Source organism: Aliidiomarina sp. B3213, from assembly GCF_003290085.1.
GTDB lineage: Bacteria > Pseudomonadota > Gammaproteobacteria > Enterobacterales > Alteromonadaceae > Aliidiomarina.
Genome location: NZ_QMKJ01000003.1, coordinates 172575 through 230245, shown reverse-complemented (window position 1 = coordinate 230245; position 57671 = coordinate 172575). Strand labels below are relative to the sequence as shown.

47 protein-coding genes (2 of these 47 cut by a window edge) are annotated in these 57671 nt (G+C 45.0%); 23 read left to right on the top strand and 24 right to left on the bottom strand.

The features are described 5' to 3' along the window. A protein-coding gene (locus DQX04_RS10515) for a DUF3427 domain-containing protein (protein WP_111915885.1) crosses the window boundary here: on the top strand, window positions 1-96 show its 3' end. It extends 3021 nt beyond the left edge of the window; the window shows 96 of its 3117 coding nt (coding positions 3022-3117); the start codon falls outside the window, past its left edge; the stop codon is at window positions 94-96. 22 nt (window positions 97-118) lie between these two features. On the opposite strand, the gene DQX04_RS10510 is transcribed toward DQX04_RS10515, so the two are convergent. After that, a complete protein-coding gene (locus DQX04_RS10510; RefSeq protein ID WP_111915999.1) occupies window positions 119-1801 on the bottom strand; it encodes a class I SAM-dependent methyltransferase in 1683 nt (560 codons plus the stop codon). 137 nt (window positions 1802-1938) lie between these two features. Here DQX04_RS10510 and DQX04_RS10505 point away from each other — a divergent pair, with 137 nt between their 5' ends. Next, complete coding sequence (locus tag DQX04_RS10505) at window positions 1939-2202, top strand: hypothetical protein (protein ID WP_111915998.1); 264 nt, start codon at window positions 1939-1941, stop codon at window positions 2200-2202. A 9-nt stretch (window positions 2203-2211) separates the two neighbouring features. After that, window positions 2212-2508: a hypothetical protein gene (locus DQX04_RS10500; protein ID WP_111915884.1), complete on the top strand. Its 297-nt coding sequence runs from the start codon at window positions 2212-2214 to the stop codon at window positions 2506-2508. 28 nt (window positions 2509-2536) lie between these two features. Here DQX04_RS10500 and DQX04_RS10495 read toward each other — a convergent pair whose 3' ends face one another. From DQX04_RS10495 to DQX04_RS10485, 3 genes are all read right to left on the bottom strand, one after another. Continuing rightward, window positions 2537-3610, bottom strand: coding sequence for an RNA polymerase sigma factor (locus tag DQX04_RS10495; protein ID WP_111915883.1), 1074 nt, complete (start codon window positions 3608-3610; stop codon window positions 2537-2539). Next, a complete protein-coding gene (locus DQX04_RS10490; protein ID WP_111915882.1) occupies window positions 3603-4514 on the bottom strand; it encodes an alpha/beta fold hydrolase in 912 nt (303 codons plus the stop codon). The genes DQX04_RS10495 and DQX04_RS10490 overlap by 8 nt, the downstream gene beginning before the upstream one ends. An 81-nt stretch (window positions 4515-4595) precedes the next feature. Next, window positions 4596-5054, bottom strand: a complete 459-nt coding sequence (locus DQX04_RS10485; protein WP_111915881.1) for a helix-turn-helix domain-containing protein — start codon at window positions 5052-5054, stop codon at window positions 4596-4598. A gap of 132 nt (window positions 5055-5186) precedes the next feature. On the opposite strand from DQX04_RS10485, the gene DQX04_RS10480 reads away from it, so the two are divergent. Beyond that, on the top strand, window positions 5187-5834 hold the full coding sequence (locus DQX04_RS10480) for a cation transporter (protein WP_111915880.1): 648 nt from the start codon (window positions 5187-5189) through the stop codon (window positions 5832-5834). Here the strand turns inward: DQX04_RS10480 and DQX04_RS10475 are convergent. Further along, complete coding sequence (locus DQX04_RS10475; protein WP_126266349.1) at window positions 5831-6292, bottom strand: hypothetical protein; 462 nt, start codon at window positions 6290-6292, stop codon at window positions 5831-5833. The two genes, DQX04_RS10480 and DQX04_RS10475, sit on opposite strands and share 4 nt — an antisense overlap. A gap of 497 nt (window positions 6293-6789) precedes the next feature. Here DQX04_RS10475 and DQX04_RS10470 point away from each other — a divergent pair, with 497 nt between their 5' ends. The 4 genes from DQX04_RS10470 to yjjJ all read left to right on the top strand — a co-directional run bounded on the left by DQX04_RS10470 (window position 6790) and on the right by yjjJ (window position 11285). Then, window positions 6790-8628, top strand: coding sequence for a diguanylate cyclase (locus DQX04_RS10470; protein WP_165831985.1), 1839 nt, complete (start codon window positions 6790-6792; stop codon window positions 8626-8628). A gap of 32 nt (window positions 8629-8660) precedes the next feature. Then, on the top strand, window positions 8661-9605 hold the full coding sequence (locus DQX04_RS10465) for an NAD-dependent epimerase/dehydratase family protein (RefSeq protein WP_111915877.1): 945 nt from the start codon (window positions 8661-8663) through the stop codon (window positions 9603-9605). After that, window positions 9595-9789: a CPXCG motif-containing cysteine-rich protein gene (locus DQX04_RS10460; RefSeq protein WP_111915876.1), complete on the top strand. Its 195-nt coding sequence runs from the start codon at window positions 9595-9597 to the stop codon at window positions 9787-9789. The genes DQX04_RS10465 and DQX04_RS10460 overlap by 11 nt, the downstream gene beginning before the upstream one ends. 134 nt (window positions 9790-9923) lie before the next feature. Next, window positions 9924-11285 carry a type II toxin-antitoxin system HipA family toxin YjjJ gene (gene yjjJ, locus DQX04_RS10455; protein ID WP_111915875.1) on the top strand — a complete coding sequence of 454 codons (1362 nt, stop codon included), beginning with the start codon at window positions 9924-9926 and terminating at the stop codon, window positions 11283-11285. Here the strand turns inward: yjjJ and DQX04_RS10450 are convergent. The 3 genes from DQX04_RS10450 to DQX04_RS10440 all read right to left on the bottom strand — a co-directional run bounded on the left by DQX04_RS10450 (window position 11282) and on the right by DQX04_RS10440 (window position 14405). Continuing rightward, complete coding sequence (locus DQX04_RS10450) at window positions 11282-12082, bottom strand: alpha/beta hydrolase (protein ID WP_165831984.1); 801 nt, start codon at window positions 12080-12082, stop codon at window positions 11282-11284. The two genes, yjjJ and DQX04_RS10450, sit on opposite strands and share 4 nt — an antisense overlap. 74 nt (window positions 12083-12156) lie before the next feature. Continuing rightward, on the bottom strand, window positions 12157-12942 hold the full coding sequence (locus DQX04_RS10445) for an SDR family oxidoreductase (RefSeq protein ID WP_111915873.1): 786 nt from the start codon (window positions 12940-12942) through the stop codon (window positions 12157-12159). A gap of 8 nt (window positions 12943-12950) precedes the next feature. Further along, window positions 12951-14405 (bottom strand): NAD(P)/FAD-dependent oxidoreductase, encoded by a 1455-nt coding sequence (locus DQX04_RS10440; RefSeq protein WP_243618964.1) that lies wholly within the window; start codon window positions 14403-14405, stop codon window positions 12951-12953. Between the two features lie 168 nt (window positions 14406-14573). Here DQX04_RS10440 and DQX04_RS10435 point away from each other — a divergent pair, with 168 nt between their 5' ends. Then, window positions 14574-16484: a methyl-accepting chemotaxis protein gene (locus DQX04_RS10435; RefSeq protein ID WP_111915872.1), complete on the top strand. Its 1911-nt coding sequence runs from the start codon at window positions 14574-14576 to the stop codon at window positions 16482-16484. Here the strand turns inward: DQX04_RS10435 and DQX04_RS10430 are convergent. Then, the gene (locus DQX04_RS10430) at window positions 16481-17764 is read right to left on the bottom strand and encodes a diguanylate cyclase (protein ID WP_111915871.1); all 1284 of its coding nucleotides are present in this window, start codon (window positions 17762-17764) and stop codon (window positions 16481-16483) included. The two genes, DQX04_RS10435 and DQX04_RS10430, sit on opposite strands and share 4 nt — an antisense overlap. Before the next feature lie 210 nt (window positions 17765-17974). On the opposite strand from DQX04_RS10430, the gene DQX04_RS10425 reads away from it, so the two are divergent. The 3 genes from DQX04_RS10425 (at window position 17975) to DQX04_RS10415 (ending at window position 19947) form a co-directional block, all read left to right on the top strand. Beyond that, window positions 17975-18577, top strand: coding sequence for a hypothetical protein (locus DQX04_RS10425; RefSeq protein ID WP_111915870.1), 603 nt, complete (start codon window positions 17975-17977; stop codon window positions 18575-18577). Continuing rightward, on the top strand, window positions 18577-18780 hold the full coding sequence (locus DQX04_RS10420; RefSeq protein ID WP_111915869.1) for a helix-turn-helix transcriptional regulator: 204 nt from the start codon (window positions 18577-18579) through the stop codon (window positions 18778-18780). The genes DQX04_RS10425 and DQX04_RS10420 overlap by 1 nt, the downstream gene beginning before the upstream one ends. Before the next feature lie 120 nt (window positions 18781-18900). Next, on the top strand, window positions 18901-19947 hold the full coding sequence (locus DQX04_RS10415; protein ID WP_111915868.1) for an NAD(P)-dependent alcohol dehydrogenase: 1047 nt from the start codon (window positions 18901-18903) through the stop codon (window positions 19945-19947). A 66-nt stretch (window positions 19948-20013) separates the two neighbouring features. Here DQX04_RS10415 and DQX04_RS10410 read toward each other — a convergent pair whose 3' ends face one another. Continuing rightward, a complete protein-coding gene (locus DQX04_RS10410; RefSeq protein WP_111915867.1) occupies window positions 20014-20229 on the bottom strand; it encodes a hypothetical protein in 216 nt (71 codons plus the stop codon). 95 nt (window positions 20230-20324) lie between these two features. On the opposite strand from DQX04_RS10410, the gene DQX04_RS10405 reads away from it, so the two are divergent. Next, window positions 20325-21704: a diguanylate cyclase gene (locus tag DQX04_RS10405; RefSeq protein ID WP_111915866.1), complete on the top strand. Its 1380-nt coding sequence runs from the start codon at window positions 20325-20327 to the stop codon at window positions 21702-21704. A gap of 8 nt (window positions 21705-21712) precedes the next feature. Here the strand turns inward: DQX04_RS10405 and DQX04_RS10400 are convergent, their stop codons facing one another. Beyond that, window positions 21713-22198 (bottom strand): LPP20 family lipoprotein, encoded by a 486-nt coding sequence (locus DQX04_RS10400; RefSeq protein ID WP_165831983.1) that lies wholly within the window; start codon window positions 22196-22198, stop codon window positions 21713-21715. Between the two features lie 53 nt (window positions 22199-22251). Beyond that, window positions 22252-22812 (bottom strand): hypothetical protein, encoded by a 561-nt coding sequence (locus DQX04_RS10395; RefSeq protein ID WP_111915864.1) that lies wholly within the window; start codon window positions 22810-22812, stop codon window positions 22252-22254. 172 nt (window positions 22813-22984) lie between these two features. On the opposite strand from DQX04_RS10395, the gene recC reads away from it, so the two are divergent. From recC to recD, 3 genes are read left to right on the top strand one after another with little or no spacing between them, the layout of a single operon-like run. After that, the gene (recC, locus tag DQX04_RS10390; protein WP_111915863.1) at window positions 22985-26575 is read left to right on the top strand and encodes an exodeoxyribonuclease V subunit gamma; all 3591 of its coding nucleotides are present in this window, start codon (window positions 22985-22987) and stop codon (window positions 26573-26575) included. After that, a complete protein-coding gene (gene recB / locus DQX04_RS10385) occupies window positions 26572-30297 on the top strand; it encodes an exodeoxyribonuclease V subunit beta (protein ID WP_111915862.1) in 3726 nt (1241 codons plus the stop codon). Before recC ends, recB begins: the two co-directional genes overlap by 4 nt. Continuing rightward, window positions 30290-32218 (top strand): exodeoxyribonuclease V subunit alpha, encoded by a 1929-nt coding sequence (recD, locus tag DQX04_RS10380; RefSeq protein ID WP_165831982.1) that lies wholly within the window; start codon window positions 30290-30292, stop codon window positions 32216-32218. Before recB ends, recD begins: the two co-directional genes overlap by 8 nt. Here recD and DQX04_RS10375 read toward each other — a convergent pair. Beyond that, window positions 32215-33954, bottom strand: a complete 1740-nt coding sequence (locus DQX04_RS10375) for a GGDEF domain-containing protein (protein ID WP_111915860.1) — start codon at window positions 33952-33954, stop codon at window positions 32215-32217. The genes recD and DQX04_RS10375 overlap by 4 nt on opposite strands. Window positions 33955-34064: 110 nt before the next feature. Here DQX04_RS10375 and DQX04_RS10370 point away from each other — a divergent pair, with 110 nt between their 5' ends. Beyond that, on the top strand, window positions 34065-34508 hold the full coding sequence (locus DQX04_RS10370) for a YaiI/YqxD family protein (protein WP_111915859.1): 444 nt from the start codon (window positions 34065-34067) through the stop codon (window positions 34506-34508). Here the strand turns inward: DQX04_RS10370 and DQX04_RS10365 are convergent. Both DQX04_RS10365 and DQX04_RS10360 read right to left on the bottom strand, forming a co-directional pair. Then, complete coding sequence (locus DQX04_RS10365; RefSeq protein WP_111915858.1) at window positions 34505-39739, bottom strand: MG2 domain-containing protein; 5235 nt, start codon at window positions 39737-39739, stop codon at window positions 34505-34507. The genes DQX04_RS10370 and DQX04_RS10365 overlap by 4 nt on opposite strands. A gap of 75 nt (window positions 39740-39814) precedes the next feature. Beyond that, window positions 39815-40717, bottom strand: a complete 903-nt coding sequence (locus DQX04_RS10360) for a LysR family transcriptional regulator (RefSeq protein WP_111915857.1) — start codon at window positions 40715-40717, stop codon at window positions 39815-39817. Window positions 40718-40847: 130 nt separating this feature from the next. Here DQX04_RS10360 and DQX04_RS10355 point away from each other — a divergent pair, with 130 nt between their 5' ends. Genes DQX04_RS10355 through DQX04_RS10345 form a run of 3 tightly spaced genes read left to right on the top strand, consistent with a single transcriptional unit; the run spans window position 40848 to window position 42634 of the window. After that, window positions 40848-41285 (top strand): DoxX family protein, encoded by a 438-nt coding sequence (locus DQX04_RS10355; protein WP_111915856.1) that lies wholly within the window; start codon window positions 40848-40850, stop codon window positions 41283-41285. 19 nt (window positions 41286-41304) lie between these two features. After that, entirely contained in the window at window positions 41305-42108 is an 804-nt protein-coding gene (locus DQX04_RS10350; protein WP_111915855.1) for a class III extradiol ring-cleavage dioxygenase, read from the top strand. 52 nt (window positions 42109-42160) lie between these two features. Further along, a complete protein-coding gene (locus DQX04_RS10345; RefSeq protein ID WP_111915854.1) occupies window positions 42161-42634 on the top strand; it encodes a TspO/MBR family protein in 474 nt (157 codons plus the stop codon). 16 nt (window positions 42635-42650) lie between these two features. On the opposite strand, the gene DQX04_RS10340 is transcribed toward DQX04_RS10345, so the two are convergent. Further along, window positions 42651-43442, bottom strand: coding sequence for an acyl-CoA thioesterase II (locus DQX04_RS10340; protein WP_111915853.1), 792 nt, complete (start codon window positions 43440-43442; stop codon window positions 42651-42653). A gap of 140 nt (window positions 43443-43582) precedes the next feature. Continuing rightward, window positions 43583-44215, bottom strand: coding sequence for a hypothetical protein (locus DQX04_RS10335; protein WP_111915852.1), 633 nt, complete (start codon window positions 44213-44215; stop codon window positions 43583-43585). A 241-nt stretch (window positions 44216-44456) separates the two neighbouring features. On the opposite strand from DQX04_RS10335, the gene DQX04_RS10330 reads away from it, so the two are divergent. Further along, entirely contained in the window at window positions 44457-44876 is a 420-nt protein-coding gene (locus DQX04_RS10330; RefSeq protein WP_111915851.1) for a secondary thiamine-phosphate synthase enzyme YjbQ, read from the top strand. 11 nt (window positions 44877-44887) lie between these two features. Here DQX04_RS10330 and DQX04_RS10325 read toward each other — a convergent pair whose 3' ends face one another. The 6 genes from DQX04_RS10325 to DQX04_RS10300 form a co-directional block, all read right to left on the bottom strand. Beyond that, window positions 44888-46138, bottom strand: coding sequence for a sulfotransferase (locus DQX04_RS10325; protein ID WP_111915850.1), 1251 nt, complete (start codon window positions 46136-46138; stop codon window positions 44888-44890). 69 nt (window positions 46139-46207) lie between these two features. Then, window positions 46208-48622, bottom strand: coding sequence for a TonB-dependent receptor (locus tag DQX04_RS10320; RefSeq protein ID WP_111915849.1), 2415 nt, complete (start codon window positions 48620-48622; stop codon window positions 46208-46210). 79 nt (window positions 48623-48701) lie between these two features. Then, on the bottom strand, window positions 48702-49583 hold the full coding sequence (locus DQX04_RS10315) for a carbon-nitrogen hydrolase family protein (protein ID WP_111915848.1): 882 nt from the start codon (window positions 49581-49583) through the stop codon (window positions 48702-48704). A gap of 94 nt (window positions 49584-49677) precedes the next feature. Continuing rightward, entirely contained in the window at window positions 49678-51501 is a 1824-nt protein-coding gene (locus tag DQX04_RS10310; protein ID WP_111915847.1) for a PLP-dependent aminotransferase family protein, read from the bottom strand. An 80-nt stretch (window positions 51502-51581) separates the two neighbouring features. Continuing rightward, window positions 51582-52769, bottom strand: a complete 1188-nt coding sequence (locus tag DQX04_RS10305) for an MFS transporter (protein ID WP_111915846.1) — start codon at window positions 52767-52769, stop codon at window positions 51582-51584. 65 nt (window positions 52770-52834) lie between these two features. Next, complete coding sequence (locus tag DQX04_RS10300; RefSeq protein ID WP_111915845.1) at window positions 52835-53755, bottom strand: LysR family transcriptional regulator; 921 nt, start codon at window positions 53753-53755, stop codon at window positions 52835-52837. A 104-nt stretch (window positions 53756-53859) separates the two neighbouring features. Between DQX04_RS10300 and DQX04_RS10295 the strand changes: the two genes are divergently transcribed. Together DQX04_RS10295 and gabT are read left to right on the top strand one after the other, a co-directional pair. After that, window positions 53860-55332 (top strand): NAD-dependent succinate-semialdehyde dehydrogenase, encoded by a 1473-nt coding sequence (locus tag DQX04_RS10295; protein WP_207801105.1) that lies wholly within the window; start codon window positions 53860-53862, stop codon window positions 55330-55332. After that, window positions 55325-56605 carry a 4-aminobutyrate--2-oxoglutarate transaminase gene (gene gabT, locus DQX04_RS10290; protein WP_111915844.1) on the top strand — a complete coding sequence of 427 codons (1281 nt, stop codon included), beginning with the start codon at window positions 55325-55327 and terminating at the stop codon, window positions 56603-56605. The genes DQX04_RS10295 and gabT overlap by 8 nt, the downstream gene beginning before the upstream one ends. Here gabT and DQX04_RS10285 read toward each other — a convergent pair. Next, window positions 56600-57671, bottom strand: partial view of a serine hydrolase gene (locus DQX04_RS10285; RefSeq protein WP_165831981.1) — the 3' portion only. It continues 467 nt past the right edge of the window; the window shows 1072 of its 1539 coding nt (coding positions 468-1539); the start codon falls outside the window, past its right edge — the gene reads right to left on this strand; the stop codon is at window positions 56600-56602. The genes gabT and DQX04_RS10285 overlap by 6 nt on opposite strands.

Sequence of the window (57671 nt, the reverse complement as noted above, 5' to 3'; positions counted from 1 at the left end):
GTCAAAAGTGAAGGTTCTCGACCGATGAACATCACTTGGAAATTAACACATCCTTTGTCTGCGAAATTATTTCAAGAATATTCAGTTGTGAGGTAAAGAAGCGTCAATAAATCAGGACTCACCAATCAGCAAGTTGCTGTGTCTGCTTGATTCTATCCCGTTGCATGAGCATGGCTTCAAATATATCACCAGTATTTCGGTTATTTGGCTGCAAGTTCGGTAAAGCGAAGTTGGCTTGTGTGAAAAACTCTTCTTTGTTGTCTTTCCACGCTGAATCCCACCACGAAACGATGTACTTCTGAGATTCTTTCATGCGTTGTCTGGTGGGTAATTTATCGGACTTTTCATTGTTTAACTTTGCTTGTGCGGGTAATAGGTTCCACAAATCGTTGTTGGGCCATCGTGCAAATGGGAAGGCGTGGTCGATAGCGTATTGAACTCTAGCTAAGTCTTTGCCGGACCAACAACACTGGACGCTAGTATCAGAAAGAAGCTGCGCGACTCTTTGTCGAATTCGACCGGTGTTCCTCTCTGGATTCTCCCAATTTAGCGCGTTTAAATAATCGGTTTTATGTAGACCCCGCTCTTTGTTTCGGGGGTAGCTCTCCATTAAACGAGCCCATTCATTGACGAGAGCCGGTTCTATCCAAACACTAAACCGAGACAGAACCTCCCAAAAATCGGCGGGCACTTCGAACTGACCAAGTGACTTCAGGTAGTTAAAATCTAAAAGTAGCGAGGATTTAGGTTTGGTTGTTCTACTGGTTTCAACATTGAAAATGGCTTGTTCTGTGCCCGGTAAGGTGATGTATTTTACGGGCATATTCTTGATGGTCGTTGAAATATCTTTAAGGGTTTGATGCAAACTTTCTGCTTCTTCTTGGTCGAACACGCATCGTCCAATATAGAAGTCGCTCTCATGGAAGTGTGTTAATTTTTTCCAGCCGTTTGCTTTTACGAAGCCCAATCTAGAACCCGAACCTTGTTTGAGATTCAAAGTGTCTACAAGGGGTTTGTAGAGTTTCAGCCAATATAGTGCGATAAGTCCAAGTGGAAGCTTTACAGTTGAAGGCGTCCGTTCTAGAACGGCACCCGGATGACCCTCTGCAATCCTCAGCAAAGTGCGCAATAACGCAACTTTGTAGGTGGATGACTTGTGGTCGTTGATAACAATGTTTCGAATAAGTGGGAATGCTCCGGTTCCATCATCAGGGAGAGTCAGAACCACTGTTTCCCAATAAACATCATGTCTACCACTCTTATCTTGGGAAACACCCTTGCATGATAAAGAAAGTCCAAATTGTTGAGCTAAATTAGCAAGTTCATCTTTGGAAACAGGATACATTTTTCTCTCATCTGGGCTACTTCCATGGCGAAGAGAAATAACTAATTTACCGTTTGGGTTGAGCAAACTACTCAGCTTTCTAAAGCTTCGTTCTCGTGATGAGGGTGGAATATGCATCCAAATAGCGCTGAGTAAGATGAGGTCAAATTTAGCGTTGATTTGATGAACTTGCTCAAGTGCTGGAAGGCTGTCGTCCAGCCATTGGATATTAGAATTTGCCTCGTAACTTTGAGCGCGCTCGCGAATGCCGTCAGCCGGCTCTACTGCATATACGGTAAGCCCTTTACTCGCGAGGTATCGAGCATCTCTTCCAGAACCAGCTCCTACATCAAGCACAAAGCCAGACTTTGGAATTTCTTCCATCCAATCCTTGTGCACGTCTTCAAACGCTAAGCTGTCGTATTGTTCAGACAACTGTTCAGCGTTTTTAGTGTAGTAGTTGATGGTTTTAGACATTAAAGCAATCTGCTGTAAGAAGTTGGATTTCACTATAAACACTAAACTGCGTTGTTTAAAGGAGCTTTATCGTTGTAGCCGTTATCAGTTACCCTTTGCTTTTATTAAAACAACCAGAATTCATAAAAGGCCCCAAAGTGAAACTAAGCATAGAAATAAGCAAATACCCGCTAGCAGACGAATACATTAAGCCGATCTCAGGCTTCATCGACGAGCTGAACAACAAGCTTAAAGCGCATGAGGGCGTGAAAGTACTTACTAACACGTTGAGCACGCAGGTGTTTGGTGACTATGACTTGGTGATGACTGCGTTGAATGACTGCATGAAGTGGTCGTTTGAAACTTATGGCAAGGTGGTGTTTGTGGTGAAGTTCTTACCGGGCGATTTGCGGCCTGAATAAGTTGTCCTTATGAAAAAGACCGACAAGAAAACAGACAACCAAATCATTAAAGCGCTTACGGAGGTTTGCGAGCGTGCGAAGTTCGAAACCTCGGGCTTTGTTTGGCTTACCCACGCGGTTGACTACAACCGCTTTCCGCAAAGTTTGAAAGTTACGCTGGTATTTAATGACTCGGTGAGTGAAGACTTACTTTTAAGTGAGTTTAAAGCGTTAACTCCCGAGGTGCAGGCGGCGCTGGAGCCCGTTGTCGGAGCTGTGATTTCGCCCAAACAAATCGAGGCGCGCCGCGAACACTCGGTTCACTAATGGTTTACGAGCTGTTCTCGTTTTTTAACTACAACCGCCCACTCAACAAAAAACCACCAATAAGCCCGCTGAATCCGCCGCCGAGTCCACCGATGGCACCTACGTAGCACTGCCACTTCTTATTTTTGGGCATGTGTATGTGTTGGTGCACTCGGCTTTGATTGAACATGACTCCGGCGACAAGAATGCAGTAGGTAATGGTGGGCATAACCCAGCTGTCGTCGAGTGCGTAGCTTGCGAAGAATAGCCCTCCAATCACAACGAAGAACCATGCGGTTTGGTTACGAAGCTTCTTGAGTATCCCTTTCGCTTCTTGGTTGTTGGCGTACTTTTCTGCTTGTTTTGCGCCGATGAAAATTCCGGCAAGTCCGCCTACCAATCCCACGGCTGCGGTGCCGAGTAACATGAACCACTTCCCGAAACCGGTAAGGCTTGTGGTTACCGCTGTTCCCGTTGCGGCAGCTGCCGGTGGAGCCGTGAACATGGCAACGCTGCTGAGTATTGCGGTAGCGCTTAGCGAAGGTGCGGTAAGTAGTGCTGCTTTGCCTACGCGTTTGAGTAAGTCTTCGGCGAGCGTTTTACGTGCCCTCGAAAGGCGCTGTCGCACGGTTGCTGGCTCCAAGCCGAGCAGCTTGGCGACGTGCTCGGCAGACTGTTGTTCGCGATAATACAGCACCACAATATCTCGGCTCTCATCGGGTAGCTTTGCCATGGCTGCTGCGAGTATCTTCTCGCGCTGTGCTTGGTTGAGCTGTTCGTCTGGAAGAGAGTCGTCGACCAAACTTTCGAATTCAGGCTCGAGTGACTCTTGGCGACTCTGATGGTTATGTTTTTCCCGCTCTAACCATTGATAAGCACAATGGCGCGTAATTTGGCGAAGCCACGGTAAGAAGCTTTGGTTGCGCTTCAGTTGGTCGAGCTTTTGCCAGGTTTGTACATAAGCTTCTTGGGCGATGTCTTCGCTGGCGCGAACGTCGTGCACAATAGCTAGCGCAACACTACTGACTAGGTTCTGGGTACTTGCAACAATGGCGCTGAAAGCGGTTTGGTCGCCTTTGCGGGCAAGCTCTACGTTGCTGTTTAATGCTGCGAAATTAGCCATGGGTGTTACCCCCAAAACATTGTTCTTCCATGAAGTTCTGCGTTGCTTGCATAAATGCCTCGGGCTGGTCCCACATAATAAAATGATGCGCTTGGTTAAACTCTAGCAAGCTCACGTGGTCACTACCACTTACTTGTTGTTGGTACTGGTTTAAAGCCATGTCGTGCTGTGATTCGGGCAACGCACCAATGGCAGCCATTTGCAGTACGGGTGTTTGCAGGTGCGGGAGTTCTGGCCGTAAATCGGTAATCATAAGTTCATACATGGCTCGGCCTACTGTTTGCGGATCGGAGCCTTCTGCCATGCTCATAATAAGGTCTTGGCCTTCGTTAGATTGAGTTTGTCGGTCGAGACCCATTTGGGTTTGTTGCACCATCATTTCAACTGAGAGCTGTTGATATCCCTGTAGCATTTGTTCGGCATGGGGTTGTGCTTGCTCAGCAGTCATGCCCGGCGTCATGGTGACTAGCGCGGAGAAGAACGGTACACCGTCTACCGCTACTGCACAGCTTACTTGCTCGTTACCTTGAAGTGCCAACTGATACCCTAAAAACGCACCTAGGCTATGGCCGACAACCGCAGTGTTCGAACCTGTGTTTTGTTCGATGTATTGGTGTAGAGCATTTAAAACCGGCTCTGAGAATGAGTCGCGCAGTTCGGTATTCAAAGGTGTTTGCCCAAACCCTGCTATGGAAATGCGGTGCACGGTGTAACGAGACTCGAGCTGCGCTGCTGTTTCCTGCCAAACACGAGCGTCGCTCATTAGACCAGGAATAAGAATCACGTCGGGCCCATTTCCAGTTACTTGGGTTTCAATAATCGGTGTGGAGATCGAGCTCGCATGCGCGCTAGCAGCGCAAGTAAGTAACAATGAGCCAGCAATAGTTTTAAGTTTGAATTTCATAACCTGTCCTTAATGTGTTGTGGTGTTAACACTAAGGTCAGGTTGAAGCGAAAAAGTGTGACAAACTTTTTTGAAAAAACTTTAATAGAAGTCTTTTTTAGAAATTAAGCCTTTCCGCCAGCCCTGAATACCCGCCACCAAAACTACAACAATGACGCTGATGGAAATTAAATTCTTTAGGATAATAAAAGTAGTATCGCTGATGTCACCTTGCATGTGGCGATAAAAAAGAAGCGCGAAGGTCATAATGTTAATCACGCAAACGAGGACAAGACCCACGAAAAGGTTTCGGCGTTGCCTTTTCTTGTCTTTATATGCTGCGATGGCAGGCTTTTCTTGTTCCGTGGTGGAAACGGTAAGTTCTGAAGCTTCTACCTCTAGCACTGCAGCAATGCTTTTGATGGTTTCTAATGAAGCGGTGGAGGTTTTTTCTAAGCGCTGCAAGGTTCTCATGCTAATACCTGCCATTTCGGCAAGCTGAAGTTGAGACCAACATTTTTGGTTGCGATATTCTTTTATTAGCTTGGCGTTAATTTCCATCTGTTTTCTTTTTTAAGCCGCTTAGTTTGGAAATCATAGCAACTTATTTTTTCTGGAACTACCTCATACGTTCGTCGCAGAGTGCGACGGTTTGATACAATAGGAATCATAAGGTTTAAGCAAGGTATTAATATGTCAGAGTGCTGCGGCAGCGAATCATTAAAATCAGAGCAAGTTCAAATGGACAACGCACAAAAGCGGTTGCTATGGACTGTTTTGGTTTTGAATGGTGTGATGTTTTTCGTTGAGTTTATTGCTGGCTGGTTGGCTGAGTCTAGCGGGTTAATTGCCGACTCTTTAGATATGCTAGCGGACACACTTGTGTATGCAGTAAGTTTGTATGCGGTGGGGAAAGCTATTAAATACAAAGCAAATGCAGCGATTTTCAATGGCTCGTTGCAACTGGCGTTAGCAATTCTTGTGCTAGGTAATGTGCTGCAGCGTTTGATTTGGGGGAGTGACCCAAATGCTTCAACTATGTTGTGGATAGCGGGTTTAGCGCTAATTGTGAACATTGCATGTTTTTTGTTGTTGTACAGTCACCGTAATGGTGACATCAATATTCGCGCAAGCTGGATCTGCTCTCGTAATGACATGATTATGAATATTGGTGTAATTGTTTCTGCCCTGATGGTGGCAGAGCTGAGTACAGCGTGGCCTGACTTACTTATCGCCAGTGTTATCGCATTATTTGTTCTAAAGTCTGCACTGACGGTAATAAGCGACGCCCGAGCTGTAAAGTCGGGCGCTAAAACGGATATTTCGAGTTGCTGTGGTTAGTTTTCCAAAGCTAAGCGTTGTTTATAAAGGCTAAGTTTGACGGCGAGTAGTGCAATAACCCATGGTGCTGCTAACTTTAAAATAGAATGCAGCAGAGCAGCTTCAGGGTGCATAAAAATACTGAGTACACCATAGAGTGTTAATGCACCTGCAAAATACCAAACGGTTTTTGGTGCATTTGATTTTGTTTGCTTATATACCCAACTGCTCACCAAAAGCGCGAGAGCAAAGCCAATCAGGGGCTGGGCAATGGCAATAATTGAAGCAGTCGGCTCTACTGCCGGCAGCTGCGCAGGTGGAATAGTATTAAACAGCTGCATAAGTACCATAATTAAAATAGAACTCAGCAGCACCCCGCCTGCTATATAAGTAAGTACTCCAATGGTTAGCCATTTTATGTCTAAGTTTTTCATTGTAATTTCCCTTTTCGTATTCAAGTAAGTGATGTTTTTACTCATTCACATGAGCTGGCTTCACAATAGCGCTAGGCGCAGAACCGCGTGACGACACTTATAGGAAAGGCATAGGAAATGAGTATGAAACGAATGCGACAGTAATATGACAAGATGGTGCAGTAGTTGCTTTTAAGAAAGCTTTTCATTACAAATAGGATATCTATCAAAGGCTTTGCTCTGGAACAGTGCGAAACCGATTATGAAGAGTAGTGAAATTGAACACGAGTAGCGCCGCCCCTTCTAATCTTTTCTTTGCTGTAATCTACGGTTCGATAGCGGCGTTTTTTAATGCTTTCTTTCTAGTTAATTCCTATGGCGAACTCTGGTTTCACTTCGGTCAACTGTTCGTTCTTCTATGCCTGATGAGCCGAGGCTTTAAACCTGCTCTAATTGCTTGTTTGTTCTCTTCGGTAAGCCTTTGGTTAAAAACTGATAACCCTTATTTCATTTTCTTAATGTTTGCGGAGCTTATCGTTGTTTATTGGTTTTATAAGCGAGGTATGTCTCTGGTTATAGCCGACGTAATTTATTGGCTAATAGTTGGTATACCTGTTTCGTATGGCATTATGAATAGCCAATACAATTACTACCCCCAAGACTACATGTTCCTAGTGCTTCTGAAGCAGCTTTTAAATGGCCTGATTTACACTATTGCAGCCAGTCTTTTGATGGTTTTTATTCCGCTGAAATGGTGCGACTTAAGCGCTCGAAATAAGCCTATTAAACTGAGTGCTCGAATTTTTTACCTCGCAATGAACACCACTTTTCTACCAGCATTGCTCGTTGCGTTGGTGTTAACTTCAAAAACCGTAGAAACTTACGAGCGCGAGTTTGCTTCTAACCTTGAAAGCACAGCTGCGCAATTGAACAATCTGAGTGAAAGGTATTTGCGTAACCACCAGAACGTAATTAAACAGTTGGCCGAATTGCTCTCTTTCTCGGACAACCCACAGTTACTTTTAGAGGCCACGCAGAATAATTTCCCTGGCTTTATTACCATGTTAATTGCAGACGCAAGCGGAAATATTACCCATGGTACACCGAAGGAAACTTTTCAGCGGTTGCTCGATTCACCAGACCCGGTAAACCGGAATGTAGCAGACAGAGACTATTTTCGTGTGCCTTTTCAGTGGCAAGAAAGCTTCGTTTCTAATGTGTTTCAGGGGCGCGGTTTTGGCAACGACATGATTATTGCGGTGAGTAGCCCAATTATTGTGGACGGAGAAACGGTTGGGGTGGTTGAAGGTTCTTTGAACCTGCCTAGGCTGGAAGTACTGCAAGAAAGCCTAAACGAAAGCGTTAGCGAGCAATACATTGTGTTAGCAGACGCCTCGGGTCAGGTTATTCACACCTCTAGCAACTTACCGTTTACGGCTGAAGATAATTTTAATGTTACCGAGCAAGAGAACCGTTACACGGACAGCATTAAATTAACTTCGATTCAGGGAGACGAATTTTTCTACGAGATGGTAGAGAGCTCTTTTGGTTGGAAAGCTTATGTATTTTCAGACCCCGATGTGATTACCCAAGTTTTTATTAGAAACATGATTATATTGCTGATCTCACTGTTTCTGATTTCCACATTCTTCTTGGTTACGGTACGGCGCTTCGCAATGCAATTTACCTTGCCGTTAAAAAGCTTAATTGAGCAGTTCACTAATAAGAAAGACTATTTGGTGCCAGCAGATTCTTTGTTCCTTACTACCGAGGTAGAAGAAGTAGGCCAGCAGCTGCAAGAAAGTAAACGGGTCATGATGGATTTTAACCGTAAGCTGGAAGAAGAGGTGGAACAAAAAACCAAGGAACTCTCAGAGCTAAATGCGCGTTTGGCAGAGACGGTAAAAAGAGATGCACTAACAGGCTTATTTAACCGCCGTTACTTCGACGAAACAGCTCAGGTGATATACAAGTCGAACACACGTAACGAGCAACCCCTTTCGGTGGTGGGCTTAGACATCGACTTCTTTAAAAAAATTAACGACACCTACGGACATTCCAAGGGTGACGACTGCTTGAAAGTTATTGCTGAAATGCTGAAGTCGTTTTTTCACAGGGAGTCAGACCTTGTCGCCCGCTATGGTGGCGAGGAATTCGTAATGATTCTTACAGGAGGCTCATGTGAAGAGCATTTCGCGCAAATCGAGAGTTTCCGCAAGGCGCTAGAAGAAAAAGACATCCCTATTGAAGCTGGAAGCTTGAATATGACGGTGAGTATAGGCATGGTTTCGTTGCAAGACGATTTTGCACTCGACTTAGATACTGCAATGAGACTTGCCGACGAGGCGTTGTACACGAGTAAAGAAGAAGGTAGAAATCGCACTACAGTGTTCAACAAGTAATTTCGTGAACATTCAAAAGTGATGAGTAATTTATGCAAACCATTCTGGGCGCTACCGGACAAATTGGCACTGAATTAGCTCGATCGTTGCATCGAGACCATACCGACCTTATTCGCTTGGTAAGCCGCAACCCTAAACCACTACATGAAACCGATGAGTTGATCCCTGCTGACCTATTAGACGCCGAATCCACGTTGAACGCGGTGAAAGGATCAAAGGTCGTATATCTTACTGCAGGCTTGCCCATGGACACTGCGCGTTGGGTGCGGGAATGGCCGGTAATAATGACCAATGTGTTGCGTGCTTGTGAGCAAGAAAGCGCAAAGCTGGTGTTTTTCGACAACACCTACATGTACCCGCAAACCTCACTCCCACAAACTGAGGAAACTAAGTTTCAGCCTTACGGCAAAAAGGGTGAAGTGCGCGCGCAAATTACCAACCAAATGCTTGAGGCAATGTCGCAGAGCCGCATTGAGGGCATGATATGCAGAGCGCCGGAGTTTTATGGTCCGGGTAAAACACAAAGTATTACCAATGCCACTATTCTAGAGAATATTGCCGCAGGAAAGCCTGCTAAGGTTTTCGTTAGTGCAGACACCAAACGGTCACTGATTTACACGCCAGACGCCAGCAGAGCAATGGCCTTACTGGGCAACACCGCCGATGCTTTTGGTGAAACATGGCACTTGCCGTGTGACGACAACCGGTTAACTTACCGCGAGTTTATTGAGCTAGCCGGAAAAGCTTCAGGGCAATCTGCGAGCTTTAAAGTGATTAAGAAGTGGCAGTTAAAATTAGCGGGCTTGTTTAATTCGGTCATTCGAGACGCGGGTGAGCTTTTGCCTAGATATGAAACCGACAATGTATTTATGTCCGAGAAGTTCAAGAACCGTTTCCCCAAGTTTGAAGCTACGACTTTTGAGAAAGGCTTAATGGAATATTTCTCGGAGGTACGGGAGAAAAAGGATGCCTCTTAGTTATGAGTCAGAATTCTCTTGCCCCTATTGTATGGCGCCCAATATGCTCGAAATTGACGCATTAAATGACATTGAACAGTCGCAAATTGTCGACTGCCAGGTCTGTTGCCAACCTATCGAGATTACCGTTCATGAAAACATGGACGGGGATTTCGAGATTATTGCTCGCACCGATGATGAGTAGCCACCCGCCTTTATTCTATTCATTAATCTATTCACAAATCTATTCATAATGTGCTATTTTTTATCTATAAGCCTTTTAAATAGGGTGTTTGGTTATTTTGAAAGTCTATTCACAATTGCCTGCGGGATACCATTATGTCTGAGCGTGCTAGCAAAATTCTGAACATATTGAGAGCAGAACCATTAACTGCTCCTGAAATCTGTTCGCGCTTGGGAATAAGTCAACCGACTTTCAGTAGAGAGTTGAAAGTTATTAACGGTTATGTGGTAGCTGCTGGAAAAGGGCGGGCGCGGAGATATTACCGAAAGCGCGAATTAAGGCAGTTGGAAAACGAAGAGTGTCTTCCGATTTTTAGGGTTAAACAGGAGGGGCAGGTAGAGAAAATTGCAGAACTTTTTCCGGTTTTTCCTCAAGGCTGCTTTCTCGTTCAAGATTTACGGGAATATAAAAAGACGAACCAGAACTGGACTTTCTATGAATCATTACCATGGTGGCTTGCCGACATGCGGCCTCAAGGTTACTTAGGACGCGCTTTCGCAAGATATTTATGTGACGAGCAGCAGGAGCTTGTAGATGTTGATCCGAGAAACTGGGATGACGATACAGTACTCTTTGTTCTCGCTCGTTATCCGAAGGAGACCATCGGTAACCTGTTGATTGGGGAAGAAGCTTACCAAGCTTGGTTTAGCTTGCAAGAAGAACCTTCGCTAAGTGAGTTAGAGGTATATCGACGAGCTAACAGTGATGATTATTTTGGGTCTTCAGCTCAAGGTGAGCAGCCCAAGTTGCTTGCTAAAATGGAGCAAGATAAATACATCATAAAGTTCTCAGGAGAAGTGAGCCAGACTCAAGTAGAGAGTAGTGCCAACAGGTGGTCTGATTTACTGAAAGCAGAGGCTTTAGCGAGTGAAATACTCAATGAACATAGTCAGGGTATCGCTTGTGAATCTCGTGTTTTTCATGTCGAGAAAAGAACATTCTTAGCGGTTAAGCGATTCGATCGTATTGGAGAACTCGGAAGAAAGGGAGTCATTTCTCTCTCTAGTTTAGATGCTGAATTTGTCGGTAAAGGTTCGTCCTCATGGCCCGAGATAGTGCATGAATTAGCAAATCAGAAAGTCGTTACAAGACAAGCAGAATTGGATACTCAATGGGTATGGGCTTTTGGGCAGCTGATATCAAATTCTGACATGCACTTAGGTAACTTATCTGTCCTTGTTGACGAAGGAAGACCTTATCAATTAGCCCCGATATACGATATGTTGCCGATGTATTTTGCGCCCAAGGCGAATGGCGACTTGCCAAGTGAGCCAAGAGTTACTCAGATAAACTCGGTTGTGAGTAAAGAGAGTTGGCAGGTGGCGTTTGAGTTGGCCGTATCCTATTGGCAGCGTGTACTGGCTTGCGATGAGATCAGTACCCATTTTAAAGTTGTTGCAGAGCTGCAGTTGCAGCAAGTAGAAACGTTTGCTTCTGCGATAGAGCGCATGGCTTAATTTTTATTTGCACACCAATGAGCACTTACTTTCTCTAAAGCCTCAGTAGCCTCGGGTAACTGGTGGCTATGTAGCTGAAATACGTGCCACATACCTTCAAACACCTCTAGGGTGGTTTCTACCCCTGCTTTTTTGGCATTTTCATGGAGCTTCCTGGCGTCGTCGATCAGTATTTCGTCGCTGCCTACTTGAATGTGAATAGGCGGTAGCCCCGTTAGGTCGGCAAAAAGAGGTGAACATTGTGGATGATTTCTTGGCGTGTTTTGGCAGTATGCACGCGCACAAGAGTGCAATCCTTTTGGAACTAGCATCGGGTCAATTTTCGCATTGCTGCGATGACTTTCTAAGTTTACGGTTAAATCTGCCCAGGGTGAAAATAGCGTTAATAGAGCAGGCATAGGTAAGCTCTGGTTTCGCAGCTCTAACGCTAGGGCAACGGCTAACCCACCACCGGCTGAATCACCAGCAATCATAATATTTTCGGGTTTCACGCCCAGCGAAAGTAGATCGTTGTATGCCGTAAGCGCATCGTTTAGTGCCGCGGGAAATGGGTGCTCTGGTGCGAGCCGATAAAATGGCATTAAAACGGTTGCGTTGCATATGAGTGCTAGGCCGTCGACCACTTGCCTGTGCGTATTTTCATTGCCAAAAACATAACCACCGCCATGCAAATAAAGAATGGTTTTGTCGCTTGTTTTCTCGGCAGGCATGGCTTGATAAGCCGGAATGCCTTGTATAGAAAGCCGCTGGCGCGAAACACCTGGCTGCTTTTTCGTAATGAACTTTGCGCTGTTCATTAAAATTCTGCGCAACTTAAAGGGTACCCACGGGTAAAAAAGAGGTTTGATTAGGGTTTTAATCAGTGTGCGGTTCATCGTGCAAGCCACTTGTTGCTAAAACGCGCAAGCCAGTTTGGTGAGATCTTGCTCAGAAACACCGCCACTTTGGTTTGAAATCCAATTACCCAGTGTACTTTCGTGCCTTGGTACTTAGACAGTTGGAAAACCTTTGTTGCGATAGTTTCAGGGGTTATGCGAACACCTAAACGACCAATACTGTTTGCGTTCATGCCATCGACCATGGCTGTTTGAACGAAAAGCGGCATAAGGTCCATAACTTGAATGTTCTTACCTTCCCATTCGATATTTAAAGCTTCGGTAATGCCGCGCACGGCGAATTTACTGGTGGAGTAAGTAGCCAACGAAGGCTGGCCATAAATAGCACTGGCAGAACTCATATTAATCACTCTTGCTTGGCCTAGTTGTGCCGCTTGCGCTAGGTAAGGCAGTGCTAAATAACAGCCTGCAAGAACGCCTTGTACGTTCACTTGAATAACCTTTTGTTGTGCCTCTAAGCTGTTTGATTCAAAGGGGCCGGAAAGCAGAATACCTGCGTTATTGAAAAGTATATTAAGCGCGCCGCCAGTATACTTTGTGAAGTGTTCCAGCGCCTGTTGCCACGACGAGTTTTGGGTGACATCGAGTTTACCGGTAATTAAGTTGTCTGGGCGGTTGGTGTCTACTAAGAGTTTGTCGAGGCCTTCCTCGTCTAAATCATAAGCACCGACTAGCCAACCGTTCTGTAGAAACTTTAACGCTGTAGCACGCCCAATACCGGCAGCAGCTCCGCTAATAAATATGCTTTTTCTCTCTGTCATAGGTTCACTTATGATTCTTTAGTGAAGATGTAGTCTTGCGTTCTAACGCGCTTGGTTACAAGCCGATAGTAAAAGGTGAAACCGTACCAATTGACGACATTTTTTCCTTTCTCGTTCAGATACCAAGAGTTACACCCCGAAGCCCAGACCGTTTTCTTGAGCACGCCTTGTAGCTCTTCGTTATATCTGCGCTGTGTTTCTGCTTTCACATCCATGGCTAGTGCATTGTGTTTATCGAGCTTGTTTAAACAATGCAATACATAGTGCATTTGGGACTCGAGCATAAAAATAATAGAACTATGAGAAAGGTTGGTGTTCGGGCCGTAAAGCATAAACAAGTTGGGAAAACCCGACACTGAAATACCTTTGAAAGCTTCCGCGCCATCTTGCCACGCCTCGTTTAACGTTTGGCCATTTAAACCCACAATATGCATGGGAGAAAGAAGCTCTGTCGCTTTAAAGCCTGTGCCTAGTATCAATACATCAAGGTTGTGAGGTTCGCTTTCGGTGGTTTCGATGCCTGTTTGTGTAATGCGTTGTATTGGTGCAGTGGTTAGGTTTACGTGCGGTAGCTCAAAGGTGCTATACCAATTGTTGGCAAGTAGTATGCGATTGCAGCCAATTTGATAGTCGGGAATAAGTGCCTTTTGCAGCTCTGGGTTCGTTACGTCTCGACTCACCATTTTTCTCGCGCGTTGTTCACCGAATTTCAGAATTCCGCTGAAGCTAGTAAAAGCGAGTGCGCGAGCTTCGTTCTTCCAATAGATAATGGTTCTGTAGAGTTTGTCTACGCCAGGAATGTACTTGAAGCACCATTTTTGCCACTTAGTAAAAGGTTTGTCAGATTTCGGAATAACCCAAGCAGCAGAGCGCTGAAAAACAGTAACTGATTCTGCTTGTTTAGCGATTTCTGGCACAAACTGAATTGCAGAAGCCCCAGTGCCAATTACTCCAACGCGCTTGCCTGTTAAGTCGACATTGTGGTTCCAGCGCGCAGAGTGAAAGCATTCGCCTTGGAATTCATTTAAGCCTTCAATGTTGGGATAAGAAGGTTGGTTGAGCTGTCCCGTAGCCGTCACAACACAGCGCGACTCAAGCACAGTTCCGTTCGTTAACTCTACATGCCAGCAGCATTGTTGTTCTTGGTACTCTAGTTTTGCAACTTCTGCGTTGAATTGAATGTGTGGATCTAACTCAAATCGGTTTACGCAGTTTTCGATGTACTCGAAGATTTCTTGTTGCGGAGCGTAACTCCGTGACCAGTCATGCTTAGGCGCGAACGAGAAAGAATAGAGGTGCGATTGAACGTCACACGCGGCTCCAGGGTATGTATTGTCGCGCCATGTACCGCCTACTTTGTCGGCCTTTTCAAGAATTAAAAAATTATGGCGACCAGCTTCCTTGAGCTGAATCCCCATGCCTATTCCGCCGAATCCTGAACCTATAATTAGTACGTCGTACACTGAAGCCTCTTGTCGTCTTTTGGTGTCGAACTCATCTCGCTATCTGTTCACTATGTTCGCCCAGACTTTTACAGGTTGTCTACTTTTTTGTGGGTAAGGGATCTTTTAACTATATTTTTTATGAGTATGTTCGATAACTGATAGAGAACAATAAATTACAGGTGGCGTATGTTTAGGAATTTTAATATTGGGTTGCGGATAGCTGTTGGGTTTGGTGCAGTCGTTACCGTCATTATTGTGGTGATGGCACTTTTTTACATCATGAACTCGAATGCCCTTATTCGCCAAGCCGAGCAACGGGAATTGGAAAACCTATTTAATGCCGCCCGCTCGCAAATAGAAACGCGAGCTCAATTTGCCGAGGGCATGAGTGCCATAGTCGCGCTGCACCCCGACACAGCGGAAACTTTCGCCAACCGAGATCGTTCAGAACTCATTTCAGTTTATGCGCCAATGTTTGATGTGTTGAAGCAAAACTATGGTGTGGCGCAATTCCAATTTCATACTCCACCTGCTACCTCTTTCTTACGTGTTCATAATTTAGAGAAATATGACGATGATTTAACGAATCTAAGACCTACGATTGTGGCTGTAAATCGCACTAGGGAACCTGTACGAGGCTTAGATGGTGGTGTCGCTGGTATTGGTATTCGAGGCTTAACGCCTATTTTTCATCGTGGCCAACATCGAGGTTCCGTTGAATTCGGACTCAATCTTGGACAGGCTTTTGTGGACTCGTTTACTGAAGACTATGGCGCAAAAATGGCGATTCACAGTGTGCAGGGTAACCGGACGAACGTGCTGGCTACCTCCATCGGCAGTGATTCATTAGTTGCAGACGAAAACATTCTTCAAGCGTGGCGAGGAGAGCGTCAACTCGGCAGGAACGAACTCAATGGAACGCCGTATGCGACATATAGCCGAGTTATTGAGGACTTTAGTGGCAGCCCCATTGCCGTTGTAGAGATTGCAATGAGCCGTGAGTATTACGCCGCTAGTGCAGCGTCTACTCGTAATTTTGTGATTGTGCTCGCTATTATTGGTATCGCAATCGCGCTGTTTGTAGCTTCTGTGTTAGCCAAGAGTATTGTGGCACCGCTTCGCATGACGGTACAAAACCTTAATGATATCGCTGAAGGCGAGGGTGACCTGACTCAGCGTTTGAACACGGATGGTGCAGACGAGTTAAGCGATTTGGCGGAGAGTTATAACCGTTTCGTTTCTAAAATTCAGGAATTGGTTAAAGAAGTAACCGACGCAACGCTTCAGATGGCTTCCGCCACAGACCAGCTTAACCATATTGCAGGTGAAACGAAGAATGGTGTGCGCGAGCAGCGCGATGAATTGAATCAGACCGCCACTGCGGTGAACGAAATGGCAGCTTCAATTCAGGAGATTGCAAGAAATACGACAAGTGCAGCGAACAACGCAGAGCAAACTCAAGAAGCCGCGACCATGGGGAAAGACACTGTTGCTTCGTGTGTGGATAAAATTAACCAACTAGCCAGTGAAGTAGAGCAAGCTGCGCAAGGTATGACAACGCTTGAAAAGAGCTCAGAAGAAATTGCTAGCGTGCTAGAGGTTATTCGAAATATTGCCGATCAAACCAACCTACTTGCACTCAACGCTGCTATCGAATCTGCAAGAGCGGGAGAGGCTGGACGCGGGTTCGCTGTGGTTGCGGATGAAGTTAGAACCCTTGCACAAAGAACCCAGTCTTCCACCGTTGAAATAGAGCAAATTGTAGAAAGTATTTTAAGTGGTACGAAGGGGGTGAGCGATGTAATGCGCCGTAATCAAGAAAAGTCTAAAGAGGCTGTTGATGAGGGAGATAATACTATCGTTGCGCTCGAGCAAATTATGGCATCGGTTGCTTCAATTCGAGACATGAATACGCAGGTGGCGACAGCCGTAGAAGAGCAGTCTTCGGTAGCCGAAGATATCAATTCTAGTGTGACGCGCATTAATGATATTGCTGAGCGCAGTGACAACTCGGTGCAGCAAACTGTAGTTGCGAGCAATCAACTGGCCGAGACGGCAAGCACGCTGCGTAATCTTGTTGGTCGCTTTAAGGTTTAAGCTGAGCGGGAAGCGACTCTATTACGCCCTTGCTTCTTGGCTTCATAAAGCTGGCTGTCTGCTTCATGGTATATGTCGCTGAAGGGTGTTTGGGATACAGGATCTGTATATACGCCCACACTGATTGTAAGTTGAGTGTGGGTTCCTGGTTTAATTTGGACTGGGTTTTCTTGAATACATTGACGCAGTTTTTCTGCTAATTCAGTTGCGACATTCGCCTCGGTATTCGGTAGAAATAGCGCAAACTCTTCGCCACCAACTCGGGCGAGTAAGTCGGTTTTTCTCACTTCTTCAGACAATAAACGTGCAACTTGCGTTAAAGCTTCGTCTCCTGCCGGGTGTCCGTGCTCGTCGTTAATCTCTTTGAATCTATCCAAATCTAGAACGAGCATGCAGCTCGGTTCTTGTTGGTGTTTGGCTTCCACAAGCTGCTTTTCGCCCTCTTCAAAGAAGTAACGACGGTTATAGAGTCCGGTTAAGTCATCTTCAGACGATTGGCGCTTAAGCTTTTCCTGTAATGCAAAGGTTTCGGTCATGTCGGTAGAAAGGCCAATAATGACCTCTTCGCCGGTTGCGAGTGTGTGCGGCACTTTTACCGACCAGAAAATGGTGTCTTCGCCATCAGCGTTTTTCACTTTTTCTTTAAAACGTGCAGCTTTGCGGCTCTCGAATACGCGTTGGTTGTTGTCGGTAATTAACTGGTATGCCTCATCGTCGAGTAGTTTCTTAATGGACGTTCCATGGTGTCTTCCTTCTGCGATCTCAAACCGTTCTGCTAAGCGCTGATTGGCGTACCTGAGTTTATTGTCTTGGTCGATCATATAAATAGACGACTCGACGTTATTCATGACTATGTTTAAGAACTCATTCTGCTCGTGTAGCTCGCGTTCTATTCTTTTACGATCGGTGATGTCTGTAGATATACCGAACATGCCAATAATCTCACCAGAATCGTCGAAAAGCGGCTTTTTAACCGACCAATAGGTTCGAATTTCGTCACTTTCTTTCACATAATTTCGTTCTTCGCATTCCTGAACTTGGCCACTTTCCATAACTTTGCGGTCGACTTCGCGAAGTTCATTTGAAATCTCGAGATCAAAAAAGGCCTCGTCGGTTTTTCCTTGAATCTCGATGAGAGGTGCGCAGAAAAGTTCTTGTACTTTTTTGTTGGCATAAAGGTATCGGCCTTCTAAGTCTTTGATATAAATGAAGGCGCCAACATTGTCCATGACTGCGTGTAAAACCGCCTGAGAGGTCAGTTGTAAGTTCGGATCGGCCACTAAGAGCACCTATTTAAAAAGATTAATTCAATATTAGTAATTAACCCTTAAATTGCTAAATGGATTACAAATATTTTTCTTTTATTGAAACTAGGGGATGCTACCGACTTCATATAAAACGATATTTAATTTATGTTTATCATAAAATAATTATTGATTAATGATATTTTGATCGCTACTATGTTGGAAAGTTAATCAACAGGGTGAATTATGGACAATCAATTTATAAAGCTTTCGGGTGTTGCAGCATTGGTTCTTGCTGTGTTGTTTCCGGTGTATTGGATTTTAGGTTTGGCCAGCTGGTCGTTTGATGAGGCGGCTATTATCGATGACTTTTTAACGCTAGACGGCTGGGATTTTCTATTTGTAGTCATAGGAGCGTTAGAAATTGGCGTTTATTTGGCGCTACGGAAGTTTTTGAGTAACCAATTCGATTCGGCTATTTATTCCATTCTTCTTATCATTATGAGTGTGCTTGTGGGGCTCTTTCATTTGACGGTTGTGGTCGATGTGCTATTAGCTTTAGGACCGTTTGAAAGTATTCAAGACGAGATGATGGGAACGGCAATAACCTTAGGATTGGTTGTGCTTTACCTCTATGCCATTGTGGCTTTGTTCTTAGCGATTGCTTTGTTGGCTAGGTTCACAATGTTACCTGTTTTGATGAAATTATTTGCGGTTGGGTTATTAGTTTCTGCAGTGTTTCAGTTAACGGTAGTATTGGCCCCGGTGAATGTCGTTATATTCCCGGCACTTCTCATTATTCTAGCGATTGAGTTCCTACGCGGTGAGCAAGTTGTAGAGGTTGTGTGATGGGTATTCGAATCAACCTCGACGTGGAATTGGCGAAAAATAAAATGCCTTTAACCGAGCTGTCGGAGCGAGTTGGAGTGTCTATGACCAACCTATCGTTACTCAAAAATGGCAAGGTAAAAGCAATTCGCTTCAGTACACTTGAAGCTATTTGTAGAACGCTGCAATGTCAGCCAGGCGATATTCTGGTGTACGAGCCTTGAATAGATTTCGTCGCACATAGTCTTGCACTGAACGTGGATCCCCTTGGAATGTTTTTGCGTAGATACAACCTATACTAAAGATTCAAAAGCACAGACTTATAATGGAAAGGAGTGAAACGTATGACGACAATCGCGTATGGTGCCGAAGCCGCGGACAAGCCAGTCAAGAAAATGGAAATTACACGTCGTGACGTTGGTGCGCATGACGTCGCTATCGACATCGTATATTGCGGTGTTTGCCATTCAGATTTACATACCGTTCGTGGTGAGTGGCAAGGTACGCAGTTTCCTTGTGTTCCAGGGCACGAAATTGTAGGTAAAGTCACGGCAGTTGGCGATCATGTGAAGTCGCACAAAGTAGGTGACTTAGTAGGAGTGGGTTGTATGGTGGACAGCTGTCAGAGCTGTTCAGAGTGCGACGATGGTTTCGAGAACTACTGTAATAGCTTCGTGGCAACTTACAACTCACCAACAGATGACGAACCAGGACATACACTTGGTGGTTATTCTCAGAAAATTGTGGTGAAAGAGAACTTCGTTCTAAAAATTAGCCATGATGAAGATCAACTTGCTGCAGTTGCACCACTTCTATGTGCAGGTATTACAACTTACTCTCCACTTCGCCACTGGAATGTTGGCCCTGGCAAAAAAGTGGGTGTTGTAGGTATTGGCGGTTTAGGCCACATGGCAATTAAACTGGCTGTAGCTATGGGTGCGCATGTAGTGGCGTTTACGACTTCAGAAAGTAAGCGCAAAGAAGCCAAAAACTTAGGTGCTCACGAGGTAGTGTTGTCTAAAGACAGAGATGAAATGAAAGCGCAAACCATGCAGCTTGATTTTATTTTGAACACCGTTGCAGCGCCGCATAACCTAGATGATTACATGGCTTTGTTGAAGCGTGACGGAACCATGACGCTAGTAGGTGTGCCTGCAGAACCGCACCCTTCGCCAAACATCGGTAATATGATTTTTAAACGCCGAAGCTTAGCGGGCTCATTAATTGGTGGGATTCCTGAAACACAGGAAATGTTGGACTTCTGCGCGAAGCACAACATTGTTTCAGATATCGAAATGATTAAAGCCGATGACATTGAAGCAGCTTATGAACGTATGCTGAAAGGCGACGTGAAGTACCGCTTCGTTATCGACATCGCCACTATGGTTTAATCCATTTCTTACAATGGGGTCAGAGCACTTGGTGCTCTGACCCCAAAGTGCTCTGACCCCATTTTTTTAGTCTTTCTTTGACTGGGCGTTGTTCCATCCAGAAGCGATAGCAATTCCCATAGACATGCCAAAGCCTGCACCCAAGGCAATCCAAAAACCAATATTACTCGTGAAAATACCAATGATGGTGCCAAGCGATGCTCCAAAAGACATCCCAAGAGAGATTCCTAGTGCCAATTTCGAGTTTTGTGGACTATCTTTATTTTCGCTTTCTTGTCCCATAAAAAACCTATCTAACTCACTTTATTTATGACATAAATTAGTATTCTCAAATCATAGAAGATTCGCTAGGGTAAAGAAAAACTTTATTTTTATTTATGAAAGCCGAAGAGAAAAGCATCTTTAAGTTAGCCACTTTTGGCATTGTCTACTTCTTACTTGCAAGAATTAGCATGCTTTTCTTTTCTGTTGAGCCTTCCAATATTTCTCTCGTTTGGTTACCCGCTGGTGTCGCTCTTTACTACACATTCCGTTGGGGTTGGCAGGTTTTGCCCTGGATATTTGTGGCGAGTTTTGCAGCAAATATCTCAGGACTTCATGTTCCAAGCCTATTTGATTGGATGTTGCACACCACGATTAGCGCGGCAGCAGACACCTTGTTTGCTTTTTTAGCCGGTTATGCCGCCAGAAATATACTTCCTGAACGCTCAGAGGGTTTTGGGGGGCTCTTTGTCTTTTTGCTCCTTTGCTGTGCAGTTCCATGCGCAATAATTGCGATTATTTTGGCAACCAACCTCTACTGGGGAGGTTATTTAGACGCCGACGCCGCAATTAATGTTGGGTTAGCTATTTTCATGGCGGACACATTGGGTGCGCTAATGATTGCACAGCTGTTAAGGGCGTGGGACAGACGCAGTGAAGAGCAAAGTGGTTACAGTAAAGTGGGTATCGCCACCAGTTTAGTAGCAATTGCTATTTTCGTTCTGTCTTTCTGGTTTGGCCGACTTTGGATATATCTGTCGATTCCGACATTACTATTTTTAGTGACTACGTCTAAATCCTTTTATTCCTATGCATCTCTAACACTTGCGGTGCTTTTATATAACGCACTCTATGCACATGCCTATGAATTCTCCGCTGCTAGCGTGGAACGCATTGAAGTATTAGTGCTATCTATTTCGTTAATGCTGGCGCTTCAGGTGATGACCATTCAGCAGCGTAATTTAAATCGAGAAGCTAAAGAGCGTCTTACCTGGCAGGCTCGAGCAGGAACGGATGCTTTAACGGGACTTGCTAACCGAACAGCTACAGAACCCGTTGTAAAAATGGAAATTGAACGTATTCAACGACGTGGCAAAGGCGAATTCTGTGTGGCGATGTTCGATATTGACCACTTCAAAGAAGTGAACGACAGCTACGGGCATAATGTTGGTGATCAGATACTCAAAGAAGTGACAAAGGTGATGATTGACGAGCTTCGGGCGTCGGACATGTTAAGCCGCCATGGTGGTGAAGAGTTTTTAATGTTCTTACCCGCGACAGATATTAAAGCTTCTAAGCATGTGGTTGAGCGCATTGTAACTAAGGTGCGCGACCATAGTTTTAATGCCGGAGATGAGCTCATAAACCTTACGCTCAGTGCAGGTATTGCAGAATACTCCCATGAAAATGCTTTGCACTATGACGACTTAATCGACCTTGCCGACCAGAAGCTATATGAGTCTAAACGTGAAGGTCGCGACCGAGTGACTGTATAGTACGAGCGCTATTTCGATCTAACTTCCTTTCTAGCGCGCTGCAATGCTGCTTCGTATGCTTGTTCGTCAGCTGTCACTAAAACATACAAACCTTGAGTTGATGGGTCGACTATTCGCATGACCACACGAGTACCCTGCAATGTTTCTTGTACTTCTACCTCTGTTACAGAAGTGAAGGTGGAATCGTCCGAAGAAGCTTCTAAGCGGCTGGTGGACGTTACTTGTGCATTGATGCGTGACGCCAATTGCTCCATTGCATTTAGTTTTGCCTCTTCCTCGATACCTAACTCAGAGTATCCGGTAGCTGAATATGGGTAGGATGCTACAGGGAAACCACAAACCCAACTCGGTGCAGGCGTGTGGCCGTCTTGAAAGGTGCATATTGCAGAGCTTTGATGTGAAAAGTCAGGTGTACTGCTTAATATGGCGCAAGCATTCAAAGCCGCGCACAATATAAGAATGCTAGGTAACTTTAAAAACTTTGTAATTTCCATAAAACATTTCTTTATCTTGGATAAATCGTTAACCTTGTGTTGTATTGTTCGAACTATCTCAATACATCGATTCGAGCTCTGCATGTGTCTGCGTATAACCCCTGTGGAAACTTTTCCAAGTGCTCTGCGTAGTCTCTCCAATTCCGAGAGTCTTTTATACTTTGCCAAGCGCGATGCTCGGCCATGTTGATTGGGTGAGAGTTCTCTAGAGCGAGTCGAGCGTCTTCTGGTTTTATTGTTGCCCACGCGGCTAAACACTGACCATGTCTGGCGAAGTCTGTCTTCATTAATGTCAATTCTAGGTTGCTAGCCGCACTAAAATGATATTCGGTTACTCGATTGTTACTGTCAAAAGTTGACTGAGTATTTGCATATATTTCTGTGTAGATGCTTCTAGCCATAGTGCGAGCCAATAAACCATGAACGTCTCGTTCGGCTTCTCGGGAGTACTCAATACCAAACTTGGTGACCAAATACCCTTTGCTTCTATCATTTTGCACCCAACGCGGTTCTTCTATGTCAGCGATACTGCAGTACTGATGTTTGGGCTCGAGCAACGTTTGCGAGCATGCACTCAAAAGAATAACAGGTAGACATAAAATTAGTTGTTTCATACTTGATGCCGCTCAACGAAGATGTTGTTTATGATTAAATAACGTAAGCTGTTTTGCTACTTAAAAATACAGCGACAAGTTTTGTCGTTAGTAACAAATAAACTCTACAGTCATTGTTAAATAGAATGAGAGTGGGTGCAAAGGTACCTGGCTTCTATTAAAAGGATATTATATGTCGCAAGCGCTAACCCCCGGTTTAGTTGCAGCCCACAGCCATCGGTTAGAAGATTTAACCGAAGTGGCTGTGTCTTTAATGAAGAACCATCCGCTCTCGCCATTGGAAGAAGAAACGTTGTTGGTGCAAAGCAACGGTATTGCGCAGTGGCTGAAAATTGAGTTAGCGAAGGCGACTGGCATTGCTTCTATGCTGAACGTAACCCTGCCAGCTCGGTTTGTTTGGAAGGCCTACCGAACAGTGTTGGGTAGCGACATTCCGAAGACATCGCCATTCGACAAAGACCGCTTGAGCTGGCGCATTATGAATAAGCTTCCAGAACTTATTCAAAGCGATGAGGAAACCTTTAAAACATTAAGCCATTACCTGGGTGAAACGATTGATCAGCGTAAGCTGTTTCAGCTATCTGAACGCATTGCTGACTTATTCGACCAATACCAAAATTATCGCGCAGATTGGTTAGACGCGTGGACTAACGGTCGAAGTAGCTTGGGTGATGATCAAGTAGAAGTAGATCAGAAAAATGTCTGGCAGCCTGTTTTATGGAAAGCATTGGTCGAAGATATAGGTATACAGCATTACTGGACCAACAGAGCGAAGCTGCACCGTAACTTTGTGGAAAAGTGCCGCAGCTTAACAACTCGACCGGAGGGGCTTCCTGCCCGCGTGGTTGTGTTTGGTATCTCATCTATTCCTCAGCAAACCTTAGAAGTATTAGACGCCTTAAAAGGTTTCACGCAAATAGTGCTATGCGTGAACAATCCGTGTAAGCATTATTGGGCAAATATTGTAGACGGAAAGGAAGCCTTAAAAGCTGCATTGAAAGACGCCAACCGCAGACACCAGCTTAAAGAGGGTGAAGCGGAAGATGTTCACGACGACGAGCTTCACTTGCATGCCCACCCGTTATTAGCCTCTTGGGGTAAACAAGGGCGCGACTATATTCACTTACTCGACCTTTACGACGAAACGGCTGCGAAACAAGAAAGCTTTGAGAACTTAAAGTTTGAGTTGTTCGACGAGATAGAGCCTCAAAATATGTTGCAGCAGGTGCAAAACGACATTCTTCACTTGCGACCTGTGGCGGAAACTCGTGAATTATGGCAAACGCCGAGCCGAGACGACAATTCGGTGAGTTTTCATATTTGCCATAGCATTCAGCGGGAAGTGGAAGTTTTGCATGATCAGTTACTTGCTGCATTTGCCAAAGACGACACCTTGCGCCCTCGCGACATTATGGTGATGGTCCCTGACGTAGACGCCTATGCCCCTCATGTAGGCGCGGTATTCGGTCGTTTTCATTATGGTGATAAAAGGCGCATACCCTACACCCTTGCAGATTTAGGCCAACGCCATCAGCAGCCTTTGCTAATGGCATTGGAGATGCTTCTGACGATTGAGGAGTCGCGAGTAACGCAAGCCGATGTTTTAGGTTTATTGGGTGTGCCCGCGATTCAGAAGCGATTTGGTTTAAACCAAAATGAACTGGTAGAGCTAAATCACTGGATTAATGAAGCTGGTGCGCGCTGGGGATTAGCTAGCGAGCACCGTGAGCAGTTTGGTATGCCCAGTGAAGAAAAGACCAATAGCTGGTGGTTTGCCCTGGAGCGTATGTTGTTGGGTTATGCGTCGGGCGAGCCGGAAACTGCGGAGCAGGAGCGCTGGTTGAGCGTGGAGCCCTACCATGAAGTCGCAGGACTTTCCGCAGGTGCGGCGGGCAAGTTAGGCGCGCTTATTGAGGCCTTGAACCAATGGTGGTTCACCGCGGTAAGTCATTACTCACTAACTGACTGGGCGTTACATGCTGAAAGTCTACTTGAAGCCTTCTTTGCGCCTGCTGACGACGAAGACTTGTTACTCCTCAGCAAAGTTCAGGGCGAGCTTACTCATTTATTAGAGGTTGCGGCAGAGTCGGGCTTTAATAGTGAAGTTCAGTTGAATATTTTCAAAGAAAGCTGGCTTTCTCGGGTCGATCAACCGAACTTAAACCAACGCTTTTTAATGGGCTCGGTGAATTTCGCAACGTTGATGCCCATGCGTGCGATTCCGTTCAAGCATATATATATCTTAGGTATGGATGACTTAGCCTACCCGCGCCGACAAGCGAATATGGACTTCGACTTGATGCAGAATCGTTACCGCCCGGGAGACCGTTCGCGTAGAGAAGACGATCGCTATTTGTTTTTAGAGGCTTTGCTGTCTGCTCGCGAGAAGCTTTCTATTAGCTGGGTGGGGAGAAGCGCACAAGACAACAGCGAATGGCCACCTTCGGTTTTGGTTTCACAGCTTCGTGATCATTTAGCGCAGGGTTGGTGTGTTGACTCGAAAGACAAAAACGCTTTCTTGGCGAGCCTTACCACAGAGCACAAATTGCAGCCTTTTAATCCTGAATACTTCTCAAAGGATTCAGGGTTTTTCAGTTATGCCCGAGAGTGGTATGAAAAAGACGAACAAAGCACAACTCAGAAAAACGCTGAAGCTCCTACCCCTTGGCAGCCAGAAGATAACCAAAAGCTAGCGCTAAGTATGCAAGACTTAGTGAGGTTTATGCGCGAGCCAGCAGAACCGTTTTTCACCAAGCGGCTGCGAACATACTTTAGAACTGAAGACTATGAAACGCATGATAGCGAGAATTTCAGCTTGGATGGTTTGGAAAGCTGGCAGTATCGCACCGCCCTTTTGAATATTGCCTTTGATGAGCTGAAAAATAAGTTAACTACGAGCATATGTGCTGAATACAGCGACTTGTCGAGCCTACAAGACGTTTTTAGCCGGCAACTCGGTGTATTTCAAAGAGAGGGAAAGCTGGGTGTAAAACCTTTTTCAAGCACGCTAGAAGAAGCCATTGTTGCTGGTGTTGAAAAAACAGTGAAAGAAATGTCTTTATGCGTTTCCATGCTTAAAGAAGTTTTGCCCGATATTGATTATAGAATTGCCGAAGGGGACGTTGTGCTCGAAGCGAAGGTTTCCAACCTCTTTCTTACGCATCACGACCGCGTCGCACAACTCTGTGTAAGTGCAAGTAAAGGCAAAATTAAGCACCAATTTGAACCCTATATTCGCCATTTGATGGCGAACGCAGCGATGCAGAAAAAAACGGGCGGCGTGGCTACAGTTGCGTTATTCCAAGAAGAAAGCGGTGGAGAGGTTACTCGTAAGGAATTCGATCCTATATCTGCTGACCTTGCTCAGACTAGACTGAGAGAGTTGCTAAGGGAGTACCAAGCGTCGCTTTCACATCCGGTTGCAGTAGTTGGGGAATACGCTGTGCAATGGCTGGATGACTATTACCAGGCTATTTCGGGTGAACTTAGTGAGGGACGTAAAAAGCTACCTGTGTTCGAACCTCAAGATGCGCAAGAAGAAGCATGGTTGAGATTACAAAAAACACTACAAGATGTAGAGAATTCAGACTCGTTCATTCAAGAGTTTCCTTATACATACAGGGTGAATACAAACTTCGAAGACATGGCAGAAGAGCCGGAATTTGAGCGCCTGAAACAGCACATATATGCCCCCATGGTTCGTTCTATGAAAGAACAACTGCCTATATGCGAACTGCCAGAAGCCAAAGGAGAGGATTCATGAGCCATACATTACATAATCCTCTCAATTTCCCACTTCATGGTAGTCGGCTTATTGAGGCAAGTGCTGGTACAGGGAAAACCTATACTATTGCTGCGCTTTACGTGCGTTTGATTATTCAGCATGGTACTGAACAAACTCAATTTGAACGTGAGCTAGTACCAAAAGATATCTTGGTAATGACCTTTACCAATGCGGCGACAGCAGAGCTTTCTGATCGTATTCGCGCGCGCTTAACGGAAACAGCTGAGTTTTTCCGAGATAGCGAAAGCGCTCACAATGATAAGTTTTTGCAAGACTTGAAGGCAGACTGCTTGCAACAAGGTTTGAATTTAGTCGCACTTGCTCGGAAGCTTGAATTAGCCGCGCAGTCGATGGACGAGTCGGCTGTACACACGATTAACGGTTGGTCGCAGAAGATGCTGACAGAGCATGCTTTTGCCAGTGGCAGTTTGTTTCAACAAACCGTGCAAACTGAAGAAGACGAACTGAGAGTAGCTGCTGCAGAGGATTATTTTCGCAGTCATGTGTATAGAATCGATGACCTTTATGCCGCGCAAGAAGTGTCGAAATACTTGGGGTCGCCTGCGGAGTTTGTTCGGTTTGGTAAACTTCAAGCGTCTAACGAGGAAGACGCGAGTGTTCAGCTTAAATTTGAAACGCTGCTGAATAAAATAAAGCAGATTCCCGACCGGCGTCAGCGTTACCGCAGAGTATTGAGCGAGTTGCTTCCGCTAGTGCATGACTTTCCTGCAAAGGGCTTTTCTAACTATGTCGGAATCATTCAAAAATTAAGGCAGTTTGTTGAAGGTACGCTGAAGAAAGATGAAATGGGTGCCAATATCAAGCTGCTTGATCCAGAGGGAATTCGGAAGAAATTTAAAAAGGGCTTTGATGAAAACAAGGTTCCTGAACATGTAAACGACTTAACGTCTTTACCCGACGATGTTCATGATATTCAGGAAACTAAAAATGCGTACAAGAAAATTATTGAGGGGCATGCTCGCCACTTTATTGCTAAGCGTTTCAAAGCTCTAAAACAGCAACAAGCGATCATGGGATTTGACGATATGCTGACTGGGCTTCGTGACGCTTTGCGAGGACCTAACGGAGATGCCTTAGCAAAAACCATTCGCAGCCAATTCCCGATTGCCTTGGTAGATGAGTTTCAAGATACAGACCCCGTGCAGTATGAAATTTTCGACCGCGTTTATAACATTGAAAATACGCCAACTAGTAACGGTATTTTTCTCATTGGCGACCCGAAACAAGCGATATACAGCTTCCGTGACGCCGATATATTCACTTATCTAAAAGCCAGAAAAGCTACCTCGGGAAGACATTACACGTTGGGCACTAACTTTCGCTCTAGCGAAAGTATGGTTAACGCAATTAACGAGTTGTTTCAACGCGCGGAAGAAAGTGCGAGGGGAGCATTTTTATATAAATCTGAAATTCCTTTTCAATCCGTGAAAGCGAATGGACAGAAAGCTGTATTTAAAGGTTTAGATGGAAAGGAAAGCGCGGCGCTTCAGTGGACAGTGGAACCTGAAAGGGCAGCAAATAAGAGCGACTTCCAAGGACCCGCTAGTGAATATCATGCAAACTTAATTGCCAAGCTATTAGAAAGTGACACCGCTGGCTTTTACGTAGGAAGTGAGCGAACCCCAGTAACCAGTAAAGACATTGCCGTACTTGTAGCCAATGCTAAGGAAGCCAATTTAATTCGCAAACAGTTGGCTAAACGCGGTGTTCGCAGCGTGTATTTGTCGGAACGCGACGCGGTTTATTCTCAACCGGTGGCGCAAGACCTACTTAGTATTGTGAAAGCCTGCGCTCAACCCAGAGATCCCAGCCGTATTCGCACTGCATTGTCGACAGCACTACTCGACTTACCCTTAGCTGACCTAGTGATGTACCAAGAAAATGAGAGTCGGTGGGAAGAAGCTGTAGACCGGTTTATTGGTTACCACGACATTTGGGAGCACCAAGGTGTGCTTGCCGCATTACATAAATTGCTACACGACTTTGAAGTACCTAAGTGCCTGTTGGCTGAGCCGCAAGAAGGTGAGCGGATACTTTCCGACGCCCTTCATATTTGCGAGTTACTCCAAAAAGAAAGCTTATTGCACGAAGGCATGGCAGGTTTGGAGGAGTATTTCACTCTGCAAGTGAGTGAATACAAAAGCACTTCTGACTTTGCGGGAGCAAGCACCAAAAGTACTCAGAACGACGCCTTGAAGCTACGCTTAGAAAGCGATCAAGAATTGGTGAAAGTGATCACCTACCACAAGTCGAAAGGTTTGCAGTATCCGCTCGTGTTTATGCCTTTTGCTGCTTATACCGCAGAGCGTCGGTTTAGAATTGATACGAAACTGCCTATGTCTTATCACGATATCGACGAAAACGGCGAGCGCGTGAGAAAGGTCGCTTGGGACAATTCTGACGCCCATGCCATTGAGCTCATTGAGCAAGAGCAATTGGCTGAAAACCTTCGGAAAATGTATGTGGCACTGACCCGTGCGGAGTTCGCAACCTTTGTGACTTTGCAGGTGGTGGGAGAAGCAAGATCGAACCCATTGTTTTACTTGCTGTTGGGCGATGATGTGCATACCGCGGAAAAATGCGACTTAATGACCATTGCCCAAGAGCGCTGGCAGTCGACTGGAGAGGTGCCCAATTCATCAGTTATGCAACTGCCAAGTGAAGAGCGAGTAAGTGTTTCGCTGGCGCGGGCTAACCATAAAAACCTTAGCGCTTGGACAATGCCTGAAGATCACCAGTTCGAAAGGTGGTGGGTAGCAAGTTACAGCGCTTTAAAATATGGCAGTGAGTTACTGGCACCACAAACTCCACCCGAAATGAATACGCTAGACGAGCGTGAGGACGACGACGATGCTCTCGTCGGAGCGAGTACAGACCTTGATGCAGAAGTCTCCGCGAGTCGCATTCATCACTTACCGAAAGGTGCGGGGCCGGGAACGTTTTTGCATAACTTATTGGAAGATGCCGCAGAAGTCGGTTTCGCTGAGATAGTTGAAAGCCAAGAGGCTCGCGACGAGTTACTGAACAAACGTTGCCGCAGTAAGTTTTGGCAAGCCTATAAAGAAGACTTAGCAGCATGGCTGGTGAGCTATTTGCAGCAACCCTTCCCGTACGGAAGCACAGACGGTACAGCAAATGCGGTTAGTGCGCATTTCGTCATGGAGAAGTTACCCACGTATAAGGCTGAACCAGAGTTTTGGTTTGCGGCAAGGAATGTGTCGACTGAGTATATAGACGCGCTTGTGGCTCAGCACATAATGCCCGACCAAGAACGGCCAAAGTTAGACCCAAAAGAATTGAACGGCATGTTAAAAGGCTTCATCGATTTAGTGTTTGAGCATAACGGCAAGTATTTTGTAGCAGACTATAAGTCGAACTGGTTGGGTGAAACTGACGAAGACTACAGCTTTGAAAATATGCGCAAGAAAATTCTATCGAGCCGCTACGACTTGCAGTATGTCATTTACACCTTGGCGCTACACAAGTTACTGAAAGCACGCTTAGGCGAAGCCTACGATTATGATGAGCATATAGGCGGTGCGGTTTATTTATTCCTTCGTGGTCACAAGTCCAAAACTGCGGGTGCGTTTTACGATCGTCCACCTAAGGCTCTCATCGAAGCTTTGGAAGCATTATTCGACGGCGAAGCAGTGAACGCGAATGGAGGTGCTTATGCTTAAGGAAGAGTTACTCGATATTTTACATCAGTGGCAGGAAGCTGGGTGGATACGCGCCCTCGACCGTCAACTTGCTTTGCTGTTATTGAGAGAAAATGTTTCGATTCCCGTGGCGTTGATGGCAGCGCTAGTGTCTCACCAAATAGGGCGTGGGCATACGTGTTTGTCTGTGAAACAACTGCTTGAAAACCCAACTCGAACGGTGGATATACCGCCTAGCTCTTGGCAGCCGAAACTAGGAGAAGAAACACCAAAAGGCATGGAAGCTTTCGTGGATTTATTGCAGCAATGGAGACAAGAAGCGCCAACGAGTCATGCTGTGCGTGAGGTTTCTGACTCGGCTGACAAACTCCAACCGCTAGTTTGGGACGCAAGCAAACAGATTCTTTATTTGCGCCGCTATTGGCAATATGAAAACCGTATAGATCACTGGCTACGTGAACGAATGAATGCGCAAAGCCCGTTGGAGGCTGAGTCACTGCAAACTATTCTAACTCGTTATATGCCGGGTGGTGACTCGCCGAACTGGCAAAGAATTGCATGTGCAAATGCTGCTAAACAAGGGTTTAGCGTGATTACGGGTGGTCCTGGTACTGGCAAAACTTACACGGTAGTGCGCGTACTCGCCACTCTGGAAGCACTTCATGCGTTGAAGCAAGCGCAAGAGCCGCAACCCGACTTGCGCGTTGCATTAGCCGCGCCCACCGGAAAAGCTGCGGCACGTATGCAAGAGTCTATTGACCAAGCTTTACATGAAGCTGGCGACAGCGGGCTATTTGCTGGTGTGAAGAATATGCTTACCCGCAAGGCTTCTACGTTACATCGTTTGTTGGGCGCACAGCGAAATAGCCGCTACTTCCGGCATGGTAGAGATAACCCGTTGCCTTTTGATGTTGTGGTAGTCGACGAAGCCTCAATGATCGACACTGAAATGTTTGACGCTTTACTGCAAGCTATAGGCAAACACACCAAGCTCATTTTGCTGGGCGACAAAGACCAGTTAGCGCCGGTTGAGGCCGGTTCTGTATTAGCGTCGATATGTCGTGGTGCTGAGAAACGTGCTTTTTCTGAAAGTCATAGAGCATGGTTACAGCAGGCTAGTGCAGAAGTTTTAGGCGAGAGCCATAGCACCGGCAAAAATGATGCTTCTCGGTTAGACCATGTGGTTATGTTAGACGGCTCTCAGCGCTTTACTGGGGCGGTTGCTGAACTCGCTAACGCAGTAAACGAACAGAGTTTTGAGCGCGCAAAGCATGCTTTTGAACATGCCGACGAAAACCTACAGCTGTTGTCGGACAACATAGCTTCTGTGGAGCTGTTAGTACCGCAGGTTATTCAAAATTTTAAGCCGTTTGTACAAAGCTATTCCCAAAGCGCTATGCAAAGCTTTGAGAGTTGCGACCAGTGGGCGCACAGTGTTTTGGCAGCTCATACTCAGTATTTGTTACTTACTGGCCTGCGTAATGGGCCTTGGGGTCAACGTTCGTTGAACACGCTGATAACCCAGAAGTTAGGTGGAAAGCCGGATAAGTGGTACCACGGCCGGCCAGTGATGGTGAAAAGTAACGACTACAGCTTGAACTTAAATAATGGTGACATAGGCGTGGCACTTCAGCACCCTGAAGAAGGTCGCCTGAAAGTAGCCTTCCCGGGCAAAGAAAAGGGCACGGTAAGATGGGTTATTCCAAGCCGCCTCACCGAAGTAGAGACTGTGTACGCTATGACCGTGCATAAGTCGCAAGGGTCCGAGTTTACTCATGCCGTTCTTGTGGTGCCTGACCGAAGTTCGCCGGTACTAACCAAAGAGCTACTTTACACGGGTATCACTCGGGCAAAGCCCAAGCTAACCGTGGTTATTCCGAATATGAATGTGTGGCAGGAAGCTATCCAAACCCGAATAGAGCGGTTAGGTGGCTTAACCTAATGGTTCGCTAACGACGTTTGCGGTTGTTGTGACGGAGACGGCGAATGCGTGTATATGGCTATGCCGTTAGAAGCGCGCTTTGCGTCACTTTTAAGTTGTGCCGCCAGAGCTGCAACTTCTTGATGTGACAACTCCGAGTTTTTTGCTAACTGTACGATAGCTAAGCTGTAGTCGAGTAATGGAAAACGCTTAAACTGTCCGTCACGGGAGCGCGCGAATAGCGAGCTTTCCTCTAAGTGTTGTGGCCGGTAAAAGTCTTTAATTTGTTGTGTGAATTGGGTTTTCAATTTGGTCAGCAGAGATTCTTCAAACTCATGCTCATCAACCACAACGATGAAGTCGTCTCCACCAACATGCCCTACAAAATGACCTTTCGGTGTGAAGGTTTCATACAGCAACTGTGCAAACCATTGAATAATCTGGTCTCCTTGATGATAACCATATACGTCGTTGTAGGGTTTGAAATTATTCAGATCAAAATAAAGCACGCTAAACTCACAATTTGCAGCGCTACATTGGTCTATATGTTGGTTAATAGGAACGTTACCCGGCAAAAGTGTCAATGGGTTGGCATAACGAGCATTTTGAATACGAAGTTCGGTAATTCTGCGCAACAAACTGGGAACCGGAATAATACCTGCGTATTCGTCTTGCCTAACGATCAATAACACCATTTGTTCCAGCGTGTCTTCGTGCTCGGTAAGCAGAGCACTGGCTTGTTCGATAGGCGAGTGTACGTCGATGACCAGGAAGTTAGTCTGTATGACTGAAGCTATCGGCTTGCCGGCATATAAAGCTCTACCATAGGGCGTAGACATCAATTCCATGAATTGTCCGCGACGTACAATGCCTTTGATGACGCCGTGATCGACCACAGGAATAGCCACTAACCGTTTGTTTTGCCGAAAATAGTCGAGTAAGTCTGCTACCTTCCGTTCCGAGTCGACAACGGTGGTGTCTTCAACTAAAGGCTCTAGTGAGTCGTCGCGTAGAATGTTGTCTTCGTTACTCAGCAAATGTTTAATTTGCCCTTCAGGTAAGTGCAATGGCGACGGCATGCCTATGAAGTAGCCTTGCATAGCAAATATGCCCAACCGTTGAAGTTGGCGAAGCTCTTCCATGCACTCGATGCCCTCAGCAATCACTGTTGCATGTAAGTTCTTTGCTAACGTGACAATGTGCTGAACAAACTCCTTTTTGTAAGGGTTGTTATGAATGTCACTAATAAAATAGCGGTCTATTTTTACGTATTCTGGGCGTATTTCCGCCCACAATTTCATACTTGAATGACCAGCGCCTAAGTCGTCGATAGCAAACCTGAAGCCCTCGGTTCGAAGGGCATGAACATGCCGCTTGAGCGCCGCTATGTCTTCAATAGGATACTGCTCTGAAAGTTCTAGAACGATGTTGGAAGAAATGAGTGCTTGCTGTTCTAGCAGGAAGTGAACAGTTTCTCTCTCGGTAAGAAAATTGGGATCGATATTAATAAATAGAAAGCCATTAAAAGAGTCTGAATTATAGTTTTCAATCGCCGAGCCAATGCAATAATTTTCAAGTTGTGGCTTTATGTTCTCTTGTTCTGCAGCCCTAAATAATGCCAAAGGAGAGGCAAGGGCATGGTTAACTGGCCCTCTAATCAGGCTTTCGTAACCGATAATAGACGAACGATATGTATCAACGATGGGTTGATATACACTATGGAGTTCTTGCGATGAGAGTAGCTTTTTAAGTGGCATAAAAGTTTGTTATTTGGGCTTTATTGCCATTTTCGGAGATTTTAGTGACAGTTTAATGAATGCACGCTGAAATTTTCATGACCGAATAACTTAACCCCTTGAGGAAGAAGATGAAAATCTATGTCGACGCAGACGCATGCCCCGTTGTAATAAAGGAAATTATTTACCGTGCTGCCCAGAGAAAAAGCATCGACACATACTTTGTCGCCAACCAGTTCCTAAAACTTCCTCCGTCTAAATTCCTGCATCGTTTACAGGTTTCTGCTGGGTTCGACGTGGCGGACAATGAAATTGTGCGGCTAGCAGAGCCAGGTGATGTCGTGGTTACTGCCGATATTCCTCTTGCAGCAGAAGTCATAGACAAGGGTGCAAGTGCGATTAACCCAAGAGGCGAGCTTTACAGTAAAGACAATATTCGTGAGCGACTAAATATGCGTGACTTTATGGACACCATGCGTGCAAGTGGCGAACAAACCGGTGGCCCGCCACCACTTAGCCAAAAAGACCGCCACGCTTTTGCCGCTTCACTTGATAGAGTTTTGCAACGGGCTTAGTGAAGGCTTCTTGAGAGCACGGTTACCCACTCAGAATCTCCTCGCGCATTATTAGATGTATGGTACATAGCTTCTGATATAGGTGCAGGAGCGAAGTACCTACCAGCTGACAAAACTTGCGAGTGATGGGTAACCACATGCTCTCCCTGTGACAGTTTGTAGAAATAAAAATGGAGTTCATTTTTATTGGTGTCACCGAATTGGTCATAGAACCCTAATAATTGTTCTAAATGGTTATTAATGTTTAAGAAAGACCCAGGTAAGAAGTCTTTTATCGCTACGTGCTCAAGATCATTATTCAAAAATAGTGTTATTCGAGTTTTGACGAGATCTCCAGTGTAAAGTTGTGTGCTGTTATTAACGAGAAGCCAGTCGGTACCTCGCAATACGTACCTTTCCCGGGAGAGACTCATTCCATTTGATACGGGTTGTAAGGTAGAAATAGGAAGCTCGTAGTTTGCAACTACAGACTGCGGAGAGGGCTCTTGTAATTGTAACGTGAATATACTGCCATCCTGAGTGAAGTCTACCGAGTTAGTGTTAGCTGGTTCGGTCGCTTGTCCTTGGAAAAGAAGACTGCACACACCATTCGCTAATGTGGTGCCGAATTCTCCGGATGTGTTTTGGATTTCTAAGATTTGCTGGTTTATCTGGATAGATAGCGGATGTGTAGCACCGAATGCCAAGCTAGCAAAACAACCGACTTCTGGATTAGATAGCACCGTTAGTTCTTCATCTATATAAATTTCAGACTCAATTTCTGAAATATGTCTGTTGATTAAAAGAGAATCTGCGCCAGCTTCACGAAGCGCACCAACTAGAAATATTCTACTTTTTAAGGTGCCTCTCCCGATTTCCATAGCGCGTTCTAATGTTCCTTCCAATTCTATTTTATCCGCTCTTACTTCAGCCCATAAAGCCAATGCTTGAGCAGATTCGCTAATTTGAATATTCCTGTGATTGCTTTGATATATCGGGTGAGTGATATTTGAAATTTCGTTCTCAGCCCATGATTGAGTTTGTTCATTTTCATTCAACCAAGTCGCATACCACCATGAAAGGGCGGTAAGAAAGAAATCAGGTTGAGCGTTTTTGTAATATGAGTATTTTCCGGCAAACGAATATGCTGATGAACTGGCTAGCAAATCTTGAATAAGTAGGGTTTCCTCGATTCCACGGTTTTCTTCTGGTAGAGAAAAAAGAGCTGCAACTCTCGAAATATTTTGTTCCCAGCATTGAAAGGGATATTGGTGAACGTTGTCTTTGAGAGTTAGCCAGTTTGGGGCTGTATGAAAGTCAGTTGTATTAAATTGGATACCACTTGCTTCCGTCGGGATCTCCCAATTTATTGGATTATCTGAATCTGTATAAAGATATGATTCATTAAATTGCCTTGTATCGCTTAATACCTCAATGCGATGACTTCGGCTTAATCCGCTAGATCGTCCAATCACTTCAATATTGTTAGTCCCTTCTTGTAAACCTTGGAGGATTGAATTGGTTATCGTAGTACTGTTTGCGATTAACTGAGATTGAACTGAGCGCAAAATAGAACCGTTTAACAGGACATCAAAAGTTTCCGTAACGTTAGATTCTGAACGATTATGAGAGATAATCTCTATGGATGGTGTGTCAGTTTTGTAGGTGTATAAAGGCGCTGAAATGCTATGCTCCAACTCTGCTACAGTAGTAACTTGTTGAAGATTATGAGTAGATTCACGCTCGGTTATGGCTAGTGTGAAAATGTACCATCGAGTAGCCCTTTCGGGTAGTTTTAAGTCCAATTCAAAAGGTTGATTTGCTTTGAGAGGAATAACGTCAGAATAGTAACTTAGTTTTTCTTCAATACTCGCCCACTCATAGGGTGAAGGAGTACGCTGTCTATACGCAGGCTCCTGTGGGCTATCTAGTGAAAAGGCCACCTGCGGGGTTAGCCCTGAGAGTATGCGACTTTGGAAGCGTGTAGGCAGTAATTCTCGGCTGTCTGAAAAAATGCGGGGACGATAAATACGCCACACTTCATCATTGACAAATTCATGGTCGGCTAACCTTTCAAACATTCTCGCGTTGAGAACCGCCGCTTCATCGATTACAAGTACTCTAACGTCACTGTCTAATGAACTCGTTAATGTTAGGCTTGACGGTGAACCGACACTTTGAACCTCTGAGTTTGAGAGCTCTGCTTTTATGGTGAATTGATTTTCTCTTTCCTGACGAAGGCTAATATATTGGGATTCTTCTTGGTAAGTTCTACTGGCCGTAGCTGACACCATGTGCTCGGGAGTCGTCAAAACTTCAACTTCATTCTTGTTAACGTAAAAAACACTTAGGTGAAAAATTGGTCCCCATTCCTCCTCAACAGGAAGTGAAAACATATTATAGCCAGCTTGAAGGTTTACACGTTCAAAGTAGTGAACTTTGTCTGTACTCACAGTTATGTTTGCGGTTGTGTCAACTTCACTGTAAACAGAAATAGAGTTTTCTTCTGTTAGGTACCAAACGTTGGTCGTTTCTAGCTGAAGCACGTTTCGGGCTTTTTGCGATTCTAGGTTCGCTTGTACGAATTCGAGAGATATTGAACTTCCCCATAATTCATGGGTGTCATCGCGAAGCTCAAAAGTAAGAGTAGACTGGACGTCATTAGCTACAATACATTCTGTGTGTTCTGCTTGAGGTGCGCATGATGCGGTGTTACTCGTCACATTCGGTGGTGTCTGAGTTATATTTTCTCCCTGTTGATTGATATAAAAGAAATCAAAGACGTTGTTCCCAATGTATTGGTAAACAGGAATGGATTCTCTGAGGTTTATTGTTAAAGAATCGCGCGAAGTCAGTACATCTCCTGTCGCTGGCTGTGCCATTGCTCTGATAGTGACACGGGTTTGATCAAAAGGAATGCTTAATCGGGTCTGAGCTCTACCCGCTGAGTTAGTCAGCATCGTTGTTTGTATTGTTTCTGACGTTTCCTCTTTATCAGTCTCAACTGGGGTTAGCGCGGTAACATTGTGGCCCTCGGCGGTTCGAGTTGGAAACAGGTTTGCTTTTCTGAAATTGATTTCTAGTTCCACAGATGTGTCTGATAGTGGGAATCCAGTTAGACTTGTAGCAGTGGCCTGAATATCAATAAAGTGTTGGTTGTTTTCGGTTACATGGGTGGCAACAATGCTTAAATCAGATTCCGTTAGTTTGAAGTCAGATATATATGTGGAGTCGCGAGAAATTACTGAGCCGCCGTAGGACACTTCTACTCGATAACGGCCAGCGGGAAATGTCGGATTAGGGTCGAAAGTTGCATCAGCCATACCGAATTGACTAATCGAACTCTCGAAAACGTCTACGGTATTTCCATTTTGGTCAATTAGTCGGGCCGTCAGATTCTCATCTAATGAACGTGAATTACGATGCTTAATTATGATATTCGCAGAAATGGTATCACCCGGACGGAATAGTTCCTGACTGAATTGTATCTCTGCTTCTATGTCATCTGCGCCTCTAAAGTCGATATGCGGTAAAAATTGTGTGGAGGTTAGCTCTTGATTGGATGCGACTATAAAACATTGTTCAAATGTTGAGTTTGTATCAAGAAGCGCGTCTTTAAAGTTTGCAACTCGGCCATGCTCATCGGAAACTCCTAAAATAAATGAGTTGTCGATTGTGCCGCAATTGAGTTCAACAGTTATGTCTTCGAGTGGATTATTTGCCCAGTCGGTAACGTAAACCAAGTCTTGCCTGATAAAGCCAGTCACAATAGCAAACTCTTGCTGAATATAGAGTGAAGGCTTCATATGCGTGAATTGTCCTTCACTAGGTGAAATTATCACGGCTGAACTGTTTGGAGATATAAATGATGCGACATCCAAAGGAACGGGTTCTCCAGAACGCTGCGCATCGTTAAACTCAAGTCTAAATAATTCTTTGTCTCCCTCAAGAGCTTCACGCCAAAGGCCTTGTTGAAACATTACTAAATCGGAAGCACTGTTAACTGGATATATTTCGAATTCAGCTATCTCTTGATTCCTAGAAATAATATTCGGGTTCGTCAAATGTTCGAGCGTGTCGATAACATAGATATTTTCAGGACTGTATGACCGGCTTCCATGATGCGAAATCAACCAATGTGGCTCTATGCTAAGTTTGTTGATGGTTAACGTCTGATTCTTTGGTGGATTTACATTTAACTGTTCTAGGTTGGACCTTTCATAAAGCTGCTCAAGGTCGATATTAAACGTTTCGTTGTCCTCAAGCAGCATATTGATGTATCCCATTCCACCTGTTGTAGAACCTATACTTGCTCTTGTGAAAGCTCCTCCAGTAATCCAAGAAGCTTCAGGAACAACAGCTTCAAGGAAATTTGTTCCATGAGTTGAAGAAAAAGGGTGATTCGATAAAGAGTGAGTAAACCATAAAGTCGCATGGTCACTTGGACATTCAATATCCGTTGAATCTTGTATATCTGTTGCTGTTTCTATCCAAGCGAACTCACATGAATACCCTATATAGGCAAAGCTACCGCCAAAATACTTACTGAATAAAATTATGTCTTGATTTGTTGGAAGATTAAAATGAGAGAGCTTTGTTCCCTGCGGAATAATAACCTCTATTAAACCTTCTAGATTTTTTGGAAAAGGCACATCAAAGCGAGCTTGGTTGAACCCAGGAATTTCATCAGAGGATGTTAGAGAAGGGTCAAAGTCATGCAATACACCGTTCGCATCTCTAAACTTTAGATGCGCTAAGATTTCCGCTTCAAAATAATTAATCGATAAAACTTCATGGAATAGCGTCAGGTTTAAAACATCATCACTCTCACCTGACAGATATAGTTGTAGATCCTCTGCAGTAATATCAGAACTTGTCCGAATGTTATTGCTAACCGATGAGCCCAAAGTAGAGTTTAGAGTCGGAAAGCCGGCCTGAACGGTAACTGTGAATTCTGAATTTAAAGGGAGGTGATCTTGTAATTCACAGGCAATACTTTTAGTACCAATATATCTCCAATTACACCCAGGAAAATTTTCACCCCTAATATTTAAATGGTTTATCTGGTCTGAGGTTGGATGCCCACCTATAAGTCCTAGATCTTCTTCGAAAGTCCATACAAACTGGGAAATGTCGCGATTCTCTAAGCTGTTTGTAGAAAAGGTCGGGGGCGCTACTGCAGAATTGCAGCCGACAATGAATGTTAAACTTAGGAAAAAATATGCGAACCGTATTTTGTTCATTGCTTCCATGCCTGCGGTTTTGAATTGTGTGATGAACTTTAAGTTATCACAATGGCGCCGTTCCTCAACTTGGAGATAAGTTTTTTAACTATCCCAAACCGGCGGATTGCCAAAATATCCTTCACTGAAATCTAAGAATGCCCGAATTTTACGAGGTAGTAGCTTGCGGTGTGCGTACACTGCGTAAAGCCCCATGCTAGGTGGTGCATGCTCGTTTAGAATGGAAACGAGTTTTCCTTCATTGCATGCTTGCTGGGCGATAAATGTAGGTTGTAACGCGATACCATGACCCGCAACTGCAGCTTGTACAAGCACGTCACCGTTATTGCTGACCATCGGAAGCTTGCTCTGCGTGTCGAGGTTCTTAAACCAATATCCCATGATTTCGCTACCGTCATTTTCAGAATAGCTGTAGATCAGCCGCCTGTGTTCTGCGAGTTCCTTTGGGTGTTGGGGGGTGCCAAATTCTTTCAAATAGCTCGGTGCTGCGTAAAACTTTAAGTGCACCGGAGCAATAAACTTACCTATCAGTGACGAGTTCTTCAGGTGGCCTATTCGAAGGGCGATGTCGAATCCTTCATGTAAAATATCTACCTTTCTGTCGTTCAATTGAAGGTCTACGGTAACTTGCGGGTAGTCGGTCTGAAAGTCGCTGATCATTCCACTTAAGTGAGAAATAGCAAATGACACGGGCGCGCTTATACGAAGCTGACCACTGGTTTCGGTATGCATGGCACCCACGCGGTGTTCAATTTCCGCAATTTGCTCGAGCAGCTGTTTTACATTAGCGGCATATTGTTGGCCTACTTCAGTAAGATTAATTTTGCGGGTAGTGCGATTGAGTAAGCGTACGCCTAGGTAGTCCTCGAGTTGAGCAACGTATTTACTCACTAACTGTGAAGACGTATTAAGTTTTTCAGCGGCTGCAGCAAAGCTACCTTCCGAAACTACAGCACTGAACGCCTGCATCGATTTAATTCTGTCCACTCAAACCACCATTAACAACGATTTGTTGATAATTAAACAATAATTAACCTCTTAATCAAGTTTATATTGTCTAATATGATGTTTGTGTACTAAACATTCAGGTCACTAAATTTTAATTGAGGAACAAATTATGAACTCATCATTTATTAAAAAATTACTTTCTACAGACGCAGGTTGGGGTGCTCTAGCATTACGTGTACCTGTAGGTATTATTTTGGCAGCTCACGGTGCGCAAAAACTATTTGGTTGGTTTGGCGGTTATGGCTTAGAAGGTACAGGTCAATGGATGGCGAGTATTGGCCTAGCACCTGGTGTACTTATGGCATTTTTGGCAGGTGGCGCTGAGTTCTTTGGAGGTTTAGCGCTAGTACTAGGTGTGTTAACTCGTCCGGCGGCAGTGTTAAATGCAATTACTATGGTAGTCGCTATTTTTGCAGTGCATTTCCAAAATGGATTTTTCATGTCGAACGGTGGTTATGAGTATGCGCTAGCGTTGTTGGCAGCTACCGTATCTTTAGCTCTCTCTGGTGCAGGTAAACTTTCAGTTGACCAGAAACTAGCAAGCTAATCTTTATTTGGGGGTTGTTATGTCGTCTCCAAGTGTAATGTTTGTTTCTCATGGCGGGGGCCCTTTGCCCCTGCTAGGAGATGCAGGCCATAAAGAGATGGTCTCAACGCTTAATCATATTGCTTCGTCGATAACTCGACCCAAAGCGATTGTAGTGATTAGCGCTCATTGGGAAACTGAAACGGTTACCATCAACACTCAAAGTAACCAAGAGTTACTTTACGACTATTACGGCTTTCCTGAAGAATCGTATGAAATTCAATACCCTGCTACCAGCAACTTAGAGCTAGGGCAAAGAATCGAGAAGGCGTTTAAAGCGCATAACATAGCGGTTCAGCACGAGCAGCAACGTGGGTTTGATCATGGTGTTTTTGTTCCGCTGAAAATCATGTACCCAGAGGCAGACATTCCTGTGGTGCAAGTGTCACTGAAGGCTAACCTTGACCCAGAAGAACACATCACTATTGGTCGCGTTTTAAAAGAAGCCTTGAATGAAGATGTATTGGTACTAGGTTCAGGATTTTCTTTTCATAATATGCAGGCGTTCCGCATGCAGGATTCAAAAGAAGCGAATCTTAAAAACCAGGCTTTTGAAGATTGGCTAGTCGACACTTGTTATTGCGGAGAGCTGTCTGAACAGGAAAGAGAACAAAAGTTGGTGGCGTGGGAGCAGGCTCCGTCTGCACGGTTTTGTCACCCGCGGGAGGAACACTTAATTCCGTTGCATGTGTGTTACGGAGCAGCCCTCAGATCTGCAGACGCGTACTTTAGTGCGACGATTTTGGGTAAAAAAGCAGGGATGTTTTATTGGCGTGAGAGCTAAATGCTTCATACTTGCGTAATGCAAAACGGATTACATAAGTTTGAGGTTTGTGATGAAACAGTTTTTAGGATTGTTGGTTTGCTTGATGGCTGTTTACTTAACAGCAACGATTGGCGCCGCAGGTTCTATTCAAGCAAGTAGTTTTTACGTTGACTTAAACCAACCGAGTTGGGCTCCACCCGCTTGGCTATTCGGGCCTGTATGGACAACCCTATATACGTTCATGGGCGTTAGCGTTTGGCTTATTTGGCGGTTAAACCCAGAAAATAGCAAACGCTTGTTGCTCTTTTTTGCCGCACACTTGGTTGTAAATGCACTGTGGAGTTGGTTCTTCTTTGCATGGCAAATGGGCTTAGTTTCCTTCCTATGGATATTGCTACTTATCGCCATGGTGGTAAAGCTCATTGTGGATTACTGGAAAGTATCTAAGCCCGCCGCGCTGCTTTTGGTTCCCTATTTAGCATGGATTAGCTTTGCAGCAGTGCTTAACTTTGCTATTTGGCAGTTAAACACCGCTACTTTGTAGATACTTTAGGGATTGCTTAGCCAAAAACAGTGACTGTTTGGCGGCTAATCGCGACCAAATTGCCTTGATGGTCCCAAATATGGGCGTGCGTGTGACCGTAACCGTCTGCTGCATAATCGATGGTTGCGAGGTACTGCCACCAGTCACTTGTTTTTAGTGCCGGGTCTAACGGTTCTGGAAACTCAATGGTCCAAGTTAGCGAGCTCGCTGGTGCAGGTTGTGTTAGATGAGTAATTACCGCTGGTGGCCATGCGTCAACAAGGCCTAGGAATAAAGCGATATTGATTGGGCTTTGCTCTTGAGAGTAACGCACCCAACCACCAAATTCGTGCGAGGTATTGCCGCTAAAAGGCATGCCACCAACAGTTACCGCATAGTTATAGTGCTGGGTAAATTCAGGTGTGAAAGGTGTTTTCGGGAAGTCTGGAACACCGTCATAACTTGGAATGTTCGGCTTCGGCAGGTCGTTTACATTCACAATCGACTCTCGACCAGCGCCAAAGGTTAACAAAGCACTAAGCACAACTTGCTCGCTTTGAATCATGTCTACACGAGTTTGGGTGACATTTTTACCTTGGCGAAGCACAACTCGACTCAGTTCCACGTCTCCAGCTGCGACAGGCGCAACAAACGACACCGTCATAGCGCGCAATAATTGCCCTGATTGCACACCGTGAGCGCCATGATGATAAGCGATACCTGCAACTAAACCGCCGAATAATGCTCGACCTTGCCCCCATCCTTCGGGAATATGAATAGTTTGGTGCTCATCTGCGCCTATTTGCGCCAAAATCTCAGAAAAGTGCATGGTAACGCCTAGTTAAAAATAAAACAGGTGTTTGATTTTAGCAGAGTCTGTAATGAAGAGAGAAGGGATTATTGAGTATAAGTACCTAAGTGGAGGTTGCCCTAATATTAAAGAGCAACCTCCGGTTGGGAATACAAGAATTACAAACGAACTTTAGCGTCGCCCACACCTACGTCGATGCGAATGCGATACTGGCCATTGCCTTCAGAAGTCACTTCTTCTGAAACCATAGCGCGAGTGCTAGAGGTGTTTGTACCGCCTGAAACATCAGCTTCACCAACGCCTACATCGATGGCTACGGTGCTTACAGCTTCAAGCATAGAGTTGATGAGGATGTCGCCCACACCTAAGTTTACGTCTACGTGTGAATAACCTGTATCGGCGTCAATTGCGCCTACACCTAGGTCGATAGAAAGACGTTCTGGATCAGGTAGCTCAATGTCGAAGTCGGCTTCAATGTCGTCTTCTTCGAAACGAATTGTCAGTGTTGAACCATTGCGCTCAACCTCAACTTCCATGTCGCTTACGTCTTTGTCACGACCGAAAAAGCCACCGTTTTCACCATCAAACTCCACTTCAAGCAGCATAACTGATCCGCTTTCAATGCTACCGCTAGTGCGACGGATATTAATTTCTCCAACGCCGTTTTTAATTTCTACATGTTCAATACCGTCTAAAGAAATTTCTTGTTCGGTCACTTTAATAGTGTCTGCGAATGCAGAAGTACTTAATAGAGCGGCTGCAGCAACAGAGGTTAGAATTACTTTTTTCATGACTTTTCCTTTTTGATGTTCGTATTCGTTTTGGTTATGTAAATACTTTGGTTATGTAAGTACCACAGCAAACCTTATGCCATTTATTTAAATTATTGTTTTTTATGAATAAATCAAAATATAACAGTAAACAAAATGAATTGTTCTGCTAAAATTTAGCATTCTTCACAATGGTTGTAGGTCAAAACAACCAACGTGCTTTGTTATATTAGTCGCATATCTACGCAGAAGGGTTTAATTCATGGCTTTGGTTCAAAAACACATTCAACTTCCGGCTTTTGCTCGCGGCTTTCATATTATTACTGACCTTGTTACCCAAGCAGTTCCAGAGCTAAAAGATGCCGAAGTGGGTTTACTGCATGTGTTTATTCAACATACATCGGCTTCATTAACGATTAATGAAAATGCCGACCCTACCGTGCGCCAAGATTTTGAGAGCTTTATAAACCGCACAGTTAAAGAAAACGAGCCGTATTATTTGCATGATTATGAAGGGCCAGACGACATGCCTGCACATTTAAAAGCCAGCTTGTTGGGGTCTAGTGTGAGCATTCCAGTAACTAACGGGCGTTTAGCACTGGGTACTTGGCAAGGTATTTATTTAGGGGAGCATCGTAATAGCGGCGGTTCTCGGCGGTTGGTGGTTACGCTTCAAACTTAGCTAGCCTAGTGTTAAATCAAAGGAGGTCGGTTTAAAGCGTGAGTGTTTAATGGTTCTCTAATTTGCGATGCGCTGCCTGTAGCGCTAGGTGCATTATTTTCGTTATGAAATTCTAGAAAACGCTCATCCCATGCTTTGCCTAAAAAGCTGAATAATGCTTTTGCTTCGGCTTGAGGTGCATCAACTAAAGATTCGTACTCCAACTCGAAAATTTGTTCGCCAAAAGATTGGTGCCAGTGAGACATGACCTGTCTATAACCCTCATAGTAATGCTCGATTTCATCTAGATTGTAAGAAAATGGGTAGGCGTGACTGAACAAATGGCGAAATATAGACCACATGTGGGCTTTCTTTGAGCGCGTAACATGAATGATTTTTGCATTTGGAAAGGCTTGATGTATGAGTCCAAGTTGCAGAAAGTTTAACGGGTTTTTGTCAATAAAATGCGTATGTGTTTGGTACTTCTTGGTACTGTCTAAATAGTTTGTACGAATAGCTTCTAAATCGACTAAAGAGGTCAGCTCGACCAGTTTCGTTTTTGAAACTTTGGGCGAGTCTATTTTCCCTAAAAAAGCTCCTGATTTTGCTGCTTGGGCGACCGCTTTATTTACAGCTTGTGGGAAGTCTAATAATTCACCTGCAACTGTTATGTCTTCGTGCATACTAAGAATTCGCTCTACCAGCGTGCTACCCGCTCTAGGAAGTCCAACAATAAAAATGGGTTGCTCTTGGTCTTCTGAAGCTACCTTTTTGAACATGCTTTTATGAAAAGTATTTTTAATGCTATTCATGATGTTTAGGTCTTCTCTAACATCATAATGAATATGTTTTCGCCGAAGAAAGGCTCCCCGTTGAATCGCCTGCTTAGCTTGTTCCCATTCTTTAAGATCGTCGAACTCTTTACCTAGAGCGAACCATAGATGAACTTCCAACTTTGGACTTTCAATTTTTTGGTTGAGCATGGTTTGAAGTTGAGCGATATGGTTCTGCTCTGATGTTGCTTTAGTAGTTAATGAGCGGAAATACCAAGCTTCTGCGTCATTTTCGTTGAGCGCTATTGATCTAGAATAGTGTATTCGAGCTTGCTCTAGATTACCTAGAATGCGGTAAGTACTGGCTAAGTTGAAGTGAAGAGTCGCATCGTTGGGAGAGAGAGAAACACATTGCTCGTATAGGCGAACCGCCAGAGCGTAGTCTTCGTTTTGCGAAGCAGTTAAAGCTTTTTGGCTTAAGTTATTTACGTCTATTGGACTGTGTCCCACGAAAAAACCCTACGTTTAGAAAAGAAATGGCTGTGAGGCACACACTCCCCACAGCCAAATACTGACCTTTTAGAAACGATAGGTAAAGGCCATACCAATAGTTCTTGGTTGAGTAATGTATTGTTTAGAGCTATTACCGTAGAAGTTTTCGCCTGGATCGGTGCCCATGTACCCTTCTGACAATACACCTGTTACACCTTCTTCATTGAAAATGTTTCTGGCGTATAGCGCGACTTCCCAGTTTTCAGCTTGCAAAGACGTGCTGAAATTGGCTAACCAGAAGCCATCCAAGTCAATGTCGAAGTTAGGATTACTTCCTAACGAATTCCTGCTATCAGACTGATAGTAAGCACTCACGCTGGTCACCAAGTACATGCCATTGTTCAATACCATGTTGTGGGTTAAGCCACCAGACAGGGTATGTTCCGACATGCTCGGCAAACGTTCTCCGTCTTCTGCATAAACGTAAGAACTAGGAGCCGCTTGCGTACCAGATGGAACCACTAAGTCAGAAGTTAAAGTGGCGTCTACATAGGCATAACCTAAGTTGTAGCGCACGCTTTCATTTAAGTAACCACGAAACTCGAGCTCAAGACCTTGAGAAACCGCTGATTCTCCATTAACTGCTGCATAAAAGCCCCAGTTTGGAGTGGAGATATTCAACTGAGGATCGTCCCAGTCCATGCGGAATACCGATACACCATAGAAGTGGCGACCTATATTGCCTTTAATACCCGTTTCTATGTTAAGAACGCTGTCAGCATCGTAATTTAAATATTCTGGGTTTTCAGCGAATCCGCCAGTAATGGGTACAGCGCTGGTACCTCCGCGACGATAACCTTCTGATATCGTTCCGTACCAAACCATAGTTTCCGAAACATCGAACGAGAAATTACCTTTGAACAGAGTTCCGTCGTCTGTGAAGTCCGAGTCCACCTCTGATGGACCTGGGTAAATAGGAAGGTCTATTGTTGTGTTGTTGGAAATGTCGTTGTTGAAGTAACGAGCTCCAACTGAAACACGCAGTCGCTCGCTAACATGATAAGTTAGCTCGCCATATACCGATGTTTCCTCAACGGTTCGACTGTCTCTATAGAGAAAGTCCTGATCTCCGAGCACTCCGCCCCATGAAGCCAGTGTGGCATCAAATCCGCTAGCTTCAGCCCACTCGCTAAATCCAGGCATAAAGCTGTCTTGTCCTGAAGCTGTATCTTGGTCCATGTAGAATGCACCAACCACCCAATCTAATGGACCGTCTGTGTTTGATACTAATCTAAACTCTTGCGTGAAAGCACTGTCTTCATAAAAACGAGAGGCAGTAGCTAGAGGACGAGGTGAGCCACCATAAAACCATGCGAACCAATTGTTTTGCGCATAAAAGCCGGTATTGTCTGAAATTGAGCTTCCGCTATGGTCGTAGTTGGAGGTACTAGAAGTCAAAGTCGCGAAGCCTAAGTCACCCTCGATTTCCAGTGACATGAGATCAACGTCTCTCTCGCTTGGCTCTAATTGAACAGCACCGTTTTCATATTCTCCATAAGCTTGCTCGGTTCCACCAACCCAATTTGTTCCTGTTGTAACTTGCCGACGCGCACCTATGTCATCTGTTTGATATTGATAAGAAAGCAAAGCATTCCAATTACTAGAGCCTTCCCAATAAAGAGATAGACGTCCGTAATCTATAGCTACCGTGTCTGCGTCTTCGCGGTTTGTGAATACCGGGCCGCCATTCGCAATGTCACCTCCCGCCGCTACCGGCGCACCAGCTGCATTCCGCTCATAAAGTGTTGTGTAGTCCACGATCCCGTCGTTATCAATGCGACCGATGGCTGCACGAAATGCCATTGCATCACCTATTGCTAGGTTGGCAATAACATCATAGTTTTGGTTGAAGCCTTCAGAACCCTCTGTTTGGCTTAAGCGCGCACTTACAGTTGCTGAATTTTCAAATAGGCGAGGCTTATTCATCTTATAGCGCACAGTACCTGCTAATGCGCCTGAACCATATAGCGTGCCTTGCGGCCCGCGAAGAACCTCAACGGCTTCGATATCTTTTAAGATAAAATTCGCAAAAATTGGTGTGTCATTAACGTACGTAGACACGGTAGGTGTCGCGTTCACGGCAAAATCACCATTACCTGCTGAATCGACATTCATGCCGCGAATAACAATATTGTTGATAACCCCAGAATTACGGTAACCGCGGTCGACTACGGTAATACCTGGAAGCTCGCGCATCATATCAACAGAATCAATAATTTGACGTTCTTCTAAGAGATCGCCGCTAATTACTGAGATGTTATATGGAATTTCCTCTACGGTTTGAGGACGTCTTGTAGCAGTGACCGTGATTCGCTCATATTTTTCAGCTTCGCTAGCCTCTTCTGCTTCATCACTCTGCGCTATTGCAGTTTGTGCGCTGAATATTAGTGCTGAGCTGATCGCTATCGCGATTTGATTCTTTCGGAATGTTGTTGCTTTCATTTCTGTTTTCCCCGTTTTTATAATATTGGGCACTTAAGCAAGATAGAAAATCGACGTTTTTTCGGTAAGAGCCAGTTATTTATGTTTTGTTGGTCCAGTCTCTTTGTTTGGGCTTTTCTAGAGGCCCCAAAGCGTTCAAATAGGTGGATTCGGCGTTAGGTTGATACGGTGGATAGGCTTTGAAATTGTCTCTAAAGCTTTTCAGAGGCTGTCCTAGACCATTCCAGCCTTCCTGTCTCACTCGTCGCAAGTAGTCCAGGTCGATGTCGACCACGATAACGTCATGCTGCTCTCCCGATTGGTGAATGACTTCGCCACCTGGGCCAGCGACAATTGATTTGCCGACACCCATGGAGCCAGTGGCGTTGATATCAACTAAGTAGCATTGGTTCATAGTGGCGTTGGCGCGAGCGATGGAAACTTCTGCATCGCGGTCAATGGTATTGGTAAGGGTGGGATGAATGATTACTTCAGCGCCGTCCCAAACTAAACTGCGAATGGTTTCTGGATACCACATGTCATAGCAAATCGATAAACCGAAGCGACCTACATTTGGTATCTCAACAACTGTCGGTTTGTTGCCGCAAGATATTCCAATTTCATGAGGTAAAAAGGGATAAATTTTACGATACCGAGAAACTATCTTACCTGCAGGATCTATAAGCGACATGGTGTTGTATATTTGATCACCTTCGCGCTCGAATAGTGAACCATTACAAATCCAAACGTTGCATTCTCGCGCAAGGTCTTGATATTGCTTCTCTGTATTTCCAGGTAGTTGCTCTGCAAACTTAGGCGCAGGTCCGTAGGTACAAAGCTCAGGTAACACGACCATGTTTACGTGAGGAAAACGACGCACCGTGCTGACCACTTGCTCTCGAATGAACCCGAAATTGCTGCTGCCCGAGTCTTTCACCGCGGACAAATCAAGTTGCAATCCTGCAATTGAGAAAATTGACATTAGCTAATACTCCAATAGCTTTCCATGGCTACAGAGTAGGGACTAAGTAAAAAAGTGAGTAGAGCCAGTCAGAGGTCTTCGACAGAGCCAATACCTATTCTTCATGTAAAACGAAGAATGCGGAATCAACCACTCGTCCATCTCTAGCCCAGAAGATTTGGTTCTTTTGAATATAAATGTTAAAGCCTAAGGTTTCGCCATAAGACCATTGATTCCATTGGCGGTACCAAATATCACCTTCTAGCCACCATTTACCATGGTCATGTTTCTCGTCATGGTAACCTTCAAAGCCCTCCATAGAACCATCGTCGCATAATCTAATACGGTAGGGATCGCCGAAAACAGTCCTGCCAATATATTCGCAATGACTGGCAAACTCTCTAAGTTTGTCACCTTTTAACTGTCTTCCCGGAGGCTTTGCAAAGAGTGCATCTTCTTCTTGTTGCCACTCTTTAATAACTTTCGAGAGTAACTCCACGCCTTCTCGAATCTTGGGTGTAGGAATACTCGTAACACCAAGTCTGAAATACTGTAAAGGTTTATTCTTTCCGCCGTAAAAACGGTTTACTGGCTCTATCAAAATACCGTGCTTTGCAGCTTCGGCGGCAAATCGTTGACTGTTAAGTTGGTCGGGTCCTTTAATCCAACATGTACTTCCGCCCACAGTTCGTGTGGTTACCACGCTGGTGGCTAAGTAATGGTTTAAAGCTTCTCGAAGTTCATGCCAGCGCTCGGCTAATTCTTCGTTTAGCTTTTTCATGGTTAAATCGTAATAACCAAGACTCAAGAAAAGACCCATGACGCGTTGGTTGTTTGCCGGAGGATGTCTTGAAATGAGAGCTCTGAGTTGGCGAGCTTTGTAAATAAGCTCTTTAGAAGCAACCATAAAGCCTAGGCGCAAGCCAGGTGCTAGTACTTTAGAGAAGCTAGATACATAGATAACCCGACCTTCAGTGTCTAAGCTTTTGACTGCAGGATGAGGTTGGTGAATGAAATTACTCTCACACTCATAATCGTCTTCAATAACAACAAAGTCGTTGTCTTGAGCTTTTTTATATAGAGCCTTTCGCTTTTCCATCGACATTGTAACTGCTGTAGGCATTTGATGACTGGGTGTCGTATACACAAAACCTGTATGTTCAGGAATAGCTTCTACATCTAAACCGTCTTCCTCAACATCCACGTAATGAATAGGTGAAAACGCATGGTTTGCAAGCTGGCGCATGCCCTCATAGCCGGGCTCCTCCATAGCAAGCAAGGTTTGGCTGTGCATGAGTAAACGGCTAACAATATAAAGCGATTGCTGAGACCCAATTGTCACCATTATTTCTTCAGGCTCTGCGAATATCCCCCGTCGAGGTAAAACTTTTGTCCTGATTTCCTCAGTCAGTAAATAATCGTCTTGCTGGCCACTATCCGATGCCCAGTTTTTTATTTCGTCTACATTCAAACTGAGTTTCGAGCACTCGCGCCATTGCGCAACTGGAAATAACGAAGGGTCGAATTGACCATCGATAAAAGGATATGGGTATTTTTGCCAATTCTGCGGATAGGAGGGGGGAGATGTCGTCACACCGACCTTGGACAAAACCTGATCCCAGTCATATCGTTTGCAGTTTTCATCCGGTAGCACTTCATTAGGTGATGCATCAAAAGTGGGGTGCGTATTGAAAATGTCTTCTGCGACATAAATACCACTTCGTTCGCGACTATTTAAATAACCTTCATCGATAAGGGTTTGGTACGCATGAACAACAGTGTTTCTGGCGACGCCCAGCTGCTCTGCAAGTTTGCGAGAGGAGGGCATACGACTGCCACAAGCAAAGTGCCCATTCAAAATACTTTGGATGAGTTTTTGGACAAGCTGTTGTTGAAGGTTGGTACTACCCGACGAATCGAGCACAAATAAGTGCTGCATAGCCTCTAATCATTTTTATTTTTGGCTTTTCAAAATGAGTATATAGAGGCTACTAATCTGCTGCAAGCTTGACGCCAGACTCAAGTAGCCGGGCTATTGTCGAGCAATTTAGATGGATAAAGTGTAATGAAAGCTGCCGCGATAAGCATAGCGGTGGCAATATTAATAAGCATTGTATACGAGCCCTCGGTAACAATGAGAGCCGCAAATAGTGGCCCTGACGCTAACCCCATTTTCGAAGCAAAGCCAGCTAGCGCAGCGGTTTGTCCTGCCTTATCAAATTCAGAACAAACACCAAGTAAATAGGCAATACTAAAGGCCCAAGTAATACCGACCAGAATATTCGCTATCCAATACACGGTGAGTGAGAATGAAAAATGCAGCGCAAAAGTTGCGCCTGCAGTCACTAACACACCGATCAAAATCGGCAGCGATCTCCCGACGCGAGTGGAAAGCCACATCACCATGACAGAGCCTAGAATACCTAGCCAAGCACTAACGCCTAAAGCCGGAGACATTGCGGTTTTGGTTAAACCGGCTTGTTCGCCGAGGTCGATGATATAGGCGTATAGTGCCATATTTGCGGCTTGAAAGAGGAATACGGCGAAAATCGAATAGGACAAAGGTTTCCACAAAATAGGCGCAACGGGTTTGGTTTTATCGACGATAGCGACGGGGTAATCACTTAGGAAAGGAAGCATGATAAGAGCTGCGGTACTAAAAGCGATAAGTGATAAAAATAGAATCCATGCGCCGAAAACTGGAACAAGCGGAGGTAGGAACATAACACCTAATCCTCCTAACCCGAATTGCACTAAAAGTAGCATGCCAAAGGTTTTGTGGACGTACTGAGTTCTCGCAATAACTGCGAAAGCGACGCCTACAAGCAAACCGCCGACAAATCCATGAAGCGCACGTAACGCCATCATAATCAGCGGAAGCTCAACTAACATACTAAGGAAATCGATGGTTATGAGGCTTATGAGTAAACCGGCACTGACCGGCTTCCAAGGAACCCGTTTCACTAAGAAAATTGCCAGAAATGCACCTACTGCAGCGCCATAGATATTGAGTGAGCCGACAAGCCCGGCATCTCTGCGGGTGAAAGCCAAACCATCGATTAAGCCAGAAACAATAGCGGGCATAATGTTGACGTAAAACAATCCCGCTGTTGCTAAAAATGCCAATAAAACTCTTGCGGTGATGCCGTGTTCATTTGCAGCCGGCAGTGATTTAAACCAAGTTCTGTTCTTTATTGCTACTTCCATGAGAGAACCTTTTAATAATTATTTATCCAGAGCATAAACCAGTGAGTCTGTCGAGAAAGAGCCAGTTAGGATGGAAGGGGAGAGCCAGTTTCCAATTGGCGTTGAATGGTTTCCACAACAAGTCGAACGAGACGCTCGTCTCGTGGGCTTTTCTTGCTCACGAAAAACTGCTCGAAAGCGTAGTTAATTGTGCTTGGATTGATGTATCGAAGTTCGCTTTTATTGATTAGCGGCTTAGCCATAGGCTCCGGTAAAAAGCCCATCCATGCGCCTGAAAGTATCATCGCCAGTCGAATGTCGAATTGGTAGGCTTTCCCCGCGGTATTGAGCTGAGCTAAATGTTTTCTTCCTTCTGGGTTGATATCAACACCAGGATGAATCACTTCATATTTTTGTAATTTTTCAAGTGCAACTTCCGTAAGCGCCTCTTCAAACAAGGGATGGTTTTGACAGCAGCAAAGATAAACCGGCGTAGAAAATGCGGTGTGATACTCCAAGCCATCAATACGTCGGTACCCCGGCATAAGAGCAATATGAGCTTGGTCTTTCAACAAGGCTAATTCAATTTGTTGTAGTGGCATGACATCTGTTGCTGGTGTTACCTGAGGGGCTTCGAGTTTGAGTTGAGCGATTAAAGCAGCGAGAAAATGCTGACGCTCAATATCAAGCTGATCGGCAAAGAGAAACTTTAGCTCACCTTTCAACTCTGTTTTAAGACCGCTCACGAGTCGGGAAAAGTCGCCAAGCGCATGATTAAGTTCGAGCGACGCGCTATATACAGCTTGTCCTTCTGTTGTAAGCGAAAATCCGGCTCGACCGCGCTGCGCGAGTTTTAAGTTGAGACGTGCTTCAAGATTACTCAAATGAATACTAATGGTGGAGCGGGAAATGTTGAGTTCGGTTTCCGCAGGAGTTATTCCGCCGCACTCTACAACGGTCTTAAAAACGTGGATCAGCCGAATATCAAAGTCAGTTAATTGTTTCATATCTGATGCTTTAGTTTGATGTTAATCAAACAATACGTTTAAACATTGTTATTTATCAACCTTTATTTGCGTGTTCAAATTCCCAGAAACCAAAGGAGGCGACTGTGAATTTTCAAGACATCCCTGCACAACTGAAACCCGAGTGTTCATTTATTGATGGAAGTTGGGTGAGTTCCAAGCAAACGTTTGCGGTATCTAACCCAGCGGATAATTCCCATTTAACAAGTATTTCGAATGGCAGAGCGAAAGATGCGGAGCGGGCAGTTCAAGCGGCTCACAATGCCTTTCAAAGTTGGAAAAACACTTCTGCGCAACAGCGCGCTGAGTATATTGAGAAATGGCATGACTTGATGATGCAGTATCAGGACGAACTTGCTGCGTTGCTGACATTAGAGCAAGGCAAACCGTTGCAAGAAGCGAAAGGCGAAATTGCTTATGGCGCGGGTTACCTCAAGTGGTTCGCGGAGGAAGCTCGTAGAGTTTATGGCGAAGTCATTCCTGCTCCCAGTGAAGACAAACAAATCATTGTATTAAAAGAGCCGGTGGGTGTGGTTGCTGCAATTACACCGTGGAATTTCCCGAATGCCATGATTGCGCGAAAGGCTGCCGCTGCATTGGCTGCGGGTTGTACTTTTGTCGTTAAGCCTGCGCATGAAACGCCATTGTCTGCGCTCGCGATGGCAGCACTGGCTAAGAAAGCAGGTATCCCGAATGGTGTAATTAACGTGGTGGTTTCAGACCAATCTGCTGAAATCGGTGAGGTGCTGACTAAGCACCCTCTTGTCGCCAAGTTCTCCTTTACGGGGTCGTCTCGTGTAGGTCGAATTCTAACAGCGCAATGTGCAAGTTCAGTTAAACGGGTATCTATGGAGCTGGGTGGTAACGCTCCTTTCATGGTTTTTGAGGATGCAGATATTAAATCAGCAGTTGCAGGATTGATGCTTGCTAAATTTAGAAATGCCGGTCAAACCTGTGTTGCGGTTAACAGGGTATTGGTTGCTGAGAAAATTCATGATCAGTTTTTAGCAGAACTCAAACGTCAAATGCAAACATTGAAAGTTGGTGATGGTATGGACACTGGCACTGACATTGGTCCCATGATCACAGCTAATGCCAAGCAGGGACTTGTGGATGTGATAACAGAGGCCGAGTCGAACGGAGCAAAAATAGAATACCTCAGTGACCAGGGCTCTGAAAATTGGTTGCCGCCTACTCTGGTGACGCAAGTAACCGCAGATATGGCGATTCATGACCATGAGTTATTTGGCCCAGTCGTAGTGCTGCAAACCTTCGGTTCTGAAAGAGAAGCGATAAAGATTGCAAACAATACCGAGTACGGACTCGCTTCATACTTCTATAGCCAAAACTATGCCCGTGTTTGGAGAGTCGCGAAGGCGCTTGAATTCGGCATGGTAGGTATTAACGATGCCGCGATATCTAACCCCGCCGCACCATTTGGCGGTATTAAACAGTCTGGTTACGGCCGCGAAGGCTCGAAACACGGGCTAGAAGATTACCTTCATATCAAATATTTAAGTTTAGGCGGTTTATCTGCCCTAGGAGAACATCATGAGTAATGCTCAACTACAACAACGTAAAACCGCTGCTATTGCTCGGGGGCAAGGAAATCTATACCCGCACTATGTGGTGAGAGCTCATAATGCAGAAGTTTGGGACGAAGACGGTAATCGGTTCATTGATTTTGGTACTGGAATCGCTGTTTGCAATACGGGTCACAGTCACCCTAAAGTCGTCGAAGCTGTTAAACGTCAAGTCGAAGACTTTAGTCATTCTTGCTTAATGATCTCGCCTTACAAAGGAGCTGTTGAACTGGCGGAAAAACTGACCCGTGCTGCACCAGGGAATTCGGTTAAAAAAGCAATGTTTGTAACCACAGGTGCTGAAGCTGTTGAAAACTGCGTGAAGATAGCGCGTGCTCATACACGAAGAAGAGGCGTGATAGCTTTTACTGCAGGCTTTCATGGACGAACGAACCTAACCATGGGGTTAACAGGTAAAGTAGCTCCGTACAAATCTTTGTTTGGCCCCTTTCCCGCTGATATCTTTCACGCACCTTTTCCTAACGAATACCATGGAGTTTCGATAGCGCAAGCGCTGAAGGGGCTAGAGCATGTGTTTAAGGCGGACATTGGCCCAGAGGATGTTGCAGCAATCATCATTGAGCCTATTCAAGGTGAAGGTGGTTTTTACCAAGCCCCAAAAGAGTTTCTACAGGCTCTCCGTCAAATATGTGATGAACATGGAATTGTATTAATTGCAGATGAAATTCAAACGGGATTTGGTCGCACGGGTAAAATGTTTTGCACCGAATATGCTGATATTGAACCCGACTTAATCACAATGGCGAAGGGAATTGCTGGCGGTTTCCCCATTGCCGCTGTTGTAGGGAAAGCAGAAATTATGGACGCGCCACTACCTGGTGGCCTGGGAGGCACCTATGGAGGTTCACCTGTCGGCTGTGCAGCAGCGCTCGCGGTGTTAGATGTCATTGAAGAAGAACAACTCGTGCAGCGTGCGAATGAAGTTGGAGAGACGTTTAAGTCGTGTTTAACGAAACTACAGAACAAATACTCGCACGTTATCGGTGATATTCGACAAGTTGGTGCGATGATAGCTATGGAGCTGGTTTACGAGGAAGATGCAGACAAACCTAACCCTGAGCTCACGAAACAGTTAGTCGCGGAAGCAAGCCAGCATGGTTTAATTCTCTTGGCTTGCGGATATTACGGGAATGTTATCCGGTTTTTACCCGCGCTGACCATCGAGGAAAATGTACTTGCTGATGGTCTGCGCAAGTTCGAAGCATTATTTGAGCACTGCATGTCATGAATTACAAGGCGTCTCGCCGAGTAGGCGCCGCGCTATATCCGCAAAGGTAAATTCGAAGTCGTCCCCAATGAAATAGAGAATCATGCCGTTGGGGAGGGCTGCGATAATATTTCCGCCATAGCCAGAAAGGTAGGGAATCGTCAGTTCTTTGTCACAATACTCATAGGTTTCGTCTGTGTAAAACCAAAAGCCATTCTCAAAAACTTTTGAGCCTGCTGGCGCTTGTGCGGTGGTTGCATCGATGACTTGTTGACCGTTAATCTCCCCCTGATCTAACCAGATAAACTGGGCGAGTTTCACTAAGTCGTTTGTATTGTAGAAGTGGCCGAATCCTGCGTAAGGGATATGCGGTTCATCTAGGCTACTCACAAACAGCTCTGTCAAAGAGCTCAAGCCAAGTGGGCGATAAATATCTTCGAGTAATACTTCGGAATAGTAGGATTCTGGGTTACCTGTTTGGTTGTGATAGTACTGCTGCAGCGCAGAGCTTAATAAGTAAGTGTCTGAAGTGTGGTAGACAAATGTTAGTCCCGGACTTTCTTGAATCGGGTAGCCACATGAGAATGCCGCTTTGTCGGCATGAGATGCTGGCAAGAAAAAATCTTCAATCGTATTCATGCCTTCTTCGTCACTCATGTATTCGCTACTAAAATAACGCCCTGTAGTCATGCTTGCTAAATGTGAAACAGAGACATCTTGCCATTTTTCAGGTGTGCAGTATGAAATAAGTTCGGAAACATTAGTGTTAGCAAAGCTCTCTCCATACAAAGCTTGAAAACGTAATGTCGACAACCCTGCTACGAGCCCTTTTGCAAGAGAGTAAGAAGGCAAAATCGTATCCTCACAATATTTCGCGTTGCCTTGTCTTGTTGAGCATTCGCTACGGAAATGGATGCCATCGTAAAGTAATCCGTAAACAGTTTTGTCATCAAGGCGACTAAGGGCATTTTGTATTGTCGTTGGCAGTTCTGAAATAGAAGCTGTTGGCAAGTTAGCTTTGTTTTGAGCTGCAAATGACTGCAAATATTCGCTGCGTTCGGGGATTGCTTGGTTGACTAGGTTAGCT

Coding starts and splice junctions, on each gene's coding strand:
- DQX04_RS10460 (WP_111915876.1), top strand. CDS start 9,595: ATGCCTCTTAGTTATGAGTCAGAATTCTCTTGCCCCTATTGTATGGCG.
- DQX04_RS10300 (WP_111915845.1), bottom strand. CDS start 53,755: ATGAAACAATTAACTGACTTTGATATTCGGCTGATCCACGTTTTTAAG.
- DQX04_RS10510 (WP_111915999.1), bottom strand. CDS start 1,801: ATGTCTAAAACCATCAACTACTACACTAAAAACGCTGAACAGTTGTCT.
- DQX04_RS10340 (WP_111915853.1), bottom strand. CDS start 43,442: ATGCACTTTTCTGAGATTTTGGCGCAAATAGGCGCAGATGAGCACCAA.
- DQX04_RS10445 (WP_111915873.1), bottom strand. CDS start 12,942: ATGACAGAGAGAAAAAGCATATTTATTAGCGGAGCTGCTGCCGGTATT.
- DQX04_RS10475 (WP_126266349.1), bottom strand. CDS start 6,292: ATGAGTAAAAACATCACTTACTTGAATACGAAAAGGGAAATTACAATG.
- DQX04_RS10410 (WP_111915867.1), bottom strand. CDS start 20,229: ATGGGACAAGAAAGCGAAAATAAAGATAGTCCACAAAACTCGAAATTG.
- DQX04_RS10350 (WP_111915855.1), top strand. CDS start 41,305: ATGTCGTCTCCAAGTGTAATGTTTGTTTCTCATGGCGGGGGCCCTTTG.
- DQX04_RS10425 (WP_111915870.1), top strand. CDS start 17,975: ATGGACAATCAATTTATAAAGCTTTCGGGTGTTGCAGCATTGGTTCTT.
- DQX04_RS10435 (WP_111915872.1), top strand. CDS start 14,574: ATGTTTAGGAATTTTAATATTGGGTTGCGGATAGCTGTTGGGTTTGGT.
- DQX04_RS10345 (WP_111915854.1), top strand. CDS start 42,161: ATGAAACAGTTTTTAGGATTGTTGGTTTGCTTGATGGCTGTTTACTTA.
- DQX04_RS10365 (WP_111915858.1), bottom strand. CDS start 39,739: ATGGAAGCAATGAACAAAATACGGTTCGCATATTTTTTCCTAAGTTTA.
- DQX04_RS10330 (WP_111915851.1), top strand. CDS start 44,457: ATGGCTTTGGTTCAAAAACACATTCAACTTCCGGCTTTTGCTCGCGGC.
- DQX04_RS10420 (WP_111915869.1), top strand. CDS start 18,577: ATGGGTATTCGAATCAACCTCGACGTGGAATTGGCGAAAAATAAAATG.
- DQX04_RS10490 (WP_111915882.1), bottom strand. CDS start 4,514: ATGAAATTCAAACTTAAAACTATTGCTGGCTCATTGTTACTTACTTGC.
- DQX04_RS10415 (WP_111915868.1), top strand. CDS start 18,901: ATGACGACAATCGCGTATGGTGCCGAAGCCGCGGACAAGCCAGTCAAG.
- DQX04_RS10500 (WP_111915884.1), top strand. CDS start 2,212: ATGAAAAAGACCGACAAGAAAACAGACAACCAAATCATTAAAGCGCTT.
- DQX04_RS10320 (WP_111915849.1), bottom strand. CDS start 48,622: ATGAAAGCAACAACATTCCGAAAGAATCAAATCGCGATAGCGATCAGC.
- DQX04_RS10370 (WP_111915859.1), top strand. CDS start 34,065: ATGAAAATCTATGTCGACGCAGACGCATGCCCCGTTGTAATAAAGGAA.
- DQX04_RS10375 (WP_111915860.1), bottom strand. CDS start 33,954: ATGCCACTTAAAAAGCTACTCTCATCGCAAGAACTCCATAGTGTATAT.
- DQX04_RS10335 (WP_111915852.1), bottom strand. CDS start 44,215: ATGAAAAAAGTAATTCTAACCTCTGTTGCTGCAGCCGCTCTATTAAGT.
- DQX04_RS10405 (WP_111915866.1), top strand. CDS start 20,325: ATGAAAGCCGAAGAGAAAAGCATCTTTAAGTTAGCCACTTTTGGCATT.
- recD (WP_165831982.1), top strand. CDS start 30,290: ATGCTTAAGGAAGAGTTACTCGATATTTTACATCAGTGGCAGGAAGCT.
- DQX04_RS10310 (WP_111915847.1), bottom strand. CDS start 51,501: ATGCAGCACTTATTTGTGCTCGATTCGTCGGGTAGTACCAACCTTCAA.
- yjjJ (WP_111915875.1), top strand. CDS start 9,924: ATGTCTGAGCGTGCTAGCAAAATTCTGAACATATTGAGAGCAGAACCA.
- DQX04_RS10450 (WP_165831984.1), bottom strand. CDS start 12,082: ATGAACAGCGCAAAGTTCATTACGAAAAAGCAGCCAGGTGTTTCGCGC.
- DQX04_RS10480 (WP_111915880.1), top strand. CDS start 5,187: ATGTCAGAGTGCTGCGGCAGCGAATCATTAAAATCAGAGCAAGTTCAA.
- DQX04_RS10400 (WP_165831983.1), bottom strand. CDS start 22,198: ATGGAAATTACAAAGTTTTTAAAGTTACCTAGCATTCTTATATTGTGC.
- DQX04_RS10305 (WP_111915846.1), bottom strand. CDS start 52,769: ATGGAAGTAGCAATAAAGAACAGAACTTGGTTTAAATCACTGCCGGCT.
- recC (WP_111915863.1), top strand. CDS start 22,985: ATGTCGCAAGCGCTAACCCCCGGTTTAGTTGCAGCCCACAGCCATCGG.
- DQX04_RS10495 (WP_111915883.1), bottom strand. CDS start 3,610: ATGGCTAATTTCGCAGCATTAAACAGCAACGTAGAGCTTGCCCGCAAA.
- DQX04_RS10355 (WP_111915856.1), top strand. CDS start 40,848: ATGAACTCATCATTTATTAAAAAATTACTTTCTACAGACGCAGGTTGG.
- DQX04_RS10485 (WP_111915881.1), bottom strand. CDS start 5,054: ATGGAAATTAACGCCAAGCTAATAAAAGAATATCGCAACCAAAAATGT.
- DQX04_RS10315 (WP_111915848.1), bottom strand. CDS start 49,583: ATGTCAATTTTCTCAATTGCAGGATTGCAACTTGATTTGTCCGCGGTG.
- DQX04_RS10465 (WP_111915877.1), top strand. CDS start 8,661: ATGCAAACCATTCTGGGCGCTACCGGACAAATTGGCACTGAATTAGCT.
- gabT (WP_111915844.1), top strand. CDS start 55,325: ATGAGTAATGCTCAACTACAACAACGTAAAACCGCTGCTATTGCTCGG.
- recB (WP_111915862.1), top strand. CDS start 26,572: ATGAGCCATACATTACATAATCCTCTCAATTTCCCACTTCATGGTAGT.
- DQX04_RS10470 (WP_165831985.1), top strand. CDS start 6,790: ATGTCTCTGGTTATAGCCGACGTAATTTATTGGCTAATAGTTGGTATA.
- DQX04_RS10395 (WP_111915864.1), bottom strand. CDS start 22,812: ATGAAACAACTAATTTTATGTCTACCTGTTATTCTTTTGAGTGCATGC.